This window comes from Nocardioides sp. B-3, from assembly GCF_024703895.1.
Classification (GTDB): Bacteria; Actinomycetota; Actinomycetes; order Propionibacteriales; family Nocardioidaceae; genus Nocardioides.
The window spans coordinates 4,377,639-4,431,442 of sequence record NZ_CP087968.1; the positions used below are offsets into that span (position 1 = coordinate 4,377,639).

Consider the following 53,804-nt stretch of genomic DNA (forward strand, 5'->3'; position numbering starts at 1 on the left):
ACGAGTCCCGACGGTAGGTTCGCCGCCGGCAGTTCCGAGGAGGTCTCGGCCACGAATCGGCCCGCGCTGGTGGAGTCGCCCGGGTCGTCCTTGAACCAGCGGCTGACCAGGGATGGTCAGGCCATCGTTGAGCCCGGCCGAGCGGAGCCTGTCGCGATCGCCCGCAAGGATGACGCCTGCCCACTCCTCGTCGATACCGAGCGCGACAGCCGCCTCCGCCGGCTTGTCGCGGACCCGCTCCCGGGAGCTCGCTGTCGCGAGCGAGCTTGAGAATGGCTTCTTCGATCACTTGCCGCTCCATGCTCAGACCTCCACCGGGGAGCCGTTAGAGACGACCGCCACGCCGTCGATCTCGACGGTGCAGCTGCGCATCGGCACGTCGAGGTGAGCGGGTGTCTCACGGTCGGCGAACCGGTTGGAGCCCGTGGACCACATGAAGTTGCCTGCGGTCGAACGAAGCTCCCGGCCGTAGAGGCTGCGCGGGTCGTAGACGTCGAACGCGGACCAGCGCGCCTGCGGGAGAAGGCCCCAGCCCATGTGGCTGAGCGCCCAGACCTCGGGGTCCTCCCAGCTCTCGAAGTAGTCGTTGAGCACATGTGCGTCCGCGCCACCCGCGATCTCGGTGATGAAACCCTTGCTGACGCTGATGGTGACCTCGTCGCGCACGTAGCGCTGCCACGGGATCAGGGCGTCCCCCGGCTGCAGGACGATCTGGCCCTCAGCGGAACGATCACGGGGGAAGCAGGCCGCGAAGCCGGACGGCCAGTGGTCCCAGCGGCCCGGCTCGTCGACGTAGCCCCACTGGTGGGTGATCGGCAGGTCCTCGCCGGAGATGTCGGCGGTGAGGTCCATGCCCGCGGCGTTCGTGACACGCAGGATCGAACCGCCGCGCAGCTTGCTGCCGGCGCGCTCGACGGAAGCGCGCAGCTCACCGCTGCCCATCAAGCGCTCGAGAACGTCGTTCGGCTCTGCGACAAAGAGCATGCGCTTGCCGTTGCCGGTGATGCGGGTGCGCACGTCGGAGTGGATGAGTCCGCCGACGGTGGCGTCGACGACGAAGTCGCACTCGCCCGCGGCCGCCAGCAGCGCGGCGACCTCGCGGCCGTCGGCCCGGGTACGGCGGCAGGTTGGGGTTGGAGAGGCTGGACGCGTGCAGCACGAGTGCGCTGGCGCCGAGCTGGCGGGCGGCGGCAACCGCAGCGGCAACGTAATCGTCCTTCTCGCCGAGCTCGGCGATGACGGCGACCTGCTCGCCGGCCGTCACTGCACAGAGCTTGAACTGCTCGACGAAGTTCTCGGTCAAGGTCCCGGGCATGTCTTTCTCCTGCTTTCGTGGGATTGGTTCAGTAGGTGGCGCGGACAGCGCCGCCATCGATGGTCAGGGTGGAACCTGTGACGAAGCCAGCGCGGGGCGAGGCAAGGAACGCCACGGCATCGGCGATCTCGTGGGCCTCGGCCCAGCGGCCGAGGGGGATGTCCTTCACGACCTGAGCGATCTCCTCCTCGACGGTCGTGTCGTTCTTGCTCGACTTGCTCACCACGATGTCCTGCATCCGGTCGGTTCCGGTCGCACCCGGCATGACATGGACGACGCGTACGCCATGGGGAGCGACCTCGGCGGCCAAGGTCTTGACCATGGCCGCAGCGGCGGAGCGGTAGGCCGCCGACAGCACACCACCGGGTGCTGGCTGCTTCACCCGTGGAGGAGGAGAGGAGCACGATGGTGCCGCCGCCCTGCTCGACCATCTGCCGTGCGCCGGCGGTGGCCAGCTGGACGACGGGTCGCAGCAGCAGGTCGTGCGCTCCGGACCAGTCGGCCCAAACCGTGTCGAGGACAGGCACGATCCCGGGTCCAGGCGTGTTGATCACCGGGACGTCGAGTCGACCGTGCTCCGCCACGACCCGGGCAACGAGGTCGCCGGTGGCATCGGCGTCGGCCGGGTCGTGCGTGATCGAGACGACCTTGCCGTCGCCGAGGCTCTCAGGTACTCCCCAGGTGCGCGCGGCTGCGACGACCGTCATGCCCTCCTCGGCAAGCCGTACGACGACGGCTCGGCCGATGCCGCGTGAGGCCGCGGTCACGAGGGCCATCTTGCCTTGCAGTTGGAGATCCACCAGAGGTCCTTTCCCCGGAAGTTGTGGCGCGGCCCGTTGGCCGCTGGGACTGCTCAGTCGGAGATGCTGATCGCGCCCTCGGGGCACGCCCCGGCGGCGCTGTTGGCTGCGGTCTCGTCCCCCGCTGGCACGGTGCCGTCGCCCACGATGGAGGCGTAGCCCCACTCGTCGAGCAGGAAGACACTGGGACACAGGTCCACGCAGGCGCCGTAGGCCCGGCACTTGGTGGCATCGACGGTTGCCTTCATGAGTTGTCTCCGTTCGTGGCGCGTGATTGAGGATCGGGCAGGAGCTCCTCGGCGACGCTGCGCGCGAGGGGTGGCCGCGCCGTCGAGGAAGGCGCAGGCTCCACGCCCCTTGAGCTGGACACCCCAGCGGGCGAGGTTGTCGCGGTGGTCAGGATTGCTGTCGCCCTCAGCGACCTTGGCGAGCGTGTCGCGGATGGCGCGCGTGCCGTTGCGGCACACCCCGCACTGCCGGGCGCTCTCGCCCTCGAACCAGGGAACCGAGCCGGGCAGCCAGCGTCAAAGGGTCCTCGTCATGGCCGAGGACGGTGATTGCGGCGCAGCCGAGCCCGCTGCCAGCCGCAGACACGGCGGCGTAGCAGCAGCTGAGGTCGGCTCGATTGCCCTTCAGGAGGCCGCCGAACCAGCCGCCCATCAGCAGTCCGCCGACGTCGGACGGCGTTCCGCCGACCCTCGCCACGAGCTGGCCGACAGTCGTGCCGAGCGGAGCCTCCACGACGCCACCGTCGAGTGCAGCGCCGGAGATGGTGAACAGAGTGGTGCCCGGCGAGACGTCGGTGCCGACAGCACAGAAAGCGTCAGCGCCATAGCGTCGGATCCGGGCCGCATGGGCGAGCGTCTCGACGTTGTTGACCGGGGTGGGAAGTCCGTCGACCCCGGATTCCGAGGGTCGTGGGGGCTTGGCGACGGGGAGGGCCGGGTGGCCGCTGATTCCGCGACACACCGCGGTCTCCTCGCCGGCGACGTAGCCGCCGGTCGAGGCGAACACCTCGACGCGGGTGCCGTCGGGCACCAACCCGGCCGCCTCGACCTCGGCGACAGCGGCACGGGTGGCATGCAGCGAGCGCGGGTGCGAGACATACAGGACGGCACGCTGGGCACCGATGACGCGTGCCGCGAGCAGGAGTCCGTCGATCACGAGATGTGGACGCCGAGTCAACAGCCACTGGTCCTTCGCCGACGCCGGCTCCCCTTCGTGACCATTGGCGACCACGACGCACGAACCGGTGGCGTCCGCGACCGATCGCCACTTGATATGGGCTGGGAAGCCCGCTCCTCCGCGTCCGCGCAAGCCTGCGGCCTCCAGCGCGTCGACCATCTCGCCGAGGGGCACGACGTCGTCTGCCCTGCCGAAGAAGCCGAGCTCCAGCTCGTCGGACAGGGACCGGGAGCCTTCCGAACCCGGGAGCGCCAGTCGCGCCGGCGTCTCGTCGAGGCGTCGCGAAGGTCGTTGGACGAGCTGCTCCTGCGGGGTCATTGTCGGTATGGACGAGATGCTCATGCCACGCCTCCCAGCAGGCGCAGTGCGACGTCCATCGAGACGACGTCGGCGTACTTGGCGTCCGTGTCGAGGAGTGCTGCCTCGTGCGGTCCAGCCTCGCGGTCACCCACTGCTCCGTCGACGACGTACGTCGCGAAGTCGAGAGCGCAGGCATCGACCGCGGTGGCCCGGACGCATCCGGAGGTGGTGGCACCCACGACCACCACGGTGCCGACACCCTGCGCGCGGAGCTGCTCGGTGAGGTCGGTGCCGGCGAAGCTCGAGGCGGTCTGCTTGATGACGACCGGCTCCCCCTCGCCCACAGCGAGGCGGGGATCGATCCGCTCCCAGCGCGAGCCCTCGCGAAGCTCACGCATGACCGGCATCTTCTCGAGCCAGACACGGTCGGATCCGTCCGGGAACGCGATGGCGGTGAAGTGGACGGGAACGCCCGCCGTGCGGGCGCGCTCAATGAGCGACGCAGTGTTCGTGACGACGTCGTCCGGGTCGAAGCCCGGGCCGCAGGCGGGGTCGGTGAACCCGTTCTGCAGGTCGACCACGATCAGTGCAACAGCACCTCGGGGGGTCAGCCGCCCGGCCAGACCACCTCGGGCGTAGCGCTCGTGGACCTCGGTGCTCCACGAGGCCGCGATCTCGTCAACGGTTGGTGACATGTGCGATCAACGACCCTCGTCCAAGACGACCTCGGGCCACTCTCGCCGTTCTCGGCGCGCATCATGGTGGCGTAGTAGCGATACATGTTGCGCTGGACGCCCTCCTCGAAGCGGGTCCAGTAGCTGACGCCGGGGCCGGGCCAGTCCTCAACCTTGTGCGAGATCCCGATTCCGGGCATGCCCATCTGGTAGTTGAGCTTGAAGTCGAGGATCTCGGCCGCGACGGACCGGCCTGTGCGACCGACGGTGATCCACGGCTCCGTGTCATCCATCTCGAAGGCACCACCGAGGGAGAAGGTGCCGAGCGCGGCACGGTAGCTGCGCTCCTTCTGCTCCGGAGTCATTCCCTTGTAGGCGAGGAACCAGTTCCACATCTCGATCTGCCCCGGGCCCTTGGGCTGCCGTGTACGGATCGTGACGATGCCCGTGGGTGGGTGGGTACTACCGTCCTCAGTCATTGGCAATGCCAGCATTGAGAAGTTGGGGAACACGTTGCCCACCATCACCCGCGCCCGGCGGGCGATGTCGAGCTGGTGCTCGCTGATCCGGCTGGTGTCGAAGGTGGCGGCGAGATCCTCGGGGAAGCCGAAGAACTTCGGGCCCGGCTCATCAGGGTCGCCAGCCATCGAGAAGGACAACGAGTGCCCGGGTGCCGCCTGAATGTGGTAGCCCATCATGTTTTCGCGGAACGGCACCGGGAAGGCGCCGATCTCCCACACGGAACGGTGCAGCGTGCCCGTGGTGGTAGTCGTCACCGGAGAAGTTGTCGGCGCCCGACTTCCAGTTGGCGTCGACCACGAAGCGCTGCGGGGCACCCAAGATCTCCATGCCCTCGCCATCGAGGCCGAAGAGCAGGTCCATGTACCACGCCATACCACCGAGGTACTCCTTCAGCGGTGGGGCTGTGGGGTCGAGAGTTGCAAAGATCAGACCATGGAAGGAGTCCACCCGGGCTGCCGCGGTGAGACCGTTGTCCTCCTTGGACATCCCGCCGAAGGCATCGCGCCACAACGGGGCACCGACCAACTTGCCGTCCGTGCCATAGGTCCAGCCATGGTAGGGACACCGGAAGTGCGACGTGTTGCCCGAGTCCGATCGGCAAACCTGGACGCCGCGGTGTCGGCAGGCGTCGAACAGGACGTGGACCGCACCGGCCTCGTCGCGAGACACGATGAAGTTGTCCTCACCGATCTTGCGGACGACGTAATCGCCCTTGGCCTCGATCTCCGACTCATGGGCCATGAACACCCAGCAACGACCGAAGATCTTGCGCAACTCGGTCTGGTAGACCTGCGGGTGTCCGAAGATGCCAGCCGGAACGGAGCCCCTCGGGCAAGCCGTCCTCGAGTTGGCTGATGAGCTTGTCGACGTGGGGCGGAAGCGACTCGCCGACCGGCAGATCGGTCCGGACGTCGGTCGGGGGTGGCGACGGTGTCAGTCATGTCGTGGCTCCGGGAAGCTCAGAAGAAGAGGGAGAGGTTGTGGGTTCCGATGACCGTGAGGTCGAGGTAGACGACGTGTTCGAGCAGCATCAGCCGGCCCTCTTCGCGACGTAGCAGGTCGCGCCGCTCGCCCGAGAGGATCTGCGGGTTGGTCTGGTCCTGCCGGGTCCGGTAGATCAGCACGTTGCTGCGTACGTCGAGGACGTTCACGTTGTCCGTGCTGCGGACCCGCACGTTGGTGACGAAGTGGCGCAGCCGCGACGGCGGGTCCTCCGCCCATGCGTAGTTCGTCTCGTTGCGAGCGACCTTGCTGCCGAGCGATCCGTAGTTCTCGTTGAGGTGGAAGGTGTTCTCGAGGAAGCCGAATCCGCGCGCCCTCTCTACCGTCTCCCGGATTGGAAGCCGGTAGGAGACGTCCTTGCTGACTAGGCTCTCCAGCCATGCTCGCTCGCGGAGGTCGTCGAGCAGCTCCGCCTCGTAGAGGAGGAAGTCGCTGGCTTCGACATACTCGGCACTGCTGATCGAAATCGGGGGCGAATCAGTGGCAGTCACGATGGCTCCTTCAATTGCATGCATTTCTGTATCCAGTTTCTCACTCGGACTCGGGGTTGGCAAGGGTTTCACCGCAATTCGCGACTTCAGGTCGGTCATCCTCCGTGCGATGCACCCGTCATGAGCTCGATGACCCGGTCGCCGTTGCCTTGTGGATCGCGGAGTTCTGAGACGCAGCGACCGCGGTCGAAGACGAGGATCCTGTCGGAGAGGCTCACCAGTTCATCGATGTCACTGGAGTAGAGCAAGACCCCCACTCCTGATGCCGCGACCTGCCGGAGCTCGGCGTGAATCTCGGCCCGAGCACCCACGTCCACGCCAATCGTCGGGTCGTCGAGCAGCAGGACCTTCAGCTGCTCCAAGGCCCATCGGGCAAAGAGCGCCTTCTGTTGGTTGCCGCCCGACAGCGTTGAGATGATCACTTCCGTGCTGCGCGTGAAACCGACACGGCGCAGGGCATCGGTAATACCCCTGCGCTCCCTTCGCACGCCCGGCATCCCCAGCCGCGAGTACTGTTCAAGGCTGGCGATGGTCACGTTCTCCCGAACACGATGGTTGGGCAGCACGGAAAGGGTTCGGTCGCCCGGGAGGTAGCCCACGCCGGCCCGCGCTGCACTCCGACGATTGCCGGATGGAAGTGAAGTGCTGCCCAGCAGCACCCGACCACGTGTGGCGTGCAGGCTGCCCGCGACGATCCTGAGGACTTCGTCGGCTCCAGACGTGAGCAGGCCGGCAAGTCCCACGATCTCCCCGGGCGCCAGCCGGAGGGACACATCGAGGAGATCATGGCCAGCGACGTGCTGGAGCTCCGGGACTGCATCCGTCGACGGGGGCGCACCCGCTCCTCTCGAACTGCGGTGTCCGGCAACACGGATGTGATGAGCTCGACCAGGCGCGCATGAGTGATCTCGTCCCGCCCGAGCTCCGCAACCACCGCCCCGTCACGCATGGCCGTGACGGCATCGGCAAGTTCGATGATCTCGTCCAAGCGGTGCGACACGTACAGGCAGGAGACACCCGCGCGGACAACGCCTTGACCATCTCCGGGAGCAGGCCCACCTCAGACGGCGACATGGCGGCGGTGGGCTCATCAAGAATGATCAGCCGACTACCGCTCATCACGGCGCGCGCAGCCATGAGCAGACGCTGCTGGACCAGCCCGAGCGACCCCGCCGGAGATTTGAGCGAGACCGCGCCCGGGCCGACCTTGGCCAAGGCGTTGCAGAGCAAGCTCGTCCTGCTCACCGGAGTCCACGAACATTCCACCCAGCAGCGGTTCGCGACCCAGGGACGACGTTCTCCGCGACCGTCAGATTCGGGAGGATGGCGAGTTCCTGAGGCATGAGCTCCACACCTGCGCGCCGTCCCGCTCCACGTCCAGTGAGATCGATCGCAGCTCCATCGATCCTGATACTGCCCCGGTCCGGACGCGCCCGGCCGGTGAGCATCTTCATGAAGGTGGACTTCCCGGCACCGTTGGCGCCGATGAGGCCGCGCACCTCCCCCGGTCGCATCGAGACCCACGCCTCGCGAACCGCCTGCACGCCGCCGTAGCGCTTGCCGAGTCCCTCGGCCACGAACCGGGGCGCCCGGTCCAGGTCCCTCATCGCCGGATCTGCTTTCGAGCCAACGCAGTCACGGCGGCCAGCAGCACAAGACCCTGCACGACCGCGGCCTGCCGGGCCGGCTTGTCCAGCATGGTGAGTCCGGTCGTGATCGTACCGAGGAACACCACCCCGACCGGGGTCCCCGGGACGTTGAACCGCCAGCCGTGACCCAGCGAGAGACTGAGGAACGTGGCGGCGTACGCAGCGAGCAGCAGTCCAGCGCCCGGCTCGGGGTAGTAGGACATGGCACGCGAAGTGAGCAGGATGCCCGCGACGCCGGCGGCGCCACCACAGAGGGTGAAGGCGATGATGCGATCGCGGGTCACGGGAAGCCCGACCAGCTTCGCGGCCGCGTGATTGTCCCCGATCGCCGATGCATGTCGCCCAAAGACACTGAAGCGAAGGGCGACGCCAATCGCGATCGAGATCGCCGGGGCGATGACGACCGCCATCGGCATCCCGGCGAGCGTCCCACCGGTGATGTTGACGTAGCTCGGGTTGATGCCCTCGAAGATGGTGGTGTTGGCCACCGCGGTCTCCACTCCCGCCACCACGGAGCCGGTCGCCGGGGGTCGCGATGAACGACGGGATGCCGACGATCGCGACCACTACGCCGTTGAGGAATCCGACCAGTAGACCGGAAACCAACACCGGCCAGGGACGGCAACGGGCGTCAGAAACTCCTTGGTACGCCATCAGCGACACTGAAACAGCTGCACTGCCGCCGGCCACCGAGGCGATGGACAGGTCGAACTCCCGCATCACGAGGACGACGACCGGGCCGGCGGCCATCACCATCAGGGGCGCCGCCCGGTCAAGGATCGACGCCACATTGCTCGCGGTCGCGAACGTCGCCGGTCGCAACGCGGAGAGAACAACTACAACCAGTGCGAAGACGAGCAGGAGACTGAACCGCTCGAGGAATCCGCGCAGGCGAGCATCCGCGCGCTCGGGCAGCGCTGCGGTGGTGGCGGCGTCTGAGGCGGCCCGGATGATAGATGCCATGGTCGGTCCTTAGTTCTTGTGGAGCGGCCGGGCCCGATGACACCGGGCCCGCCCGCGGGGCGGATCAGAGCCCGTAGTCGGACTTCCAGTTCGCGATCATGGGTGCGATCGCGTCGCCCGGGGGTAGACCTCCTCGCCCGATGCGGGCGCGTTCGAGGCGTCGACGATGGAGTACTGAAGTGGGTACTCGATCAGCATCGAGTCGGCGTCGAGCTCGTCGCCGTCCGCCCAGTAGGCCGCCAAGCCACCGATAGCCATGGCACCGGTCTTCGCCTCATCGCTCTCCGCGACGACCACGCTGCCGGCACGGACCAGTCGAGGACCGACGGGATCGCGTAGAAGGAGTAGACCGGGACGTCGCGGTCCGTCTGCTGCAAGGCCGGCGCGATTGCCTGACCACCGAAGTCGCAGCAGGAGAAGAACGCGGTGAGGTCAGGGTTCGCGTTGAGGATGTCGATGGCGGCCTTCGTCGTGCCACCGAAGAGGTCGGCCTGCGGCACGTCCTGCTTCGCCACGACCTCGTAGCCGGCAGAGAGAGCTGACTCGAACGTCTCGACACGCGCGTCCACGCCCGCATAGCCGGGCAGATTGATGATGCCGAACTCCGCGCCGTCCGAGAAGTCAGACTCGATTCGCTCGGTCAGCATGGTCGACATCTGCACTCGGTCCCCGACGTACTGCGCCTCGATGAGGGGCGTCTCGTCTGCGACGAAACCTGCGCTGACCACGGGGATCCCAGCATTCTGGGCGGCGGCGAGCTGCTTGGCGAGGATGGCCGGTACCGGGAAGATCAGCACGATCGCGTCGACGTTGGAATCAACGAGCGACTGCAAACGCTGCTGCATCTTCTGCGGGTCGCCCTCCCCGTCGACAACCCGGGTGTCCCACCCGAACTCGTCGGCGGCCTTCTCCACCGCGCCCAACGTGCGCTGCTGCACCTCGGCTGCCCCGACGGTCTGCATGACGCCGATGGTCCGGCCCTCGAGCGCGGCGGTGCCGCCCGCGTCGGGACCGGCAGGCGCGGTGGTGGATTCGGCGCCGGTACAGGCCGTGAGCGACAGGACGAGGACAGCGGCGCCTGCGAGAGCCGGGCCCCGCCTGAGGTTGGGAGTGAACACGTTCGCCACCTTCTGTAAGAGCGAGTTGCCGCATGTGCCCCGGATCACATCGGCTCGGAAAAATGAATGTAGAAGTGTATTCACTTTACGTCAAGAGCTGATCCACAGTTCGAGCAGCCGTCGGCATGCCGGGTCATCCCCACTGCGACGCCCCCGTGGTCGGCGGCGAGTCGGGGCCCAACCGGCATGTGGGACGACCTGCCTCTCGGACGGCGGGAGACCGCTGAGGCCTCAGACCTGTGGCGCCGTGTGGCGGGGCGATCCCGCGCACAGTGGCAAGACCATGACCATGTCGACGCCATGGGCACCGCGTTCACGTGGCTACGGACTACCTCGGCAGCCGCCGGGGCCAGCCGAGGGACCCGGCGGCACATCTCGAACTGGGAGCGGATGTGGAATCAGGTCGTCGACGACACCGCCTATGACTGGGTCACCTTCCACACCTTCCGCAGGTCGGTGGCAACCCTCATCGACCGCGAGGTGGGCCTCGAGGCCGCACAGGCTCAGCTCGGTCACGAGGACCGCGACATCACCCGGGACTACTACGTCCACAAGGCTCGGTCGCGATCCCGGGACTCAGCTCGCGAATTGAAGTCGCAGCCACGTCCGCTTGCTTCCGCAGGCGCTAGGCACCACAGGGCGTCCGGCAGGCCGCCGCGAGCGAGCCCACGACAACCTCCATCGCCACGACGTCTCCTTCCTCACTGCCTTCGAGGCCGGTGACTGACGACGATCCACCGAGGCTGTCAGCCGAGGCTTCAGGTTTCTGCAGAGTCGCGATGGGTACCTCCAACTCGGCGATGCCGCCCGAGTGCCTTGCGCCGTTGACACCCGTTGACGACTCCTGCCGATAGATGGCATCTGACCCGGGCAAACGCCAGAATGACGGTGGCGCCGGGCTCGCGCTTTCTTGCTGGGATCTGACATCGATAGCCGACTCTGCTGTCGTTTCGCGTGCCAAGCCGACACTTCGAATGGAACTCCTTCGAGTGCCGGGTTCAGTCCGCTTCGCCCAGCGCCGCATCCGCTTCAGCGAAGAGGTCTCATAGTGAGACCATCCACGCCGGGAGATCTCTGGAGAGCGTCAGCCGGGTGAGCTCGCGGTTGATCTCGTCGTACTGATGGATGATGAAGTTGCGGTTCGCGACGGCGAGTGCCCACTCCACGCCGTCCGGAGCCGGGACCCCGAGCCGGGACAACCGGTTGGCTGCTTCACCCAGCTTCATCATGAGTGAGTCCCCCGCCTCCCCGGAGCAGGTCGTCGGCGAGGTAGGCCACCTTGCCGCGTGCCACGATCTCGTCGACACGGCTTAGCCATGTCTGGATGTGGAGCAGTTCCTTGGCTGCCTTGAGCTCCATCAGAGCAGCACCGCCTCGCGGCGGATGTCGTCATCCAGCTTCGCCTTCAGGCCCCCGTAATCGACCGGGTCGATCTGCCGGCCGAGCACCTGCTCGATCAACTGCTTGAACTTGATGAATCCGAATGACGACGTGCCTGCGGGCGCCTCGACCGGGAGATCGATGTCGGAGTCGTGTCGCGCCTCACCGCGAGCCACCGAACCGAACACAGCGAGCCTGCCGTACCCCCGACTCCTCAGCGAGACGACGCAGGACCGGCGCGGCGGCCTCGACCGGGGCTTGGGGGTGAACCCGCGCCATGTCCTGCGACGCCTTCAACTGTTGACTGACCGCAGGCTGGCTGATGGCCAGTGCTGCTGCGATCTCGCGCTGGTTCATCCCGGTCGCCACCATCGCCCGAAGGGCGAGCGTGCGCCGGAGGCGCGCGACGTCCTCATCATGTCGCGCGCCGTGATACTCAACCGGGAGAGTCATAAGGTCACCTTATCAGCGCGTTGGTACCGCCTCCGTCCATGAATCCGCCGACGTACACGCCCCACGTCGCGTGCCCCGGCCGGAGCGGCCGGTCCATGACGGCCGGGGATCTGGCGAGTCTCGTCGTTTCCGGCCTGTTTTTGAACACCTGACTTGGCCGATCCAAGCCCGTGGACATCCGTTTGATCCAGAATCTTCGCAGGTCAGATGGCATTTGGAACCCGCAGACGCCAACTCGAAGCAGACAACCGCAGGCCACAAACCTTCAAATCTCGAAGGGCCTCTGGTCTGCGTTTCCGCAGGCCAGAGGCCCTTCGTGGGCTCCTCCGATTGGACTCGAACCAATAACCCTCCGATGCCGCCCCGAGTGCGTTGCCCGGTTGACACCAGCTGACGACCTGTGCCGATTTATGGATTTATGGCACTTGACCTGCGCAAACGCTGGAATCGAGTGTTGTCGTGCTATCGCTGGTTGACAGCTCTTGACAGAGTTTCCGGCCTGTTGGTGGACACCTTCGAGTCAGCGAGAAGCAGGTGGCCCTCGATTTCGTCCGTGCCCCACGTGCCACGACCGAGCAGCAACCACTGGCCCCGTCCGCAACTCAGGCGCAACCATCCATTGGCTGCTGGCGAGGCACGCGTCGAACCATGTCCCTTCGCATGTTCTCCCCCGCCAAAGTTCAAAAGGGAGAGTGCAAGTGCAAACCCGGCGCCGCGCCTCAGTCGGCCCGACGATCACTCGATGGAACAGGTGACCCGCTCAAGCGTCAGTCTCATCGACGTAAGTCTCACGCTCTCAGATTCTCGGCGATGCCCGCGATAGGCACCACCCCAGCACCACCCCTCGCGGAAGGTGACCTCGCACCCCGGCGATCTCGGTCTCGTGCTGAACGGCCCGACGGGCGTGGAGCGTAGGGCCACGCCACACCGCGAACTCGGACAGCTTGCAACCCGCGTCGACGTCAAGGCGTCTGTCGCGTTGATTCGTTCTCCCATTCCCTCTCGTTTACCGGGTTGCGGCTAGCGGTCATCAGAGGGATCTGACCATCCACCGGGCCTCGGTGAAACAGAGCGCTACGAGCGCCGCAGCACACACAGTGACCCGGCGTGCCGCCTGTTGCCCGCCTGCGCCTTCACGTAGCGCGAACGCCGAGAAAAGCACTACGGATGCGAGGCCAATGGCTAGCACGACTCCGGTTGCTGTCGAGTCGCCGCCGATCATTGGGTGGCGGGCCACCACTAAGGCTGCAGGCGACGATCGCCAGTCGAGTACGTGACCAAGACAACTGCGTGCGTTCGGGTTGGAGCCCATTCCCTAGCCCCATCTCCATGTCGCTCAGAGCAGGACTGCGAGGGGTCACCGGGACGGCGATCGCGACTAAGCCGACCAGGACTGGGACGGGTGCTCGGCGACGCGGCAACGGTTCGCCACGGCGGATGGCACGCTCGGTACGGGCCCAACTCCACCATCCATGCACGCACACGGCGATGGCAAAAAGGCTCAGCGCCACACACACCGCGACACGGAACGCTGGCTCGTCTCCGAGTTCGAGCGCATCGGCGGCTACGGCGAGTGCCGGGCAACCGAGAGCCGTGCGGATCCACGCTAGAAAGGTCCGTTCGTTCGCCGGGGTGAAGCGGACGTCAGGCTCCTCGGTGCCGTCGTAGACCCGGGATTCAAGCCGTCGCGTAGGGCTGGTCGGAGACATGTTGAGCGTCATCGTGGTGCCGCGGCGGTGACGGCGAAGCCGGCGATCAGCTCGGGGATCTCCCGGTAGAAGCGGTACTGCATCTCGTACAGGGCCAGTTGCGGACAAGGCGGCGTAGGCGGCGAGCCAGTCCGCACTTCGTGCGCAGAGTGACCGCCCTGCTCGGTAATGAACTCGGGCGTCCAAGCGTCGATCGCTGTGGTTTCACCCCTCTCGAGGAAGTCGAGAAATTGGTTGTCCCACTGAGCATTCAGCGGCTGCATGACCGCGGTGTCGCCGCCGGCGAAATTCTTGGCCGAGGCTGGCCAGCCATTCACCGCGTGCCTGCTCTCCGTCAGCCGGCCGTGATCCTCCGGCGATCATCCGCTCGCGGACGGTCGGCTGGGCGACGCCGATCTGGGGGGCGGGCGGGTCGTGGGAGAGACCGCCAGATCCTAGGAACAGAACTCGCTTGTCGAGAGCCGTGGCCCAGCGACCAATGGCCTCGCCGAGAAGTCTCACTCGGCTCATTGGACCGAACGGCGGTGCGACGGAATTGATGAAGAGCGGGATGACCGGACGCTCGGCGATGCCACCCCAAAGGACCTCAAGGGGCTGTACGGCGCCATGGTCTACCTCCATACGCATGGAAACCGACAGATCCAGACCGTCAGCGAGCACGGCCTGTGCCAGAGACTGCGCGTCGGCCAGCGGGACTGGTAGGTCTCCGGCGGTGGAGCCGAAGTCCCCGACCGAGGAGGCGGCCAGCCCGATGGCGAACGGGGGCATCAGCTTGTAGAAGAACCCGTTGTAGTGGTCAGGCGCGAAGAGGATGACCAACTCGGGGTCGAACTCGTCGACGAAGCGCTTGGCCTCGGCGAAGGACTGGTCGACCATCTGTTCGACGCCATCGGGTAGAGGGGAGAACTCCAGCAGGGGACTGTGCGACATGCAGCAGAGAGCGACAGGCACGTCAGCCCTCCATCGTCGCGTTTCCGGCGGCCGAGGCAGCGCGGATACCGGAAAGAACGCGTCCGCGAAGTGCGGAGTACTCCGCCGTTGCCTTCTGTACTGATCTGGTCACGATCGGGACCCAGCGGCACGTCGAGGCAGTCGGCGACCTCGGCTGGCTTGCCCGCGAGCACCACGATGCGGTCGGATAAGTAGACCGCCTCGTCAATGTCGTGCGTCACCAGCAGGACCGTCATGCCGAACTCGCGGCGGAGGCGCAGGACCAGGTCCTCGAGGTCGAACCGGGTCTGGGCGTCTACGGACGCAAACGGTTCGTCCATGACCAAAATCTCCGGCTGGTAGGCAAGCGCGCGCGATTGCCACCCGCTGCTGCATTCCGCCAGACAACTGCCACGGGTACTTGTCGACATCCGCCGCGAGGCCGACGGCGGCGAGTGCCGTCGCGGTCCGTTCCCGGACGTCCCGGCGGTTCACCTTGGCCGCAGAGAGAGGCAGGGCGACGTTCTTCTCGATGGTGTACCGGGGCAGCAGGCTGCGGCTGTAATCCTGCAGGACTAGTGCCAGCTGACGAGGAGGCTCGGTGACTCGCTGACCGTCAAGCCGCACTTCGCCCGCTGTCGGGCGCATCAGGCCACTGAGGACCCGCAGGAGGGTCGTCTTGCCTATGCCGGAGGGACCGACAAGCGAGACGAACTCCCCGCGGCCGATCTCGAAGGTGATGTCACCCGGGATGGGCCGGTCGCCGGCCGTCGTGTGGTATGTGAAGGCGACGTGATCGGCCGCCGGGACAATGTCCGGCTCGGCAGAAGCGCTGTCTTGGCCGCTGACGACGGCGTCCATGGTGTTGGTCATCGGGTTCACCTTTCCGCTGCGCGAAAGTTCGGATTCGTCCATTTCGGGGCCTATCCCGCGTGTAGGGCGCGTCGGGCAAAGTGCCAGCGCAGCACGACACGCTCAAGAGTTGAGAAGAGCAGGTTGATGAGATAGCCCAAAAGGCCGATTAGTAGCGCCCCGGCCCACATGTCGACCAGCGCGTAGCTTTGCTGCGCCTGCAAAACGAAGTAGCCCAAACCACTGGAGGCAACCAGCATTTCGCCCACGATCATGAGGACCAAGCCGATGGCCAAGGAAGTGCGGATCCCGGCGAAGATTTGGGGAGCGGCGGCCGGCAGCAGGACCTTGAAGATAGTTGCGGCTCGACCGAGGCGGTAGGAGCGCGCCATGTCACGCAGCGCCGGGTCGACTGCTCGGACCCCGTCCCGGGCTCCCAAAAGGATTGGCCATATTGCGCCCGCGACGATAAAAGCGACCTTCATGCCATCACCGATGCCAGCGATCGCAATGAACGCCGGGAGCAAGGCTAGCTTCGGAAGGGCCCAGCCAAAACTGAGCACCGGGGACACGATCTGCTGGAGAGTTCGCAGGGAGCCGAGAAGTACGCCAAGGGGGATGCCGATCAGGCAGGACAGCGCGATGGCCGGGCTGAAGTTTCGCAAACTCGGCCAGACGTCCGTGGGCACCTGCTCGAAAAGCCAGAGTTCTCGGAACCTCGCCCAGATCTCCGACAAGGGCGGAAAGTAAAACGAAGTGCTCCCGCTTGAGAGGATCCACCATGCTGCCAGCACGGCGACGGCGAACCACAGTTCACCGGCGACCGCGACGACCCACTGGACCACTCGCATGGGTTGCCAGCGTCTCACGAGATGACCGGGCGCTGCGACGGATGCCATGCCAGTGCCTTTCGCTCGATGAAGAAAAAGACGGAATTGACTGCGAGGCCCAGCACACCAGCGACGACGATCAGGGCGTACATGCCGGCCAGATCGTTGTTGGTCTGCGCGTCGAAGATCGCGCGGCCGAGTCCGGGGGCGGAGGTCACCATCTCCGAGCCGATGGTCAGCAGCAGTGCGAGGACCGCCGACACCCGTGCGCCCGTCACCGGGTATGGAGAGATCGTGGGCATCATTACGGAGCGAAAGAACCGGAAGCCCCTGATGCGGTAGGCGCGCGGTGTGCACCACAGTCCCGTCAACGTCGTGGACGCCGTACATCGACTGGATGAGAATCGGCCAGACACCCCCCAGAACGACAAGGATGATCTTCATCTCCTGCGAAGGACCGAAGAACAACAGCACGAATGGGATCAGGACCACCGGCGGGGTGGCTCGGAGGAACTCCATTACCGGGCGGACGGCGCGGTAGACCTTGTCGCTCCAGCCGAGCAGCGCCCCGATCGGGATCCCCACTGCGAGGCACAGAATGAGGCCGACCAGCCAGCTGATCAGAGAGTCGGAAAGCGCCGTCCAAAACGACGCGCGAGTGAACTGGTCGCCCAGCGTGCCGCGATCTCACTCAGCGGCGAGAAGCCGCTTGCCGGCAGGATTCCTGCCCTGCACAGCAGCTCCCACGCGACTAGTAGGGCAACGACCAGAGCTACGCGAGCGACCTTTATGCCGTGAGCGACAGCTCCGGACCTGCGCATCGTGCGCGTCCGTGGCAGTAGGGCGACTGGCATCAGGGCGCCCACAGGAGGTCGGCGACTGTGGGCGTGTTTCGGGTCCAACCGAACTTTTCAATGTCGGCAATCGTGCTTTCTAGGGATGCCTGATCGAGCTCGGTACCGAAAGTAGTCGGCGGAAGCGCCTGCTCCGCCTCCTTGGGCATCTGCTGCTGCTCCGCGACGATCGCGTTGACCTCCTCGGGATGAGCGGTCGCATACTCATTGGCCTTCTCAATGGCCCCGATGAACTTCTCCGCCGTCTCGGCGTCGTCGTTGAGGAACTCGGTACTGGCGAACCACGCCGCGAAAAGGCCGCCCGGCGACGTCTCAAGCTCGGGGTAAGAGATCACCTGATAGCCCTGACTGGCGGCTTGGGTGATGAATGGCTCGGTCACGATCATGCCGTCGATGTCACCCTTGTCCAAGGCGCTGAAGCCAGTTGGATAGTCCATCTGGACGAGCTTGACCGAGGCGGGGTCGCCTCCGTCGGCCTCCACGGCATTCAGCAGCAACTGCTCGGGCGCGGCCTTGAGACCCGGAACGGCCACGGTCTCGCCAGCCGGGTCGGCGGCACTCTTCGCACTGCTGCCCCCCGGGACGATAATGCCGACGGCCGCATCTTCTTCCGTCGTGCCATACAGGCTTGACGGAGCGACCATTTTCACTGGTAGGCCCTGAGAGTTGGCAACTACGATCGGGACGATCAGGCGCGACCGCGAACTGCGCGTCGCCCGAAGCAATGAGCGGCACCTCGGGCGCCAGCGTTCAGGCAAGACCTCCTCCTCAACCGTGATGCCAGCGTCCTCGAAGTAGCCCTGCTCCTTGGCGACGAAGTACGTCGCGGCGAACGAGGTCGGCTGCAGTGCGACCTTGACCGTCGTCGTGCCATCTTCGCCCTGCAGTGTCGCTGGAGCCGCCGCATGCAGCGAGCGATCCGACAAGGGCGATCCCGGTGACGCTAGCGGCCGCGCGAATGACGCGGACGCTGCGAGTGGTGTTCTTACGCATTGAAGCTCCTTGGGTCCGGCGCCGATTCTGTGACTGCGCTCACAGCATGCAGCATGCTACATGTAGAAGCACTAGACAAGAGGTCGGCTCAGTATTCTTCAGAATGACGCGGCGTCGTTGGCGACGCGAACGACCGTGCGGCCGATCAGCCCCCCGGCCAAGATCTTGGTGATCTCGTCAGCCACGTGTGGCAATCCGATCTCCTGTCCGCACAGTGCCTCGATATCCGTGGGTCGCAGGTCGGTCGCCATCCGCTCCCAGATGGCTACTCTTCGCTCCAGCGGGCACTGCACACTGTCAATCCCTAGGAGTGCGACTCCTCGCAGGATGTGGGGAAAGACCGACGCCGCGAAGGTTGGTCCAGCAGTGAGGCCGCTAGCCGCGACGGCTCCGCCGTATCTCGTCTCGGCCAGCACCTGCGCTAGGGGCGCACCCCCGACGCAGTCGACGGCTGCGGCCCATTGCTCTCGCGCGAGCGGCTTGGGTCGATCCGGTACGTCGACCCGGCCCATGACGCGTTGCGCTCCCAGAGAGAGCAACCAGTCGGCCCGGCTGGCCTTCCCGCTCGAAGCGACCACGTCGTAGCCCCGCTGGCCAAGCAGCGCGACCGCCACACTGCCCACACCACCGGTGGCTCCGGTGACGAGGACGGGCCCGTGCTCCGGGCGAAGGCCGCGCTCCTCGAGCTGAACCACGCTAAGCGCGGCGGTGAATCCGGCCGTGCCGAAGATCATGGACTCTCGCGGCGTCAGGCCCACAGGTAGCGGGAAGGCCCACTCGACGGGGATCCGTGCGTATGCCGCGTAGCCGCCGTGGTGCGCCACGCCAAGGTCGTAGCCGTGTGCGACGACGATGTCGCCCACAGCAAAGTCGCCGGCCGCGTCCACGACCTCGCCGACGAGGTCGATGCCGGGCACCAACGGTGAGGTTCGTGCCACGCGTCCCTCTGGGGTCGAGGCGAGCGCGTCCTTGTAGTTGAGCGAGGAATAGAGGACGCGGACGCCTAGCTCGTCCGGCTCCGGGGAAGTTGCGAGGGACCTCTTCAAGGGTCGGGGTGGGGTCGGCCGTCCGTCCGCTGACCGGGGCGTTGAATCGCTCAGGGATGTTGCTCATGGAGTCCTCCTCAGGACGTCGGGCGGTGATGGCGGGGCCGATGGCTCCTAGTTCACGGAGCATTCGGATGTCCGCCGCGCTCTTTCCAAGCAACGTGCTGAGCACGTTGTCGGTACCGGACCCCGGGCGCGAGCCGGGAGTGCCGACCCGGGGCTCGATGGTCGACCACGTCGGAATGGGCGCCGGGACCGTGATGTCGCGACCAAGTTCCTCGTCGTGAACGCTGACGAGGTTTCCGCAGGAACCTTCAAGTGCGGGTCGTCCAGCAGTTCGACGGCTGTGAAGACCCGACCGCAGGCCACGCCGTTCTGTTCCAAGAGCACCAGCAGATCGTCACGCTTGTAGGTTTGAGTCCACTCGGCGACACGGCTCTCGATCAGCTCGCGGTGCTTCAGGCGCACGGCGTTCGTCGGGTATGCGCGTAGATCGTCGTCGCCGATGAGGGTGACGAGTCGTTGCCACATACGGGGGTCGAGGCAGGGATGATCACGTGGTCCCCGTCGGCGGTGGGGAACAGGCCGTTGGGACAGATGTTTGCTTGCTGGTTGCCCATCCGCTGCTTGGCCACGCCGTTGGTGGCGGCACCGACCGCCGGGTCCTCCATCATGCGCAGCAGCGGTTCCGAACAGGGCCGGGTCGATCAGCTGGCCTTCGCCGGTCTCGTCGCGATGGCGCAGTGCCAACATCACTGCAAAGGCCGCGTACATCCCCACGACACCATCGGCGAGGGGGTATCCGGCAAAGACAGGTGGCCTGTCGGGATAGCCGGTGATGTGGGTCAGTCCCGCGTACGCCTCCGCGATACGGGCGAAGCCGGGACGGTCTGCATAGGGCCCCTCCCGGCCAAAGGCGGTCAGGTGCAGTACCACCGGGTCGGTCCGCCTGCTACGCAAGTCGTCGTAGTCCGGGCCCCAGCGGCGCAGTGTGGCGGGCCTGAAGTTGGTCACGACCACGTCGACTGCGCCAGCTAGTTCGAGAGCCAGCTCGGCACCGGCATCGTTCGACAGGTCGACCGTCACTGAGGACTTTCCGCGGTTGGTGACCTTGTGGTGGAGCGAGACGTCGTCGACGAACGGCGGGTAGGCGCGAACGGGATCACCCATCACAGGGTGCTCGACCTTGATCACTTCGGCCCCGTACTCCCCCAACAGCGATGCCGTGAGCGGCGCAGCAAGAACTGTCGAGAGGTCAAGGACTCGCACACCGTCCAGCGGCAATTTCGTCATGGCTCCAACTCACAAAACGTTAGTTTTCAGAACGTGAGTGAATGTAGCATGTAGATGTGACTCCAAACACCCCGCTTGGAAACCCGAAACCCATGCCAATGACCGACGCTCCGTCAGGGGCCGCAGCGCGAAGCGGTTGTCGACCGAACGTCAGATACTCGGGGCGGCGCGAGCGCTCGTCGAGCGCGACGGGGTGCTCAACGGCCTGAACCTGCAGCAGGTTGCCGAAGAAGCAGGTGTCAATCGAGCGCTCATCTATCAGTACTTCGGATCTCGCCAAGGCCTGCTACGTGCTGCCTTGGCGGGGTTGTCATGGGAAGCCTCGGCCGTTTTCCACAAGGACCGCGCCCTCCCCTTCGCAGAGCGTCGGCGGCGGGTCTTCTCCGAGGCGATCGTGCACCGTGCCTTCCTCAAGTTGGAGACGCTCGTGGCTCTCGATGGCGGGAGTATCGACCCCTTTCCGGCGCTCGACGCGACTCGGGAGGACTTGGCGCGTGACAAAGAGACCGGCGCATTGCCCCCAGATACCGACGCGTTGATAGCGCACGTCATGACCGCAGCGACCTATTTGGGCTACACCGCCTACCGAGAGGTCTTCGCAGCGCGCCTCGGCGTAGCACCCGAAGAACTCGACGTCCGCGCACAGGCGACTTTCGACCAGATGCTCGGGGGGATCATCGACCCCAAGAACTGACCGACTGGTTCGGGTTAGGTGTGCGCACCGAAGATCAGGAGCATGAGCCCGCTCGCGCCAGCGAGAAGAAGTGTCCCTCGCATGACAGCTGACGCGCTCACCCGCCCGGTCAACCAGACCGACGCGACCAATCCGCCGATCATGCCCGCGCCGGCCGCATACGCTGAACTGTTCAATGGGGGCGGTCCGATCAGAATGAACATGACGAGCCCGAAGAGAAAGAAGTAGGCATTCAGGGTCGCGCGGGTCGCCGCCAACGGCCAGCCGTTGTTCGCCGCGTGCATGATGAGTGGTGGCCCTCCGACACCGCCAGCGACTACAAGACCGCTCGACAGGGCTCCCGAAAGTGCCGCTCCCCGCTGCTGGCGCAGCATCCCCAGACGAACTCCGGACGCGATCATCGCGACGGCAAGAAGCCCAGTTCCCCCGGCTATTCTGGCTACGACGTCGTCCGGCAGGCCTCCGATGAGCCACACCCAGAACGGTGCGAGGAAGGCGGCGGGCAGGAGGATCTCGAGCAGGTCACGAATGCCGACGTCACGCCACCGGGCGAAAAGGAGTGTGGTGTTCACCGCCGGGCCGAGCGCCACCGTCAACTGCAGTCCGGCGGCGTGCCCGCAAGCCAGAATCAACACCGGTCCGGCGACCAGACTGAAGCCCCAGCCGGTGAGCACCTGACAAATGCTGGCGGCGGACAAGCCAACGATGAGGATCGGCAGAATGACCTCCAAGGCCATCAGTTCAGGTCGCGGCGAACACCGCCAGCGACGTTGCGGATTCCCCGGACACCTAGTCCGAGCTCGACCGGCAGCACGATTCCAGTGACGGCACGAGACTTTTGCGAGTCGACGAGATACATGAACGCCTCGACGTAGTCCTCGACATCCGGGACGAACCCCGGGGGCACGCGCTCAGCAAAGGCTGCCCCGTCCCACGCGTCGTCGAACCGCTGGTCTTCCTGACCGAGGCCGGGCGGGCCACTCAGCGCCGTGGCCATCCCGGCAGGCGCCACCGCGTTGACCCGCACCTGCGGGGCGAGTTCGTAGGCGAGTTGGCGCACGATGCCGACACCGGCGTGCTTGGACGCCACGTAGAGCGGCCCGCCGCCGCCGGGATACAAGGCAGCGTTCGACAGTGTCAGGACGATCGCGCCGCCGGATTCCGCAAGCACCGGCGCGGCCGCGTGCGCCGCAACCAGATATCCCTTCACGTTGACGGAGAACAACTGGTCGAACCCGGAATCGAGCTGCTCGGGTGTCATGTCCATGAGCGCGAGCGAGTAGTCCCATACGGCTGCGTTCGCGATGAGCGCGTCAACGGAATCGAACCGTTCGGTCATCTGGTCAATCAGCCGCTCGTAGGCGCCGTGGTCGGCTGCGTCCGCGCTCTCGAAGGCGAGGGCGCCGCGTCGGTGCAGGTCGGCCAGCTCATCGGGGAGTTCCCGTCGCCGGTCGAGGACGCCGACGCCCCAACCGTCTGCGGCGAAACGCCGCACGAGGGCGGCCCCGAGCCCGGACGCGCCGCCGGTGATCAGGACGCTTCTCACGGGGCGTCGACCAGTTGCTTGAGTGGGACGTCGGTGCGCTCAAGGTCATTGGCTGAGCCACGTAGTCGTCCGCCGATCAGTCGGCGAGCTTCGCGCACCACACGCGGCTGGTCCAGTGCGGTAAGGCCTACCAATCGCGAGTCCGCGATCGAGAATTCGACGATCTGGCCGTCACCGGGTTGCCGGAGTCGGGTGTAATCGGCCGCATCCGGTTCACCCGGGACCTCAAGTCTGTGAGAGAACTGGTCGGACCATGCCCACGGCGTGGGCAGCGGGACCGGTTCGAGACCGGCGATCGCCCGCGCTGCAGCCTCACCCTGAGCCTGCGCGGATGCGAAGTGCTCGTGACGGATCAAGCGGCCGCCCAAGCGACGACTGGCCACGTCGCCTGCCGCGTACAGTCCCGGCACCGAGGTGCGCATCGACTCATCCACTAGCACGCCCCGCTCGGTCGCCGCGCCCGCTCGCTCAGCCAGTTCGGTCGCCGGTTCGATGCCAATACCGACCACGAGCAGGTCGACCTCGAGAACGGTACCGTCAGAGAGTTGGACGACAAGACCATCGTCGGTCGGCGTGCAGTTGTTCACAGTCACTCCGGTGCGGAAACGGACGCCGTGCTCGGCGAAGGTGCGCAGCAGCGTCGTGCGCACCGCCCGGGAGGCGATGGAGGGAAACGGCGTTGTCTGCATCTCTAAGACTTCGACGTCCAAGCCTTGCGCGGACGCCGAGGCCGCGCACTCGGCGCCTATGAGGCCAGACCCCAGAACAAGCGCTCGGTGCGCCGTGCGCATGTGCGCTCGAAGGGCCCGGGCGTCTGCCCAAGTGCGGAGCACGTGGATGCGTGGATCCTCCGGCAGACCAGCAGGACGTCGGGCACGGCCGCCGGTCGCGAGCACCACCACGTCGGCGGCGATCTGCTCGCGATCCTCGATCGTCAGCGAGAAGCCGCCGCTGGCCAGTTCGACGGAGGTTACCGGAGCGCCGAGACGAAGAGTGATGTCCCGGCTGGCGTAGGTGTCGGTCGGAAGCAGCCACACGGCCTCGGGTTCTTCCGCAGCAGTGAGGACGGTCTTGGACAGCGGTGGCCGTTCGTACGGCGCAGTGTCCTCGGCGCCGACGAGCGTTATAGGCCCCTCGTGCCCGACCGCCCTCAGGGTATACGCCGCGGCCGCGCCAGCCGTGCTGGCGCCCACGATCACGACGGACGCATCCCTCATCCTTCGCTCACCCACGCCCTTGGCACGCTCACCTGCAGTTGATTGCCGGCGACGCGGGTGTCGAAGGTGCGCAGCGGCAAGGTTGCAGGCAAAGACGTGGCCTTACCACTGCGGACACAGAACGTCGCCATGTGTAGCGCACACTCAACTTGGTCACCGTCGAGGTAGCCCTCGTTGAGCGAGGATTTCATGTGTGTGCAGGTGTCCGCGGTCGAGAAGAACTCGCCTTCGACGTTGTAGACGGCCACCGGCGGGTCGCTCTCCAGAGCTCGCATCTCACCCGCTGGCAGGTCATCTGTTAGGCACGCGTCGATCCAGACCAGGTCATCGGCTCCGGTGCTCTCACCGCCCGAGTTGACGCCATTCGCGCGCTCTTCCATCGTTTGCTCAGTCATCTCGCCGGTCACGACCTTGCAGAAAGCCGGTGAGCACGCTCTCGAACTCCTGCGCCTGCTCGAACTGCACCCAGTGACCGCACTGGGGGAACACGTGCAACTGTGCGTTGGCCATGCGCTTGAGCATGAACAGGCCGCTCTCGTACGGGTTGGTCCGGTCGTCACGGCCCCATAGCAGCAGGGTGCGGTGCGGGATCCGGTCCAAGTCGCGCCACAGTTGCGGCTCGCTGGGTGTCCGGGGTGGAGAGGAACTTGGTGTAAAACGCCCGAGTCTCAGGGTCGACTGCCGCCTCGTAACGCGAGCGAACCAGCTCGGTGGTGCTCAGGGATTTGTCGTACAGAAAGGTGTCGACAAGCGCCTGCATCTTCTCGATCGAGGGTCCGGGCTCAGCGAAGAAGCCGTACAGGTGCTTCATCCCCTCAGTGGGCTCGGGGGCGAAGATGTTGAGGCTCCCACCGGCGGGACCCATCAGGATCAGGTCGAGCACTCGGCCGGGGTGATGAAGCGCCATCTGAATGGCAGTACGACCGCCGAAGGAGTTCCCCGGGATGTGTGCGGCCTCGATGTCGAGCTCGTCGAGCAGTCCAACCAGCAGGCGCATCGCGAACTCGGAGCGGCATTCGTCCACCGGCGGGATCTTGGTACTGCCGCCGTAGCCCGGCTGGTCGACCATCAGGACACGGAAGTTGTTCGACAGTGCGAGGTTTTGGTGAAAGTTGCTCCAGCCTGAAGCTCCGGGGCCGCCACCGTGAAGCAACACCAGTGGAGTGCCCGTGCCGGCCTCGTTGTAGTGGACTCGGTGGCCGTCGATGACGGCGGTACGCGAGGTGGCGTCAAAGGTCAGTTCTTCGATCGTTTGGGTCATGGTGGACTCCGTCCGTGTAGAAGGGGGCGAGTGAGATTAGAAGAAGATGCTTAGGCTGGGGGCGATCACGGTCGCGTGGTCCAGGGCGGATCTCGCGCCGACAAATTTTGAGCCCGTACGGCGCCGCGTCGGCACACTCAAGCCGGTCGCGACGCTCACCCACGAAGGCGTGGGAGTCATGCTCAGAGCGGCTCTGGTACGCGATGAACGCCGTACGGACCGACCACCCGTCCGGCTCCTTGCGGGCCAGCAGGTTTGTGATCAGGTGCCGGGTGCGCGAGGGAGGTTCCTCGGCCCACGCCTTGCCGGTCTCGATCTTGTCGACACGTTGTGTGAGCTCCATAAATGTTTCGTCGAATTGGGCGAGCTCATCGGGGCCGGTGAACTCCATGCTCCGCTGGCGGGGTGGGAGCACTCGACGAATGGGCATCCAGTAATGCAGGTCTTCGGAGAAGAGATTCAGCCAGTCGTGGAACCGCCGCTCGTCGAGCAGGTGCGCCTCGAAGTTGTAGAACTGCTGGAGCCGGAGATGGTCGGCCGGGTCGGGCAGAGGCCAGTCGGCATGAGCGCCAAACCCGCCGCCCTCGGTCTGCGCGTTCGAGTTCACGCCAGTCCCTCCGTCATCATCGCCGACCAACGACGATAGAAACTGCGTGCCGCGGTGTCTGAGAACAGTGGCCCCTCGTGGGCTCCAGAGTTCTCCGAACGTCGGGTTGGCGCGTCGAGAGCCATCCGGTAGCACAAGGTCGTGTCGCGCGACACGCTGCCCTGCATCGTCTTCTGGATCTCGACCCAGTTCTCCCCGTCGTCCTGCTCGAGCAAGCCGGACGGCCCGAAAGCCCGTAGCGAACTCTTGCGGAAGGCGTTCTTGACGTCCTCGGGCGCATCACTGTCGACGATGGTCCGGGCCCACACCTCGATCCTGCCCGGGCCACGTGGGTGCCAGACTCGAATGGTGTTTGTGCCGGCCAGCCAAGAGAAGTTGGGGAAGATCGTATTGTGACCGCTGACGTGTGCGGCACGGTCCCGCGCCGAGGCGCGCCACGACCTTCTCGTATGTACTGGCTAGCCACTCCTTGGCAAGCGGCTGAAGCCAGATCGCCGGGTTGGGCCGCTCGGCGTAGAAGTAGCCACCGCCGTGCCCTTGTTCGCTCCAGTACTGCACGCCGTCACGCTGGTCCATGCTGTGCTGGAGAGGGTCGAAGTCCTCGGGCATGTTGACCGTGATGGCGGAGATGTGACTGGTAGCGGCGTGATACATGTCGCTGGCGAACTGTTCGGCAGGCATCTTCCAGTTGCAGTCGATGACCCACTTGTGGATTCCGCCTACGGCCTCACTGCCCCCGGGTAGCCGGTCGATGACGCCGTCGAGGTAGTAGGCGGCCTCACCGAGGTACTCCACGAGGTCCAGAGCATGCTCGTCCCGGTCGCAAAGATCATTCCCTTATACGACCCCACACGCGCAACACGGATCGCGCCCCACTCCTCTAGCGCGAGATCCCGGACCGTATGCCTCTTGATGCGGGACCGCCTTTAGCTCGCCGTCAAGTCCGTAGCTCCACCCGTGGTAGGTGCACTGAAACGCCCGCGTGTTGCCGAGCTCAGCGCGACAGATCTTCATGCCGCGGTGCCTACACACATTCAGGAAGGCCGACAGCTCACCAGCCCGGTTCCGCGTGACTACGATCGAGTCCTCGGCCATGTAGGACGTGAAGAAGTCGCCAGCCTTGGGCAGTTGCGATTCGTGCCCTACGAAGAGCCACGACTTGCGAAAGATGGCGTCCAATTCGCGCCGGTAGACTTCTTCGTCGGTGTAGATCGCCGCCGAGACGTCACCGGACTCGGGCTCTGCCATGGACCGAAGTCGGTCGGCTGTGATCATCGTCGATCTCCTTGGGCTTGCTCAGGTAGGACTTGGATACAGGGTCGCCGCGAACGGCTACATGTAATATGCGCTACACCTTGGCTACATGTAAAGTGCTGTCAGGAAATAGTTGGCCCCAGCAGCAGAGAGTGAGCGACCGATGAGCAACCTGACTCCCCGGCCACCCAGGGCGAATCACCGACTCCGTTCTGGAGCGGCTGCGTAATGCAATCCTCAGCGGTGAACTCGCGCCCGGCACCAAGCTCTCAGTTCCGCTGCTTGCCCAAGAACTGAATGTCAGCCGGAGTCCCGTTCGCGAAGCTGTGCAACGCCTCACCGCCGAGCGGCTGGCGTACGAAGAGCCACGCCGCGGCTGCTTCGTCGTCCAACTCGACGCCGATGACCTCATTCCGATCTACGACGTCCGCGAGGTCTTGGAAGGTCTCGCGGCTCGCCGGGCGGCCGAGTCGAGCGACTCGGCCTTCCTGCAAACGCCTCGACGTCGTCATGACCCAACACCGCGCGGCAATTGAAGCCGGCGATCTAGAGCGCCACGTCGCCCTAGATGTGGAGTTCCACGTCCTGCTGCGCGAGGCGGCCGGCAATCAACTGCTGGCGGAGATGCTCGACAGCATCCGGAGTGTGGTCCAACTTGCCATCCGGACGGCGAGCCTGCGAATGGGACCCGGCCATCTGGCTCTCGCCGAGCACGAAGACATCGTCGCCGCCATCCAAGCTGGCGATCCTTCCGCGGCGGAGACGCACGCTCGCCACCATATCGCCGGGATGCGGCAGACCCTGCATGAGCAGATCGATCCGGATGCGGCGCACTCAACCGCGGTACTCGCGTGAATCCAACGACGAACCTGCTCGACCAACAGCTGGAACTGCGGTCGATGCGCGTGGAACTCCTGCGAGCGAGCATCAACGACGGTGTGGCAATGTCGTTCGCCCCGCTGCGGCAACGAACGATGATTCTGGTCTCGCTCGAAGGAACTGACGGGACTATCGGCCATGGTGAGAGCTGGGTCAACTTTCCCTCGTGGGCACCTGCCGAACGAATCGCCACGCTTATCGAGGGCGTCGCCCCGGTCCTGCGCGAGCACCCAGTCGGCACCGTCGCGGAGCACTACGAACGCCTCGTCACCCGGCTGGCACCTCTAGGTCGCCAATGGGGCGCACCCGGGCCCATCGCACAAGCCATCAGCGGTGTTGACATCGCCCTGTGGGACCTAGCCGCCCGAACCCTCGGTGTGGCGATCGCCCCCGTTGGCGAACGTGTGCGATCAGAGATAAAGGCGTACGCGAGCAGCCTCGGTCCCACCGATCACCGGGCTGTGCTGGAGCGGGCCAAGGCGGAGGGCTACCGAGCGGTCAAGGTGAAGGTCGGTTTCGACGAAGAACAGGACCGTCAGGCCCTTCGTCTCGTGCGCCAAAGCGCCGGTGAGGAAATGGACATCTACGTCGACGCAAACCAAGCATGGTCACTGGACGAGGCTGTCCGGATGGTCCCACACCTCCGTGAGGTCGGCGTCGCCCGGCTCGAGGAGCCAGTGCGTGGGGATCGGCTCGAGGACCCGGTCGAGCTCCACGAGAAGACCGGGTTCCCCCGGCCACCGGAGAGAACGTCTACGGCGTGGACAACTTCGCGCGCTACATCGCGTCTGGCGCCGTGCACGTCGTGCAACCTGACGTGTCAAAGTTGGGAGGCATCACGCCATCGCTCGCCGTGGCACGCATGGCCGAAAACAGCAGTTGCGTAGTCGCGCCTCACCTGTTCAACGGCGCTCTGGCGCTTGCGGCCACCTTGCAGTTGGCCGCCATGGCCCCGACAATCCAGCTACTGGAGAGTGACGTGCGCCATAACGACCTGCGCGAGTCGCTCTTGGTTGACGCGCCAGCCTTCAGCTACGGGGCGGTGTCGATCCCGACTGGACCCGGCCTCGGAGTAGAACTCGACCGTAGCCAGGTCGACCGTCATCGCGTCTCCGAGACGACGATTGACCTGACCGGGTAGCACTCGGTGCGTTTGGCAGATTGTCCGCCCCGAGGGAGTTCATTCGTAGTGATGGTGGCGGTGCTGCCCGGTCCCGAGGGATCGTGGTGGAAGTCCCCGGCCGGTTGACTCTCGTTTCCGCTGGCTTCGTGCCTTTGACCTGATCCGTCCTCGGCCGGAGCCAACATTGGCAGCGTGCGCTTTCCCGCCCGGAAAGTCCGTTACGGATCGGGTACGTCTCCCCGCCAATACCCAATACGGAGAGTGCAAGGCACCGGCCCACGACCGACAGCATCACGCGGAGCTGATCCGTAAGTCGCCCCAGTCCCGGGATCGCCACCGGACGGGTGCACCGAGGACGAGTCCACGATAAATCACGCTACCGGCGATCGGGTTCGCCGCAAGGGGGTCCTTGGGTCCTTGCGGTGGTCGCTGCGGACGCGGGGAACTGGTCATCACCAGCGCCTCAGCCGAGGACCGTGACGACGCCGGCTCCGCCCACACCGATGTTGTGTTGCAAACCGATCCGCGCTCCCTCGACCTGACGGCCGTCGGCAATCGCGCCTCGGAGCTGTTGGGTGAGCTCGGTGATCTGCGCCAGTCCCGTGGCACCGATCGGGTGCCCCTTGGAGAGCAGACCCCCCGATGGGTTGACGACGACGCGACCGCCGTAGGTGTTGTCGCCGTCCTCGATGAACTTCTCCGACGTGCCCGGAGCTGTGAGACCCAGCGCCTCGTAGGCGAGGATCTCGTTGACCGTGAAGCAATCGTGCAACTCGACCACGTCGACGTCGCCCGGGCCCAGACCCGCCTGTTCGTAGGCCGCGGCGGCGGCCTGCTCGGTGACGCCGTAACCGACGACCCCCGACAGGTCGTCCGGATCGAAGCTCACCGCCGTGTCCGTCGCCAGCCCCTGCCCCGGGATCCGGGTACCGGAGTCGATGTCGTGTGCCCGGGCGAAGTCGGACGTACAGACGATGACCGCAGCGGCGCCGTTGGTGGGCGGGCACGCCTGCAACCGCGTCAGCGACTTGAATAGCCTCGGCGAGGCCAGCACCTGCTCGACCGTCACTGGGTCACGGAAAACGGCGTTCGCGTTGGAGCGGGCGTGCTGTCGCGCCTTGACCGTCACCTTCAAGAAGGTTTCGGGTCGCGTTCCGTATCGCTCCATGTAGTCGGCTCCGGCAGCCCCGAAGAGCAGGAGCGCCATCGGCACCTCCTCAGTCCCTTCGTAGCGGCGGGCGACAACGTCGATGAAGTCCCGGACCGGGCTCGGGCGGTCAGTCCACATCATGTTGAGCGCGCCCTTCTGCATCTGCTCGAAGCCGAATGCAAGGGCGCAATCAGCGGTTCCGCTACGCACCGCTTGGCTCGCCAGCCACAGGGCGGTCGACCCGGACGAGCAGTTGTTGTTGACATTGACGATCGGCATCCCAGTCTTGCCCACGTGGTACAGGCCACGCTGCCCCGAGGTCGAGTCTCCGTAGACGTAGGCGGCATACGCCCGGTCGACGTCAGTCAGTTCCAGACCCGCATCGCTCAGGGCGCGTCTGACCGCGTCGGCCGCCATCACGTCGTAGGTGGCGGATGCTCCGGGCTTGGTGAAGGGGGTCATGCCGACCCCCGCGATGATGGGCGATTCCATGGTCTGGTTCCTTCGGTGGTCGTGGGGCGCGGGTCAAGATCAGCGTGTGAGGACGTGCACGCTCGCGGCGGCGACATCCATGCCGTTGACGACACCGCCGAGCATCTGCGCGAGACCTACTCGGGCATCCGGCACCTGTACGTCGCCGGCGCGACCGCGCAGCTGGTTGGTGATGTCGGCGATGGTGCGCACGCCCGATGCGGCCAGTGGATGGCCCGGGGAGAGCAACCCGCCACTGGGGTTGACGGGTATACGCCCACCGAGAGAGGTCGCACCGGAGCGCAGCAGGGCAACGCCCTCGCCGCGCTCGCACAGTCCGAGGTCCTCGTAGTGGACGATCTCCTCGCTGGCGAAGGCATCGTGCAGTTCGACGACGTCGACATCGGAAGGCGAGACACCGGCCTGCTCATACGCCAGTTGCGCGGCCCGTTGTCCAGCCGGCATCGAGGTGATGTCAGGGCGCAGGAAGTCCTGCTCCCCGGAGAGCCAGTGCCGAGCCCGCGATGCGGATCGGCAGGTCGGAATACTTCTCTGCTATCTCGGCGGAGACCAGTACGACGGCGGCTGCACCGTCGGTGTTCGGGCAGCACTGCAAGAGGGTGATCGGGTCGGAGATCATCCGCGAGCCGAGCACCTCCTCCACGGTGAACCGCTTGCGATACTGGGCCCGCGGGTTGAGCGCACCAAAGTCGTGCGCCTTGACCGACACCCGGGCGAAGTCCTCGGGTGTGGCCCCGTGGGTCTCCATCAAACGTCGGGCCTGCAGGGCGAAGAGGACCGGCATCGTCAGGCCCATCTGTCCGTCGAGGTCGTCCTTGTCCGGCGGGATGAGCTTGCCGGCGACCGGGCTGGTGCTCATGGACTCGACACCGATGGCGATGCCGATGTCGATGAACCCTGCGGCGATGTCCTTGTAGAGACTGCGGACCGCGGTGGCACCGCCGGAGCAGGCATTCTCCACGTTGACCATCTCGATGCGGGCGACCCCGATGTCCTTCATGATGGCCTGACTCGTGACCATGGCGTCGAAGACTCGCGAGGTGAAGACGCTCTGCAGGTCGAGGGGGCGGATGCCGGCGTCCGCGATTGCCTCGAGCGCTGCTTGGCGGCCCATCTGCGCGGCGCTGCGCTCAGGGGTCTTGCCGAAGTCGCTCTGGCCGGTGCCGATGACGAAGACGTCACGCATCCTTGGTCTCCTTGCTCGTGGCGGGGACGAATCGGTAGGCGAGGACGTCGTGCTCGCCGTCACGCCACAGCGGCGCGATCTCGAGCCGCATTGGCGTACCTGAGGCGAGAGGCTCGTGACCGTCTGCAGCGGTCTGGCTGAAGACTCGGACGCCGTGCGGCATCAGCACGTAGCCGACGCTGTAGCCGGGTTCAAGCGCCCGTTGCCCATGTGCACCACGGTGGCGCAGAGCAGTTCACCCTTCGAACCCAGTTCACAGATCTTGATCCTGTCCTCCCCGCACTCAAGGCAACGCTCGCTCACCGGGAAAGCGATGCGTCCGCACTCGGTGCACTCCCCCGCGAGCAGAGTCGGTCCGTCGTCGGTCTCGCGGAAGAGCCCCTCGCGGACGGGAATGGTGGCTGTCATCGTCGGTCTTCCTGTTCTCGGTTCATGGCCGGTGGTCGGCGGCCTTCTTTGTTCACGGTCAGCTCGGGCCGAGGATCATGCCGGCGTCGAGTCGGATCGTGCGGCCGTTGTGCATGGGGTTGCGGACGATCTCCTCAATGAGGAGGCCAAACTCCTCCGGTCGACCCATCCGCTTCGGGAAGAGGCACTGGGCAGCGAGCTGTTCCTTGAGCGCCGGAGGCACGTGGTCGTAGATCGGGGTGTCGAAGGCACCCGGGGCCACGGTCATCACGCGGATCCCATGGATGGCGAGCTCCCGGAAGAGCGGCATCGTCATGCTCACGAGCGCACCCTTGGAGGCACTGTAGGCAACCTGTCCGACCTGACCTTCGTAGGCAGCGCCCGAGGCGACGTTGATGATGACCCCCCGTTCGCCGTCCTCGTTCGGGTCGCTGGCGGCCATGCCCGCAACCACGCTGCGCATGACGTGGATCGGTCCGTAAAGGTTGACCTTGATCCCCTTATCGAAGACCTCCATCGAGATGGGACCTCGGCTGCTGAGGAGCTTGGCGGGCGCGGGCACTGCGGCGGCGTTGACAACGATCCGCACTGGGCCGTGGTTGGCCTCGACAGCGACTACTGCGGTCTCGACCCGGTCGAGCTGGCTGACGTCGACCTTGTGATGGTGGTAGCGCTCGCCGAGCTCGGACTCGAGCTGTGCTCCCTTCGTGTCGTCGAGGTCGAATGCGGCCACGGTGGCGCCGAGGTCGATGAGGCGCCGGGCGGCTGCTTCTCCGAGTCCGGAGGCGCCCCCCGGTGACGATGGCGGTGGTGTCGAACTGCATGCTGGCTCCTTCGTTGTGGCTGTGGACCCACCTACTGGATCGACTGGTCGGTCAGTCGCCCATGACCTCGGGGCCGATGGCCGCGCGGGCGATGATGAGTTTCTGGATCTGGGGCGTGCCGTCGCCGATCTGGAAGCCGGAGATGTCACGCAGGAGCGCTTGGAGCGGCATTTCCTCCGACCACCCGACGTGTCCATGGAGGACCACGCACTCCCGGACGGCCTTGAAGCCGACCTGCGGCGCCCACCACTTGAGCATTGCCGCCTCGACCGTGTGCGGTCGGCCGGCGGAACGCGCAGCGAGCGTGGCGTCTGCGAGCGCGCGCACGGCCGCGAGGTGGGTCAGGTGCTCGGCGATCGGGAAGGTCACGCCCCAGGTAGTGGCTGAGCGGCTTGCCGAAGCTCATCCGGCGGCGCACGTGCTCGATGGTCAGGTCGAGGGCACGGTGGGCGATGCCGAGGATCATGTAGGCGATGAGCGTGCGGGTTAGGTCGAACTCCTGCATGATCAGGGCGAAACCTTGACCGCCCTCTCCCATCCGGTGCGTGGAGGGCACGAAGACGCGGTCCATCATGATCGAGCCGCGACCGACCGCCCGGAACCCGGGATCCTCGAAACGCTGCCGCGCGATGCCCGGGGAATCCATGTCCATGACGAAGGCGCTGATCCGGCCGGAGTCACTCTCTCTCGCGACCACGATCGCGACGTCCGCGTCGGGTGCCTGAGTGATCGAGGTCTTCTCCCCCGACAGCTCCCAGCCTCCCTCGACGGGCACGGCCTTGGATGTGAGTCCCCGGGCGTCGGAACCGGCTCCGGGCTCGGTGAGTGCGATCGCGCATACGGCGCGTCCCTCGACAGTCGGCGCCAACCAGCGGTCGATGACCTCTGGTGAGCCCGTGGTGAGGAACAGGTCGGCAGCCACGTTGTTGGCGAAGACCCGGTAGGCGCACGCGGCGTCGGCGTACGCCACTTCCTCGCAGGCGATGCCCGGGGCGTCCAGTCCTGCGCCCCGGCCGCCGTACTCCTCGGGCAGGCAGACCCCGAGCAGGCCGTTGTCGCCGAGGACCTTCAAGGTGTCGTCGCGGGGTAGGTGCCGCCCTTCGCCCGCTCGAGGTAACCCTCGAGGAAGTTCTTGCGGGCCAGCGAGCGCACCGCGATCCGGAAGTCGGACAGCTCGGCGTTGTCAGTCATGGTTCTCTCCAGTAGTGGTGAAGTGCGGTTCACGCTTCTCGGCGAAGGCCCGCAGCCCCTCGTGCACGTCGCCGCTGTGCAGGTGCTCCGCTGTGGCCGGGGAGCTCGAGCCGCATGGCGCTCTGCAAGGGCTGGTCCAGGGCCGTCGTCGATGGCCTGCTTGAACAGTCGTAGGGCGCTCGGGCTGCGCCGGGCGATCGCCAGTGAGAGCTCCTCGGCGCGTGTCTGGAGCTCGTCCGGCGCGACGACCTCGACGACCAAGCCCATCGTCATCGCCTGCTCTGCGGAGAGCAGTTCGCCGGTGAAGGCGAGGTACTTGGCGCGCGTCGGGCCGATCACCCGGGGCAGGCGCGCCGCCCCACCCGCACCGGGGAGCAACCCGTAGTTCATGTGGCCGTCGCCGATCCCGGCCCGCGACGAGGCGATGACGAGATCACAGTGCAGTGCGAGCTCCAGGGCCACCAGCCATCGTGATGCCGTTCAGTACGGCGATGGTCGGCTTGGTCAGTGCGGCCACCCGGGCGAAGGTCGCTCGGGCCTGCCGCTCGAAGCCGAGCATCCGGGCAGCGTCCAGGACGCCCTCCGCACCGAGGACCGCCTTGAGGTCGGCGCCGGCGCAGAACGCGCGTCCGGTGGCAGTGATGACCACCACGCGCACGGTCGGGTCGTCCGCCACCGAGCGGACGTGGACGTCCAGCTCACCGAGCAGGTCCGGGTCGAGCGCATTCATCGCGTCCGGCCGGTTGAGGATCAGCCGGGTGACCGGGCCGTGGTCCTGTCGGATCACCATAGATTGGGCGGCGCTCATCGGTCCTGCTCCCCGCGCCCTAGCTCGCGCAGCTTCTTCTTGTCGATCTTGCCCACGAGGGTCGTGGGCAACGCGTCGATGACATGCACGACCTTGGGTGTCTGATGGGCGCCCTTTGCCCGGCGCACAATCTGCTGGATCTCGGTCGTATCGACTCGCGCACCCTCGTGAACCACGACGAAGGCCGTGACGGCTTCGCCCTGGTGTCATCGGGCAGCCCGACGACAGCGACCGCAGCCACATCGGGGTGGCTGGCGATCGCATCCTCGATCTCCTTGGGATAGACGTTGAAGCCGCCGGTGATGATCATGTCCTTCGTCCGGTCGACGATGTGCAGATAGCCCCGGGACATCACGCACGGCAACGTCGCCCGTGTGCAGCCAGCCGTCGCGAAGCGTCTCCCGGGTGAGGTCGGGCAACTTCCAGTAGCCGGTCATCACGGCTCGCGAACGCACGCACAGCTCCCCCGGGGTCCCGTCCGGCACCTCCTGTCCCTGCTCGTCGACGACCCGCACCGCGGTGCCCATGACCGGTCGACCGCACGAGCTGAGCAGTTCTGGACGACCGATGGGGTCGTGCTCTTCGCGGTGCAGGCTCGTGGTCACCCCCACGCACTCGGTCTGTCCGTAGATCTGCATGAGTCTGGGGCCGAAACGGTCGAGCGCCCGGGCCAGCCGATCCGGGGTGATCGGAGCCGCTCCGTAGAAGAAGGACTGGAGACTGCTCAGGTCGCCGTCCTCGGGCGTTGTGTGGTCGAGCAATGCGTTGATCATGGTCGGCACGCCGAAGGTGCAGTTGGCCCGCTCCCGCTCGATGGCAGCGACGAAGGACTTCGGCTCGAAGCCCTGCAGGAGAATCACGGTGCCGCCACGAGCCAAGGTCGCGAAGAGTGGAAGCACGCCGGCGTGGGTGATGGGCGGTGCCACGAGGTAGCGCGGCGTCTCCGGCATTTGCCAGCTCGTCAAGGCCGCCCGGGCCAGCTCGACCATGGAGCGGTGCGGGAGCATGACGCCCTTCGGTCGGCCGGTGGTGCCGCCCGTGTATTGCAGCCGGGCGAGGTCCTCCTCGTCCGCGGGGCCGGGGACGAGGGGCTTGGCCTCGAAGCGCTGCATGGCTTCGAAGAGGTCCTCGGTTCCATCGGTCTCGCCGAAGACGAGGAGGTGGCGCACGGAGCTCGATCGTTCGGCGACCTCGAGACCGACCTTGGCGAACATCGGGTGGACGATGAGGACCTCGATCTCGGCGTCGTCGCAGATCCACACGTGGTCATCGACGGAGCCGAGGGGGTGCAGGCCGCTGTAGTGGGCACCCAGTGCGTAGGCCGCGGCCCGGGTCAACCACACCTCGGGGATGTTGACGCTGAGCGCCCCCACCCCGGAGCCGTGCACGATGCCGCGCTCCTCGAGGACCTGCTGGATGCGGCTCATCGACTCGGCGGCCTCGGCGTAGGTCATCCTCACGTCACCGAGGACGAAGGCCTCGCGCTCGGGATACCTCGCCGGGGCCTCGATGATCAGCCGGTCGTATGTGGTGCCTCGGGCGGCCTCGGTGGCCGCCGGAAGGTCGTGGTTTGTGGAAGTCATCTCATACCTCTCAGGGAGTGCTCGGTGGTCGTCAGGAGGAGCTGAGCTCTTTGCGGATTACGTGCTTGAGGATCTTTCCCGAGGGGTTGCGCGGGATGTCCCGGATGAAGAGCTCGCGCGGCAGCTTGTAGTCGGCGACGTACGTCGCCGCGAACTCGCGGATGCCCTCGAGGGTGACCTCATGACCTTCGTGCGTGGTCACCACGGCGACGATCCGCTCGCCGTAGGTGTCGTCGGGACGGCCGATGATCGCCACGTCGGCGATGTCGGGGTGCGCCGCTAGCGCGTTCTCCACCTCCACGGAGTACACGTTGCGGCCGCCGGTGATGATCATGTCTTTGAGGCGGTCGACGATCGTCATGTAGCCCTGCTCGTCGATGACGGCGAGGTCGCCGCTGTGCAGCCACCCGTCGTGGATCGTCTGGGCGGTCGCCTTGGGTTGCTTCCAGTACTCCTTCATCAGCGTTTCGCCGCGGTAGATGAGCTCGCCGGTGGCACCGGCCTCGACGTCGTTGCCGTTGGGGTCGACGACGCGGACCTCGCAGTTGGGGATGGGCCAGCGACCGGTGGCGTCCGGACGTGCGCGGACCTCGTCCGGGGTGAGGTAGATGCCGGTGGGCCCACCTTCGGTCTGGCCGCAGAGCTGGTAGAAGTCGACGTGCGGCAAGGTCGTGACCAGCTGTTCGACGGCGCTCGGCGGCATGGGAGCGGCGCCGAAGAAGCCGATTCGCCGAGCCGAGAAGTCGCGGTCGGCGAGGTCGGGCAGGCGCAGCATCAGCTGGTACATGGTGGGCACGCCGAGGAACACGGTGATCCGGGTGCCGTTCGATGGCGTCGGCCACGGCGGTGGGTTCTGAATCCGGGCAGGATCACGTGGCTCGCGCCGACCGACATCCCGTTGAGGAGGAGCAGCACCAGTTGCGCGCAGTGGTAGAGCGGTGCGACGTGCAGGTGTCGGTCGGCGCCGGTCGTGCCGAGGCTCGCCACCGAGTGACCCACCCAGAGCAGGCGATGGTGGTCGAAGAGTGCGCCCTTGGCCAGTCCGGTCGTGCCGGAGGTGTAGAGGATCATGCAGTCGTCGTCTTCGGCGACGACGACGTTAGGGGCCGTGGTCGGCTGGCCGGCCGCTTTTTCGGGCAGGCTCGGCAGACCCGTGGACGCGTCCAGTCCAAGCATCTGCGGGGCAGGGGCGATCGGGTCGTGGTCGGCCAAGCCCTCGACGACCGGCATCATTCCGGCGCCGAGGAGCAGCACGGACGCGCCCGAGTCGGTGAGCAGGTGCCGCAGTTCGTGCGACGTGGCGCGTGGGTTGAGCGGCACGAAGACCGCTCCGAGGCGGAAGGTGGCGTACATGGCGATCACGAACACGTCCGAGTTGCCGGACATCAGGGCGACCCGGTCGCCCTTGGTCACGCCGAGGGCGGCCAGCGCGTGGGCGTACTGGTTCACCTCCTCGTCGAGCTGTCGGTAGGTGCGTTCGGTCTCCCCGAAGACGAGTGCGCTCTTCGTGGGGTAGGCGTGGCTGGAGCGGGCGAGTTGTCCTGCAAGAGTTGCCATGTCGGGTCGTCCTTTGTCTGCGATGGATGAGGAGTCAGGCGTTGAAGCCGCCGGCGCAGAGGAGAACCCGGCCGCTGATGTAGTCGCTCTCGGGGAGGCAGAGCAGGTAGACCGCGCCGGCCGCTTCCTCCGGGGTGCCGGCGCGACGAAGCGGGATGCTCGCCTCGGCCTGCGCGAGGAGCTCGGGATTGACGCCGAAGCTCAGCTCCCGGTCACCGACGGTGACCGTCTCGTCGCCACCGGCGACCGACTCGGTGAGGCGGGTGCGGATGAGGCCGAAGGCCACGGCGTTGACCGTGACGTCGTAGCGGCCCCACTCCTTGGCCATCGCCTTGGTCAAGCCGACGACGCCGGCCTTGGCGGCGCTGTAGTTGGCCCGGCCGGCATTGCCCGCGGTCCCGGCGAGGGACGAGATGTTGACAACCTTGCGAGTGACGCGCGGCCCGCCGGCCGCACGCTCGGCCTTGACCGCGGCACTGATCACCGGTTGCGCACTGCGCAGGATGCGGAAGGGAGCCTTGAGGTGGACGTCGAGGATGGCGTCCCACTGCTCGTCGGTCATCTTCTGCACGACGGTGTCCCACGTGTATCCGGCGTTGTTGACGATGAGGTGCAGGCCGCCGAACTCCTCGACGGCGGTTCCCACGAAATGATCCGCGAAGTCAGGGTGCAGTGACGTCGCCCGCGCAGGCGACGGCGGTGCCACCGACGGCCTCGATGTCGGCGACGGTCTGAAGCGCCACGTCTTCGTCGAGGTCGTTGACGACGATCTTGGCGCCGTCGGCGGCCGGGCGCAGGGGCGACGGCGCGGCCGATGCCGCGGCCGGAGCCGGAGACGAGGGGCGACGCGGTCGGCGAGTGTGCGGGTCATGTGAGGTCCTCCCGGGTCAGGCGGGGGTGGGTAGGGCGATCACGGCGGTGCCGGTGATGGTGTGGGTGCCGTCCTCGAGTGAGACGGAGAGCTCGACCGTGGCCCGTCGCTCGCCGTCGATCTCGTCGACGGCGGTGACGCGGCCCCGACATGTCGGTCGCGCGTGGACCGGGGTGATAGCGACGAACCTGCCTGCGAGGCCGCGGATCTGGCGCTGGTCGACCCAGCGGGTGATCAGTCGTCCCAGATGGGCCATCGAGAGCATGCCGTGGGCGAAGACGTCGTCGAGGCCGGCAGATCGCGCGACGTCGATGTCGAGGTGGATCGGGTTGAGGTCACCCGAGGCCGGCCCGAAGACAGCCAGGCCCGCGCGTGACTTCACCCGGGGCGAAGGGGGCAGCTCGGTGCCGACCGCGATGTCGCCGGTGAACTGGGATGGGGTCGTCATGATGCTCCTTGCGGTCGGCGGTGGACGACGAGCTCACGCATCTCCACGACGGGGCGCCCGTCGTCGGTGGTGACGCTCGTCGTGCGCTCGATGAACTGGAGCGCCCCGTCGCGCTTGTCATAGACGTCGGTGATGCGCGGGGTCAGCACGAGGGTCTCTCCGGCGTGGGCGATCGAGTGGTAGGTGAAGTCCTGTTCGCCGTGGAGGATGTGGCGCAGGTCGAGCCCGAGGTCCAGCATCCATCCGGCGGCCTCCTCGATGTCACCGCCGAGGTTGAGGCCGAAGTAGAAGGTGGGCGGCGCGGGCAGGTCGGGGTGTCCGGCCGCACGCGCTGCTTCGACGTCGGTGTAGACAGGATCGGACTCGCCGATGGCCAAGGCGAAGAGCCGCAGCCGGCCACGCTCGATGACGACCGTGCGACGCGGGTGCTCCGTGCCGATGACGGACCGGTCGATGCTGCTCATGCTCGGCTCCCATCGTGGTTGCGAAATCGGGCGGTCCTGCGGGCGAAGTCCTCGGACCCGACAAGTGCGACCTGACCCTCGGCCTCGCGCTCGAGAGCGGCATCGAGGTCGGCGAGCCGAGCCTCGTTGAGGGCGTGTTTGGACCGCGTCAACGCCATCCGGGGGCGCTCGGCCACGGCTCGCGCGATCTCGTCGACAGTTGCGGCGAAGGCGGCGTCGACAACGACCCGGGAGACCAGTCCCGCCTGCGCTGCCTCGCCGGCCGACAGCCGACGCCCGCTGTAGACCGGGTCACCGGCCATGGCCCGGCCGGCCGCCGCGACGACCGTGTGAGTCAGCCCGCCGTCCGGGATGAGGCCGAGTCCGGTGAAGGGCAACAGGACGGAGGCGGACTCTGCTGCGATCGCCGGGTCGGCGGCAAGGAGGAGCGACGCGCCGTAGCCGGCGGCGGGGCCGTTGACCGCGGCAATCACTGGCACGTCGACGGTGGCGATCATGCGGATAACGGCATTCGCAACATCCATGACAATCGCGGCATCGAGGTCGCCGCTAAGGTCAGCTCCGGCACAGAAGGCACGGCCCACGCCGGTGAGCACGATGACCCGGATGGAATCTTCACCGGCCACGCCGCGCAGGCTCGCCTCCAGCTCCCGCAGTGTTTCCACGGAGACGGCGTTGAGCCGGTCGGGACCGTCGAGGGTGATGCGGGCGATCGGCCCGTCGCGCTCGACGCGCACCCGGGTCCTCATAGCGAGCGCCCGATCAGCTCGCGCATGATCTCGTTGGTGCCGCCGTAGATCTTCTGCACCCGGGCGGCGGCGTACATGCGGGCGATGGGGTACTCCATCATGTAGCCGTAACCACCGAAGACCTGCAGGCACCGGTCGACCACCTCGCACTGCACCTCAGTCCCGAAGAGCTTGGCCATCGACGCCGCGGACGCATCCGTGGTGCCGTCGATGGCGCGAGGGATGCACGCGTCCATGAACGCGTGGGCTGCAAAGGCCCCGGGTCTTGCAGTCGGCGAGCTCGAAGCGCGTGTTCTGGAAGTCGAGGATCGGCTTGCCGAAGGCCTCACGCAGCTTGGCGTACCCGACCGCCTCCGTCACGGCGGCCTCGGCCATCGCTGCTCCCCCGACCCCGATGATCAGGCGCTCCCGGGGCAACTGCTGCATCAGCTGGTAGAAGCCCTGCCCCTCGGAGTCACCGAGGAGATTGGCCACCGGCACCCGCACGTCGGTGAAGGACAGCTCGCGCGTGTCCTGCCCGTGCTGGCCGATCTTGTCGAGCACCCGGCCGCGCTCGAAGCCCTCGAGGCCGTCCAGCTCGGCGACGAGCAGCGAGATCCCTTTTGCGCCCTGACTCGTGTCCGTCTTGGCGACGATGACGAGCAGGTTCATGTGCGTGGCGTTGGAGATGAAGGTCTTGGCACCATTGATGACGTAGTGATCGCCCTCCCGCACAGCGGTGGTACTCACCGCCCGGAGATCGGATCCGGCGCCCTGGCTCGGTCATGGCAATGCCGATGACGCTTTCGCCCGATGCCAGCGAAGGTAGCCAGCGCTGCTTCTGCTCGTGGGAGCCGAAGGCGTTGATGTAGTGCGCTGCGATGGAGTGGACGTTTGCCCCGAAGGCAGTGTCGTGGGCCAAGATCAGCTCCTGCTGGACAACGGCCTCGTGACCGAAATGTCCACCCCCGCCCCCGTACTCGTCGGGGATGTCGATGCACAGCAGCCCGGCCGCGCCCGCCTTACTCCAGAACTCGCGGTCCACGTGGTGCTGCTGAGCCCAGCGCTCCCGGTGGGGCGTGGCCTCGTTGCGGAAAAAGGTTCGGGCGTGCTTGCGAAGCGCCGCCAGATCCTCGTCCTCCCGGGCTGGGGTGTACTCGGGGAACAGCGTGCTCACGTGAGATCTCCTTGGTGGTCGACGACGGCTGTGCCGATGGCGTTCCTGTCTGGCCCACCAACGCAGTGACGCCGGGTCATCGACTCTTCTGGCGACCTTGGCCGCATGAGCAGATACGCGGACAGGGCCGGGATCATGACGACCTCGCCGCGCTGGTTTGCCAGCTCACCGGCGAAGCTGACGAGCCCTCGGCCACGCTCAGGCTCGAGTCGCTTGCCGCTAATTGTGGTCCGGCCGGAGAGGACATCCCCCGGACGGACCGGTCGCCGAAGGCGCACGTTCTCCATGCCCGTGCCGCCGACGACGTGCCAGTGTTGGGTACGGCAGTTAATCTCGAGGCGCTGGTATATCGCGATGGTGTGAATCCCGCTGGCGATCAGACCGCCGAGGGCACCCTCGCGCTCGGCCCGCTCAGGCTCAGTGTGGAAGAACTGCGGATCCCACTGCGAGGCGAAGTCGATGATCGCGGCGGTCGTGACTTCGTGCTCGCCGAGCTGCCGGGTCGTGCCGACCTGCAGGTCCTCGGCGTAGACGCCTGTGTCGGGCCCTGCGTGATGCATCGAAGTGCCTCTCGTCCTCTTTTTCCGTTGACCGTATGTTTGTATAGCATCTTGGGCTCGATGTACAGGCCCTAGTGAAGAGTGTCAGACTTGGGCCGACGAAGGGAGCGAGCGATGGCGGTGTCAGCGCGACAGCAGGACCTCACGGCGAAGGCTCGAATCCGCAACACGGCGCTCGAACTGTTCGCGGTGCTCGGCGAGGAGGGCACGTCCATGCGGCATATCGCCGCGGACGCCGGGGTCACGGTGGGCCTCATCGTGCACCACTTCGGCACGAAGGACCGCCTGCGCGAGGAGGTCGAGCGCAACGTGGTCGAACAATTCGCCGAGGCGATCGCGTCAGTGCCGACGGACATCGCTCCACGCGACATCGGCCGGCGTCGTGATCGAGCAGTCGCTGAGATGCTCGCCGCCCAGCCCCTTGTGGTCACCTACGTGCGCCGTGCAGCACTCGGGCTCAACGGTCCCCACAGCGACCTCATGAGGCAATTGACCCAACTGGCCATTGATGAGGTTGCGCGGGCTCGCGCCGCCGGCCCTGGCCTCGCCGGGCAGCTCCGACGCACACACAGTTATCCGCACCATGACCCGACAATTGGGTCAACTGCTCCTCCAGCCGATGGTCGACTCGATGTGGGATCAGCTCGGCGAGGACCCTGACTCCATGGAAAAGCCGGCCCTCGCGGTCCGGATAGAATGAGCCGCTACCGCGGTGCCATGACTGGGACCCAGCCCGGACCAGAGGAGTTGACTTCGGGTCCACTGGATCCACACGGCGAAGCGGCGTCCCGGGAGGGTCCCGCCCCGAGGAACTCGTGAGCGCCATTAGAACCGCCCACGCCTGACGCTCGATGGCGGGAATTCGCGACGGCTCACCCGCGCGGAGGTCGAGCACAGCAGCCCGACGAGCAGGATCCGAGCCCCGCCACCTTCACTCGCACGGACCCGCGACCGTGACGGTCGACACGAACCTCGGCGCACTGACGCACGCCAAGACCATGGGCAGCATTCCCACGCCGTGCGGACGATCAACCCTGAGCTGGTACAAGTTCTGGGACATCGCGTTCGCATCGGTCGTGGCTGAACGCTGCCCGCACTGCACGTCGATTTCGTACCTCACCGCCAGCGCCCTAGGCCGAGCTGTCAACGGCGGGGATACGGGGTCAGTTTTCAGGCGTCGTCGACACGAGCGACTGGCGTCCCGTCGCCCACGGCGCCCGTTGCCACCAGTCTAGACCATCTCTATACGATCGTATGAAACAGTAGCCGTGTGGACCACAATACTATACGTTCGTACGGTCCTGATGGTCAGCCCCGAAAGCGAAGTCAGATGAGCCTGCTGCAGAGTCGCGGACCTCGAGGTTCGTTACGGCGCCGTCCTCGGCGTGGAAAGCGTGAGCCTTGAGGTGCCGGAGGGCCGGGCAGTGGCACTCCTAGGCGCGAACGGGTCCGGGAAGACCACGACACTGCGTGCGATCGGTGGTCTTCTGCCCTACAGCAGGGGGCGCCGCACACGCGGTGTCATCGAGTTCGCTGGACGGAGCACCACCTCAATGGCGCCTGAAGCGCTCGTCAAGGCCGGCATTGCCCAAGCACTCGAGGGTCGCCGGGTCTTCGCCGATATGACCGTGTCGGAGAATCTCGCGATCGGTGCCTTCGCCGTTCGGCGCGAACGTCGATCAGCTCGACAGATCGACGAGGTTCTCGCGCTGTTCCCACGCCTGCGAGAGCGTCTGGCGCAGCAGGCCGGAACGCTCAGTGGCGGGGAGCAGCAGATGCTGGCGATCGGGCGTGCCCTGATGGCTCAACCTCGTCTGCTATTGCTGGACGAACCATCGCTGGGCTTGGCGCCTCGGGTAATCGAGGAGATCGCACAGGCGATCAACGAGATCGTGGCGTCAGGCACGTCTGTGCTTGTGGTCGACCAGAACACCGAGCTTGCCATGGCTGCCACGCAGACGGCCTACCTCGTCGAGAACGGACGAACGACCAAGCACGGACCGACTCGTCAGCTCCTCCATGACCCCTCGGTCCGAGCCGCCTACCTCGGCGCCGACGTCGAGCCCGAGGACGCACGCGAAGGCACGCGATCAGCGCACTCTGCCCCGGCAGAGGGTCAGGCGTGAACCGCACGACGGGCGACGCCGCCATCATTAGCGCCAAGGGGCTCGGGCTGGCCTTCGGCAACGTGCGCGCGCTCGAGGACGTGAACTTCACGGTCAAGCAGGGCGAAGTCTTCGCGGTGATCGGACCGAACGGCGCAGGCAAGAGCTCCTTGTTCAACGTCCTCACCTCCGTGTACCGACCCACGAGCGGTGCCGTGTCGGTCCTTGGCACAGACATGTCCCGGACACGCCCCGACAAGATCGCCTCACTGGGCATCGTCCGGAGCTTCCAGAACCTCGGTCTGTTCCCCGAGATGTCGGTGCTCGAGAACGTCCTGATCGGAGGGCACCACCGCACGACGTCAGGAATCTTCCGGAGCTCGGCGCGGAGCCCGCGATGCAGGCGCGAAGAGGGCGTGGAGCGCGGCCGCGCTCTCGCCACCCTCGAAGACCCGGCGATCTCCGACTCCGGCAGGCCGCCCCGTGGGCCAGCTCCCCGTATGGCGTGCAGAAGAGGGTCGAGCTCGCCCGGTGCCTGAACGCAGATCCGAAGGTGCTGCTCCCGGATGAGCCCGTGGCGGGCATGACGTCCGAGGACCGCGTCGAGATCACGACCCTGATCGAGGATCTCAAGGCGAAGCCGGACCTGACACTCCTCATCGTCGAGCACGACGTCGGCATGGTCATGCGAGTCGCCGACACCGTCATGGTCCTCGACTTCGGCGGCGTCGTCGCCTGTGGCGAGCCCGGGCAGATCCGAACCGACCCAGCAGTCATCAGCGCCTATCTCGGCTCACCCAAGGAAGACGTCGCATGATCGAGTTCATCCAGCTCCCGGTGCAGGGCATCTCGCTCGGTGCCTGCTATGCACTGCTCGCACTGGCCTTCGCGATCGTCTTCCGCGCCAGCCACGTGCTGAACTTCGCGCAAGGCGCAATGCTCCCTGTTCGCCGCCTATCTGGTCTCCTACTTCGCCGTCGACCGCGCGCTGCCCTTTGGACTCGCCGTCGTCGGCGCCATGGCAGTACTCATCGCCATGGGCGTGGCCTTCCACCGGGTCGTGCTGGTGCGCCTCGCAGGCGCGCCCGAGTTCATCTTCATCATGGTCACGCTCGGAGCCGGGATCGTCATCACAGCGACGGTCGAGCTGCTCTTCGGGCCGAACGGACGGCAGTTGGGCGATCCGTGGGGTTCGGACGCCCTCGCGATCGGCACGGTGACGCTGAATGAGGTCCGGCTGTGGGCGGTGGTCGTCACGGTCATCACGCTGACGGCCTACTTCGTCTTCGAACGGCGCACGACGTACGGTCTTGCCACCCGGGCTGCCGCCATGGACCAAGAGGCGGCGGCAGCAGTCGGCGTACCAGTCCGGCGCACGCAGTCCATCGCATGGGCCTTCGCCGCCTTCCTCTCCGTGCTTGGCGGCATCTTCCTCGCCGGCTATCCCAACTCCGTGCACGTGTCCCCCGGGCGATGCGGCATTACAGAGCCTTCCCCGCCGTCATCGTGGGCGGCTCGGGCAGCCCCGTCGGAGCCGTCGTGGGTGGACTGGGGATCGGCATCATCGAAGTGATGGTGGCTGGCTACGCGCCTCCATGGACCGGAGCCAATGCCAACGCCGTTGCGCCGTACGTCGCGATGATGGTCTTGCTGGTCATCCGACCGCAGGGACTCTTCGGCACTCCCGCAACGAGCAGGGTGTGATCGGCATGATCCCTGTCCCCGCAATTTTGGGTCTTCTCGCCGTCATCGGGGCGTGCGTGCTGCCGTTTCAGGCTGGTCCCGAGATCGTTACGATCGGCGTCTTCGTCCTCGTCGGGGCGGTCGGGGTGACCGGTCTCAATGTCGTCACCGGCTTTGCTGGACAGGTCTCGCTCGGCCAAGCCTTCTTCATGGCGGTCGGCGCATACTCCTTCGCCCTCCTCAGCCGCTGGTCCGACCAGAATCTGGTCTGGCTGGGAGCCGTTCCACTGGTTGCAGCGGCCTTCGGGGCAGTTGTCGGACCGATCGCGTTGCGCGTCGGCGGGCTCTACCCGGCTGTGATGACTCTGGGCCCGGTGTTCATGGGGCAGCACATCCTGTTCAACGTCGAGTCGATCTCGGGTGGAGCGCCGGGCATGGCCTTCCCGGAGCTGCTGATCGGCACTCACAGCCTGAGTGCCGACAGCCTGCAGATCGGCGGCATCGTCCTCGACCCCAACAGCACCTTCTACTACGTGGCGCTGGCTGCGCTGGGGTTGTGCACGTGGCTCACGGTCAACCTGCGGAGGAGCCGTACCGGACGAGCGATGTTCGCCGTCAAGGAGAACGCTCGGGTAGCAGCACTGTCCGGGATCCATGTGCCGCGCATCAAGATCGCGGCGTTCGCCTACTCAGCGGCACTCGGCGGCCTGAGCGGGGCGCTCTACACGGCCTACGTCGGGTACGCCCAGCCGGCGCACTGGAGCCTCGCTCTGTCGATCCAGTTCATCGCCGCCGCCATCATCGGCGGTCTGGGCTCGCGGATGGGGCCGATCCTCGGCTCGCTGGTCGTATTCGCGCTGCCGAGCCTCATCAAGTCCGTCTCCGGAGGACTCGGCTTCGGCGCGGACATCAACACGGGTGCGCTGGCCACGCTCGTCTACGGACTTCTCATCATCTGCTTCCTCGTACTCGAACCTCGCGGGCTCGCTGGGATCGTCAAGCGTCTTGAGACGTCCATGACGCCCAACGCGGCACAGATGGCGGAAGGGAATCAAGACCCCGTTGGGTCGTCGTATCACTACCGGGAGGACCGCTCATGAAAATGCCCCGCCGATCGTTGTTCGTAGGTGCCTGTATGGCCCTTGTCGCAACCTCAGCCTGCTCGACCCAAGGCGCGAAGGAAGCCCCGGCAAGTGGTCCGGGCATCGATGCAGAAGCCAAAGTCATCACCGTCGGCAACATCACTGCCCTGAGCGGCCCCGCCGCCGCTCTCGGGGCACCGCTGTCGAACGGTCTCGAGACCTTCTGGGCCGGCGTCAACGAACGCGGGGGCATCGATGGTTGGACGGTCAAGGTGCAGACCGAGGACAGCGGCTATGAACCCCAGCGACACGTCGAGATCTTCAACGGCCTCAAGTCGGACGTCGCCATGCTCACCTCCATGGGGTCACCGACCACCAAGGCCATCCAACCCCTGCTCGACCGCGAGCAGCTGGTGACGACCCCACAGTCCTTCGACTCCTTGTGGGGCACGGATCTCGTCCTCGCACCGAGCGGCACGCCGTACAGCTTCGACATCGCCAACGCGCTCGACCACGTCACCGACGCGGGCGCCAAAGAGGTCAGCGTCGGCATCATCTACCAGAACGACGAGGTCGGAGCCGACGCGATGCGCGGATTCGATGAAGCTGAGAAGACATACGGCTTCGAGGTAGCCGGCAAGGAGCCGTTCAAGGCGGGAGACGCCGATTTCACGGCCCAAATCCAGAACTTGAAGTCGGCCGACGCCGATGTCGTCATCGTGGTTGGACTGCCCAGCAGCACCGGCCCGATCGTCGGAACCTCAGCGAGCCCGGGTTACAAGCCACAGTGGGTCCTTTTCGGGCCAGCCTTCGTCGAACAGCTAATGACCGATGACGGCACCCGGGAAGGCACGCCCACCCCGGTCGCAGCGGCACTCGAGGGCGCGTTGTACACCGGTTTCACGGGCCCGTGGGGAGACGAGTCCGCGAGCGCCATGGCGCAGATGATCGAGGACCAGACGAAGTTCGCGCCGAAGCAGCCGCCGAGCGTCTACTTCACGCTGGGCTACGCCCAAGGCCTGATCCAGAAGGCCATCCCGGAGAAGGCGATCGCCTCCGGCGACACCTCACGCGAGGGCATCTACGCAGCCAAGATCGCGCTGGGTGAGGTCGACATGGGAGGCCTCCAGTCGAACGTCACCTACACCGGAGAACAGGCTCCCCCTCGAGATCAAGCGACATCCAAGTCATCGACTCGTCGCAACCCGGATTCGTGCGCTCCATCGAGCACGCCCTCCTCGGCGAAGCAGCCGAGTCACTCGAGCTGCCGAATAGCTGATCACTCCAAGATCATCAAGCGGGAGTCGGTTCCATTACCGACTCCCGCTTAGCCCCGGTGATTCATGACGGCAGTGACGACGTCGCCGCGGTCTGAGGTGAGCCGGTGGTCGTCTGCGGGTACGACGCTGAGCCGGCTGGCGCGGCCGGGCTGCGGGTCTCCGGGTCGTGATCTCGTGGCGGACGGGCGGGTCAGGCTGGTGGTGGAATCGCTGCGATGTTCGCGAAGATCGCGACGATCACGGTCGCCCACGGCCGGGACTTGGGAACCCGGAGCCGTCTTCGGCGGGCGCCGTGGGTGAGTCGGGCCGGGACGTGGAGGAAGCGGTAGCGCAACGCTTTGGGTTCACAGCCTGCGAGGATCTCGGCGTCGCCGACAAGGGCGAGCATGCGGGTCCACGCGACGAGGTCGGCGGCGATCATCACCGCGGTCAGCCGGGCCCGGTTGATCTTGAACTCCCTCGACGGGAACCGCCCCGGGCCGGTGTCCTTGGCGTGCCGGATCCGGTCCTCGACTCGAGCGTGAGCACGATGCCGGGCTTCGAGGAACGCCAGCTGCACGCCGGGCTGGACGGGGGTGTTGGTGGCGATCGTCTGGTAGCGCCAGCCGTCACGCTCTTCGAACAACGAGAGTTGGGCGCCGGGGTGGGGGCGTTCGCGGCGCACGATGATCCGCATCCCCGCGGGCCAACTGGACAGGTCGAGCAGCCCGGTCAGTTCCGCGACGTCGCCGCCCTCACGGACGCCGCCGTCGGCATCGGACGCGGCCGTCCAGACGTCCTTGGGGACGAGCTTGATGGCGTCGCGGATCTTCTCGGTGACCGCGAACCCCACGGAGTACTCAACCCGGCGGCCACGGATCTTGCCTTGTTCGGTCAGCCAGTCCGGGAGCTTGTGGGAGGAACCTGCACCGTCGGCGCGGATCAGCAGGTCTTTGCGATACGCGACCGGGATCTGGGCGATCGCGTCGGTGAGGACCGTGATGTGGTCGGCGGCGGTGTTCGAAACCGGCCTTCCCGGTCCGCAGTTGCGCGGCCGGGAACTCTTGGCTGTTGTCGCACCACACGCCGAGCGGGTGGAAGCCGAAGGTCTTCTTGAACGTGGGCGAAGCGTTCTCTTTCTCGGAGTGTGCGACCACGATGGTGGCGTCGATGTCGAGCACGACCGTCGCGCCGAGGTCGGTCCCGGCAACTCGGGACGCGGGCAACCCGCCGGGCAGCTGTGCCCAAACGTGGCGCCGGGCGCGGGCACGCGCGGTGGCGATCTTCTTCAACCGGCCCGGCGTGACCTCGTCCGGGGTCCGCCACACCGTCGGGGGCGACGCGACCGGGCCGAGAACTGGAGCCCGGTGGCGCAGCACGTCGATATCAGCGATCGCCTCACCACCATCGGCAAGCATCACCGCGACATCGACCGGGACCCGACCGCGGTCGTGGACCGGGGAGAACGAGCGCCGCACCATCGCCTTCGACAACTCGGTCGTGAGGCCGGTCCGATCGGCCAGAAGACGGAGCCCGACACTGCCCGCGTGAGCCACCACGCCGACACCATCGGCAGATACGGACAAGCCAGCAGACCACGAAGTACGCTTCACCTACGGAGTGCCTTCCACGTTGGAGATCTTGAGTCGTCGTAAACCCAAGTTTCCCCTGCTGGGTAGGCACTTCCGTGTTTCTACGCGCCGATCAGGCCGCTGCCTCGTGAACGATCCGGGTTAGCATCGTCCATCACGGTGCCCCCAATAGCGCCCCTCGAGCTCGGTGGCGATCCGTGCACGTAGCCGCTGAAACTGCGGGCAGCGAAGTCCGACGACGACGGAGGGCGCATGGCCGCGTACCGGCGCTGGGCTGTCGGCAACGCTCGAAAATGGGGCCGATCCGACGCTCGAAAACGAGGCCACCGGTTCGTCGGTTTCTAGTCTGCCGTGTCTTGGGTTCTGATGCTGGGCAGTGTGTCGATTCCGCGGTTGCGTAGGCCGGGTGACCCACTCGGTCGCGGTGGCGAACAGGACCCGGTGACCGTGGTGCGCGGCAGCGATGCCCGTGCCGGTGGCCGGGTGGGTCTTGCCAGTGCCCGGCGGCCCCAACAAGACGACGTTGCGGGCTTCGGTGAGGAACCCACCCGATGCCGGGGATGCGATCTGCTGACGCACCGCGGGCTGGGCGTCCCAGTCGAACTCCTCGATCGTCTTGCGTGCACCGAACCCGGCCGCGCGGATCCGCAACTGGGCGCCTGATGCGTTCCGGGCGGCGACCTCACGATCGAGGACGGCGGCGAGGTACTCCTCGTGCGTCCAGCCGGCATCACGGGCATGGTCAGCCAGTCGGCCTGCTGCTTCGGTGATCCGGGGCGCCTTCAACGCCGACGCTAGGTAGGTCAGCTGCTTGAGGGCCTCTGTCGCATCACTCTTCGCCTTGGTCGCCATCAGGCCACCTCCTCACTATCGGTCAGGTCGCCGTCGATGAGCCCGAAGGCGCGGTCGTAGTCGGCGAGGTCCCGCACCAACCCGGCGTCTGGATCAGACGCCCGTCGGGGTAGCTGGAACTGCTCGCGCAGGACCTTCGCGGCCGCGACGTGCGCGGGGTCGGTGGTGATGTGAAGTCGCGGCCGGGCATGAAGGAAGTCTCGAAGAACCCGTTGCGGCGCTCCACGATGCCCTTCGATTCGGGGTCGTACGGCTTCAGCCGCTGCAGTGTGGTGGCCGGGGTGCCGGCGAACGCACCCACCCCTTCGGCATGCCGCTTGCCGCGGCCGATGCCCGACTCGTTGTCCCAGATCAACCGGCGCGGGACCCGGCCGAGCTCCTGCAGCAGCTGCCACATCCCGAGCAGCAGATCAGCGGTGTGCCCGGTCGGGATCATCCGCCCGACCATGAACCGGGAGTGCGCCGCGGTGATCACCATGACCGGCAACAACGTCTTGCTGCCGTCCTCGAGCGGGATCTTCCTCGGCGGGAACCACAGATCACACTGCGCCGCATCACCCGGCAGCCAGATCAGCCGATCCGAGGGATCGACCGGCCAATGATCAGGCCGCAACTGCCGGACGTGGTCGCGGAACCACGTGATCGACCCGGTCCAGCCGACCCGCTCGGCGATCACCGTCGCCGGCATGTCCGGCGTCTTGACCAGCAACTGCCGCACCGCCGGTTCTGAACGGCGTGAACGATGTCGGCACCTCCGGCCGCTCGTACTTCGGCGGCCCGTCCGAGGCCACCGCTCGCGCGACCGTCGACCGCCCAACACCCAGATCCCGTGCAACCTGACGCTGCGGAACACCGTCCGCCACCAGCCGCCGGATCAAAGCCCAATCCTCCATAGAGATCACCCATCCAATCTGTCTGGGTGGCCTCGTTTTCGACCGTCGCTATGGCCTCGTTTTCAAGCGTCGCCGACATGAGCGCTCCCGGACGGCGCATTCGCGCGTGGCTGGTCAAGACCACGGTGCTGTCTGCCCTCTGGTCACGGTGGGTCGATCCGCGGTTAGGTTCGAGGGTTGAGCCGCAACCGGTTCCCTTCGGGGTCTGACAGTTCCTGAGTTTGCTCGACGTCCGCTGCCACTTGGACGACCCAGCAGGAAGACTTGGAAAGTTCGTAATAGACCCGCGCGAGCGGACGACCGAACACGCCCCTCATAGAATCGCCTGCTCCTCACGGGGTCCGTCGTCTGCAGGATCCAGCCGCTGATTCGTCCTACCCCGGGGGCGGTCGTGGTGCCGGGGTCGACCACGGACTCGAACAACCCAACAAGCGCGCCCTCGGGGGTCCCTGATCCACATGAAGCGGCCGTCGGGTACGACGGTGACGCAACTGAGCGCGCTAGCCCCTGCGTTGATTGCGCGAGCGCAGGTCGTTTCCAGATCCTCGACGCCGATGTAGATCCGCCAGCCACGGTCTGGCCTCGGCGTGACCGGGCCACCGAAGCCGGCGACCTTCAACCCGTCTGAGTAGGACCGCCGGTAGCCCGAATCTGCAGGGTTCAGGTCGTAGGTCCAGCCGAGCTGGGTGGCATAGAAGTCGAGGACCTCCGTCGTCGGCGAACCCCCAAGTTCCAGCCAGCACGGCGCGCACGTCCGGATCAGCCATGGATCCGCTCACAATCCGAATGATGCCCGGGCGGTTCGCCTGCACCGTGCGCCTCGATCCCGACCGTGGGGCGCGTATCCACCAGACCAGATACCTCGATGAGGATGGCGCCATGGAAGTCGCCGGTGAAGAACTCCGCGAGAGCGCGGCCACCTCAGATCCGCCGAGAATCTCGCACCCCATCAAGTCACTCACCAGAGACAACTCACCGGACGCCGAACCTCACCACATCCCTCGCACCTCATGCACTGTCGGACTCGGTTGCCCGGGAGGTGTCCGGAACGGGCCCACCCCCGTTGCCTATCCGCGACGTGATGGGTGTGCACAAGCTGACCGCGGGCGACGGGTATACATACCTGACCCGTCAGGTCGCCGTGCACGATGCGACGGACCGGGGCCACCGGGGGCTGGCCGATTACTACGCCGAGAAGGGCGAGTCGCCGGGCCGCTGGTGGGGCGCCGGGCTCGCCGCCCCGGACGTGGAGGTCGGTAGCGAGGTCACCGAGCGGCAGATGCGGAACCTGTTCGGCGAGGGCCGTCACCCCGAGGCAGAGCGACTGGAGAACGCCGCCCCGGACGCAGGCAAGAGCGTCAAGCAGGCGAAGAGGGCCACCCAGCTCGGTCGCGTGTTCGCGATCTACCGGGGCAACCAGCCCGAGTTCATCCGGGAGACCGCCAAGCGCTATATCGCCCACAACCTGCGGCACGGCCACCATTGGAGGACCCCCGTTCCGGCCGAGGTGCGGGCCACGATCCGCACCGACACGGGCAACGAGATGTTCGCCCGCGACCACGGTCGGGCCCCGCTCGATGACCGCGAGCGCGGCTCGTTCATGGCCAAGGCAACCCGTCAGCAGACCACTGCGGTGGCCGGCTACGACCTCACCTTCACCCCGGTCAAGTCCGTCTCAACGCTCTGGGCACTGGCCGATCGCGACGTCGCCAAGCAGATCGAGGACGCCCACCACTCGGCCGTCGAAGCCACACTGACGTGGCTGGAGAACGAAGCCCTGTTCACCCGCCGCGGACGCGGCGGCATCCAACAAGTCAAGGCCAAGGGCCTCATCGCGGGCATGTTCACCCACCGTGACGCCCGCTCCTCCGACCCGCACCTGCACACGCACGTCGCGATCAGCAACAAGGTCCAAGACACCGACGGGCGCTGGCTCGCGGTCGACGGACGG

Annotated in this window: 67 protein-coding genes and 9 pseudogenes (1 of these 76 only partly in view); 14 read left to right on the forward strand and 62 right to left on the reverse strand. The window is 66.4% G+C overall.

The genetic code is table 11. The features are described from left to right. Positions 1-303 precede the first annotated feature (303 nt). The 14 genes and pseudogenes from LP418_RS29010 to LP418_RS29075 form a co-directional block, all read right to left on the reverse strand. Entirely contained in the window at positions 304-984 is a 681-nt protein-coding gene (locus tag LP418_RS29010; protein ID WP_257954649.1) for a hypothetical protein, read from the reverse strand. Further along, positions 929-1,315: a hypothetical protein gene (locus LP418_RS29015; protein WP_257954650.1), complete on the reverse strand. Its 387-nt coding sequence runs from the start codon at positions 1,313-1,315 to the stop codon at positions 929-931. Before LP418_RS29015 ends, LP418_RS29010 begins: the two co-directional genes overlap by 56 nt. 28 nt (positions 1,316-1,343) lie before the next feature. Further along, the gene (locus LP418_RS29020) at positions 1,344-1,697 is read right to left on the reverse strand and encodes an SDR family oxidoreductase (protein WP_257954651.1); all 354 of its coding nucleotides are present in this window, start codon (positions 1,695-1,697) and stop codon (positions 1,344-1,346) included. Between the two features lie 34 nt (positions 1,698-1,731). Further along, positions 1,732-2,091: pseudogene (locus LP418_RS35035) on the reverse strand (SDR family NAD(P)-dependent oxidoreductase); the annotation flags it as partial. A gap of 77 nt (positions 2,092-2,168) precedes the next feature. Continuing rightward, positions 2,169-2,582, reverse strand: coding sequence for a ferredoxin (locus LP418_RS29030; RefSeq protein WP_257954653.1), 414 nt, complete (start codon positions 2,580-2,582; stop codon positions 2,169-2,171). Continuing rightward, on the reverse strand, positions 2,530-3,642 hold the full coding sequence (locus LP418_RS29035; protein WP_257954654.1) for a hypothetical protein: 1,113 nt from the start codon (positions 3,640-3,642) through the stop codon (positions 2,530-2,532). Before LP418_RS29035 ends, LP418_RS29030 begins: the two co-directional genes overlap by 53 nt. After that, positions 3,639-4,295 (reverse strand): isochorismatase family protein, encoded by a 657-nt coding sequence (locus LP418_RS29040; protein WP_257954655.1) that lies wholly within the window; start codon positions 4,293-4,295, stop codon positions 3,639-3,641. Before LP418_RS29040 ends, LP418_RS29035 begins: the two co-directional genes overlap by 4 nt. Then, entirely contained in the window at positions 4,208-4,990 is a 783-nt protein-coding gene (locus LP418_RS29045) for an SRPBCC family protein (RefSeq protein WP_257954656.1), read from the reverse strand. Before LP418_RS29045 ends, LP418_RS29040 begins: the two co-directional genes overlap by 88 nt. After that, positions 4,905-5,570, reverse strand: a complete 666-nt coding sequence (locus tag LP418_RS29050) for an aromatic ring-hydroxylating oxygenase subunit alpha (RefSeq protein WP_257954657.1) — start codon at positions 5,568-5,570, stop codon at positions 4,905-4,907. The genes LP418_RS29045 and LP418_RS29050 overlap by 86 nt, the downstream gene beginning before the upstream one ends. Positions 5,571-5,755: 185 nt before the next feature. After that, complete coding sequence (locus LP418_RS29055; RefSeq protein WP_257954658.1) at positions 5,756-6,388, reverse strand: aromatic-ring-hydroxylating dioxygenase subunit beta; 633 nt, start codon at positions 6,386-6,388, stop codon at positions 5,756-5,758. Continuing rightward, positions 6,385-7,062, reverse strand: a complete 678-nt coding sequence (locus LP418_RS29060) for an ATP-binding cassette domain-containing protein (protein ID WP_257954659.1) — start codon at positions 7,060-7,062, stop codon at positions 6,385-6,387. Before LP418_RS29060 ends, LP418_RS29055 begins: the two co-directional genes overlap by 4 nt. 468 nt (positions 7,063-7,530) lie before the next feature. Then, positions 7,531-7,896 (reverse strand): ATP-binding cassette domain-containing protein, encoded by a 366-nt coding sequence (locus LP418_RS29065; protein ID WP_257954660.1) that lies wholly within the window; start codon positions 7,894-7,896, stop codon positions 7,531-7,533. Beyond that, positions 7,893-8,426 carry an ABC transporter permease gene (locus LP418_RS29070; RefSeq protein WP_257954661.1) on the reverse strand — a complete coding sequence of 178 codons (534 nt, stop codon included), beginning with the start codon at positions 8,424-8,426 and terminating at the stop codon, positions 7,893-7,895. The genes LP418_RS29065 and LP418_RS29070 overlap by 4 nt, the downstream gene beginning before the upstream one ends. Before the next feature lie 666 nt (positions 8,427-9,092). Next, positions 9,093-10,067, reverse strand: a complete 975-nt coding sequence (locus LP418_RS29075; RefSeq protein WP_257954662.1) for a sugar ABC transporter substrate-binding protein — start codon at positions 10,065-10,067, stop codon at positions 9,093-9,095. Positions 10,068-10,319: 252 nt separating this feature from the next. On the opposite strand from LP418_RS29075, the gene LP418_RS29080 reads away from it, so the two are divergent. Continuing rightward, positions 10,320-10,742 (forward strand): tyrosine-type recombinase/integrase, encoded by a 423-nt coding sequence (locus tag LP418_RS29080; protein WP_257954663.1) that lies wholly within the window; start codon positions 10,320-10,322, stop codon positions 10,740-10,742. Between the two features lie 320 nt (positions 10,743-11,062). Here LP418_RS29080 and LP418_RS29085 read toward each other — a convergent pair whose 3' ends face one another. The 14 genes and pseudogenes from LP418_RS29085 to LP418_RS35045 form a co-directional block, all read right to left on the reverse strand. Further along, the gene (locus LP418_RS29085) at positions 11,063-11,248 is read right to left on the reverse strand and encodes a DUF86 domain-containing protein (RefSeq protein ID WP_257954664.1); all 186 of its coding nucleotides are present in this window, start codon (positions 11,246-11,248) and stop codon (positions 11,063-11,065) included. Continuing rightward, positions 11,232-11,378, reverse strand: coding sequence for a hypothetical protein (locus LP418_RS29090; protein WP_257954665.1), 147 nt, complete (start codon positions 11,376-11,378; stop codon positions 11,232-11,234). The genes LP418_RS29085 and LP418_RS29090 overlap by 17 nt, the downstream gene beginning before the upstream one ends. After that, entirely contained in the window at positions 11,378-11,587 is a 210-nt protein-coding gene (locus LP418_RS29095; protein WP_336275857.1) for a nucleotidyltransferase family protein, read from the reverse strand. Before LP418_RS29095 ends, LP418_RS29090 begins: the two co-directional genes overlap by 1 nt. Then, positions 11,562-11,852: a hypothetical protein gene (locus tag LP418_RS29100; protein WP_257954667.1), complete on the reverse strand. Its 291-nt coding sequence runs from the start codon at positions 11,850-11,852 to the stop codon at positions 11,562-11,564. Before LP418_RS29100 ends, LP418_RS29095 begins: the two co-directional genes overlap by 26 nt. A gap of 1,133 nt (positions 11,853-12,985) precedes the next feature. Further along, entirely contained in the window at positions 12,986-13,573 is a 588-nt protein-coding gene (locus LP418_RS29105; protein WP_336275858.1) for a YidH family protein, read from the reverse strand. Continuing rightward, positions 13,570-13,698, reverse strand: a complete 129-nt coding sequence (locus tag LP418_RS29110; RefSeq protein WP_257954668.1) for a hypothetical protein — start codon at positions 13,696-13,698, stop codon at positions 13,570-13,572. The genes LP418_RS29105 and LP418_RS29110 overlap by 4 nt, the downstream gene beginning before the upstream one ends. A 67-nt stretch (positions 13,699-13,765) precedes the next feature. Next, positions 13,766-14,491: a hypothetical protein gene (locus LP418_RS29115; RefSeq protein ID WP_257954669.1), complete on the reverse strand. Its 726-nt coding sequence runs from the start codon at positions 14,489-14,491 to the stop codon at positions 13,766-13,768. A 225-nt stretch (positions 14,492-14,716) separates the two neighbouring features. Next, on the reverse strand, positions 14,717-15,364 hold the full coding sequence (locus LP418_RS29120; protein WP_257954670.1) for an ABC transporter ATP-binding protein: 648 nt from the start codon (positions 15,362-15,364) through the stop codon (positions 14,717-14,719). A gap of 50 nt (positions 15,365-15,414) precedes the next feature. Further along, positions 15,415-16,188 carry an ABC transporter permease gene (locus LP418_RS29125; RefSeq protein WP_257954671.1) on the reverse strand — a complete coding sequence of 258 codons (774 nt, stop codon included), beginning with the start codon at positions 16,186-16,188 and terminating at the stop codon, positions 15,415-15,417. A 20-nt stretch (positions 16,189-16,208) separates the two neighbouring features. After that, entirely contained in the window at positions 16,209-16,589 is a 381-nt protein-coding gene (locus LP418_RS29130) for an ABC transporter permease (protein WP_257957235.1), read from the reverse strand. Beyond that, positions 16,564-16,758, reverse strand: a pseudogene (locus LP418_RS35040) (ABC transporter permease subunit); the annotation flags it as partial. The pseudogene LP418_RS35040 and the gene LP418_RS29130, both read right to left, overlap by 26 nt. A gap of 268 nt (positions 16,759-17,026) precedes the next feature. Beyond that, complete coding sequence (locus LP418_RS29135; RefSeq protein WP_257954672.1) at positions 17,027-17,953, reverse strand: ABC transporter substrate-binding protein; 927 nt, start codon at positions 17,951-17,953, stop codon at positions 17,027-17,029. A gap of 165 nt (positions 17,954-18,118) precedes the next feature. Further along, positions 18,119-19,066, reverse strand: coding sequence for an acrylyl-CoA reductase family protein (locus LP418_RS29140; RefSeq protein WP_257954673.1), 948 nt, complete (start codon positions 19,064-19,066; stop codon positions 18,119-18,121). A gap of 114 nt (positions 19,067-19,180) precedes the next feature. Next, positions 19,181-20,359, reverse strand: coding sequence for a CaiB/BaiF CoA transferase family protein (locus tag LP418_RS35045; protein WP_442940061.1), 1,179 nt, complete (start codon positions 20,357-20,359; stop codon positions 19,181-19,183). A 37-nt stretch (positions 20,360-20,396) separates the two neighbouring features. Here LP418_RS35045 and LP418_RS29150 point away from each other — a divergent pair, with 37 nt between their 5' ends. Further along, complete coding sequence (locus tag LP418_RS29150) at positions 20,397-21,053, forward strand: TetR/AcrR family transcriptional regulator (RefSeq protein WP_257954675.1); 657 nt, start codon at positions 20,397-20,399, stop codon at positions 21,051-21,053. A 14-nt stretch (positions 21,054-21,067) separates the two neighbouring features. On the opposite strand, the gene LP418_RS29155 is transcribed toward LP418_RS29150, so the two are convergent. From LP418_RS29155 to LP418_RS35050, 10 genes are read right to left on the reverse strand one after another with little or no spacing between them, the layout of a single operon-like run. Beyond that, positions 21,068-21,790, reverse strand: coding sequence for a hypothetical protein (locus LP418_RS29155; RefSeq protein WP_257954676.1), 723 nt, complete (start codon positions 21,788-21,790; stop codon positions 21,068-21,070). Further along, a complete protein-coding gene (locus LP418_RS29160; protein WP_257954677.1) occupies positions 21,790-22,599 on the reverse strand; it encodes an SDR family NAD(P)-dependent oxidoreductase in 810 nt (269 codons plus the stop codon). The genes LP418_RS29155 and LP418_RS29160 overlap by 1 nt, the downstream gene beginning before the upstream one ends. Further along, complete coding sequence (locus LP418_RS29165; RefSeq protein WP_257954678.1) at positions 22,596-23,798, reverse strand: NAD(P)/FAD-dependent oxidoreductase; 1,203 nt, start codon at positions 23,796-23,798, stop codon at positions 22,596-22,598. The genes LP418_RS29160 and LP418_RS29165 overlap by 4 nt, the downstream gene beginning before the upstream one ends. Positions 23,799-23,812: 14 nt before the next feature. Continuing rightward, a complete protein-coding gene (locus LP418_RS29170; protein WP_257954679.1) occupies positions 23,813-24,223 on the reverse strand; it encodes a non-heme iron oxygenase ferredoxin subunit in 411 nt (136 codons plus the stop codon). Continuing rightward, on the reverse strand, positions 24,204-24,416 hold the full coding sequence (locus tag LP418_RS31910; RefSeq protein WP_336275859.1) for an alpha/beta fold hydrolase: 213 nt from the start codon (positions 24,414-24,416) through the stop codon (positions 24,204-24,206). The genes LP418_RS29170 and LP418_RS31910 overlap by 20 nt, the downstream gene beginning before the upstream one ends. Beyond that, positions 24,373-25,077: an alpha/beta fold hydrolase gene (locus LP418_RS29175; RefSeq protein ID WP_336275860.1), complete on the reverse strand. Its 705-nt coding sequence runs from the start codon at positions 25,075-25,077 to the stop codon at positions 24,373-24,375. The genes LP418_RS31910 and LP418_RS29175 overlap by 44 nt, the downstream gene beginning before the upstream one ends. Next, complete coding sequence (locus LP418_RS29180) at positions 25,046-25,684, reverse strand: aromatic-ring-hydroxylating dioxygenase subunit beta (RefSeq protein ID WP_257954680.1); 639 nt, start codon at positions 25,682-25,684, stop codon at positions 25,046-25,048. Before LP418_RS29180 ends, LP418_RS29175 begins: the two co-directional genes overlap by 32 nt. Beyond that, positions 25,681-26,070 carry an SRPBCC family protein gene (locus LP418_RS29185; RefSeq protein WP_257957236.1) on the reverse strand — a complete coding sequence of 130 codons (390 nt, stop codon included), beginning with the start codon at positions 26,068-26,070 and terminating at the stop codon, positions 25,681-25,683. Before LP418_RS29185 ends, LP418_RS29180 begins: the two co-directional genes overlap by 4 nt. Beyond that, positions 25,964-26,479, reverse strand: a complete 516-nt coding sequence (locus LP418_RS29190) for an SRPBCC family protein (protein WP_257954681.1) — start codon at positions 26,477-26,479, stop codon at positions 25,964-25,966. The genes LP418_RS29185 and LP418_RS29190 overlap by 107 nt, the downstream gene beginning before the upstream one ends. A gap of 42 nt (positions 26,480-26,521) precedes the next feature. Then, a complete protein-coding gene (locus LP418_RS35050; RefSeq protein WP_442940063.1) occupies positions 26,522-26,959 on the reverse strand; it encodes an aromatic ring-hydroxylating oxygenase subunit alpha in 438 nt (145 codons plus the stop codon). A gap of 191 nt (positions 26,960-27,150) precedes the next feature. Between LP418_RS35050 and LP418_RS35055 the strand changes: the two are divergent. The 3 genes and pseudogenes from LP418_RS35055 to LP418_RS31915 form a co-directional block, all read left to right on the forward strand. Continuing rightward, positions 27,151-27,312, forward strand: a pseudogene (locus tag LP418_RS35055) (GntR family transcriptional regulator); the annotation flags it as partial. 28 nt (positions 27,313-27,340) lie between these two features. Next, positions 27,341-27,793 carry a GntR family transcriptional regulator gene (locus LP418_RS29195; RefSeq protein ID WP_257957237.1) on the forward strand — a complete coding sequence of 151 codons (453 nt, stop codon included), beginning with the start codon at positions 27,341-27,343 and terminating at the stop codon, positions 27,791-27,793. Between the two features lie 89 nt (positions 27,794-27,882). Further along, positions 27,883-28,958: pseudogene (locus LP418_RS31915) on the forward strand (mandelate racemase/muconate lactonizing enzyme family protein). 445 nt (positions 28,959-29,403) lie between these two features. Here LP418_RS31915 and LP418_RS29205 read toward each other — a convergent pair. The 20 genes and pseudogenes from LP418_RS29205 to LP418_RS29295 form a co-directional block, all read right to left on the reverse strand. Next, positions 29,404-30,582 (reverse strand): thiolase C-terminal domain-containing protein, encoded by a 1,179-nt coding sequence (locus LP418_RS29205; protein ID WP_257954682.1) that lies wholly within the window; start codon positions 30,580-30,582, stop codon positions 29,404-29,406. Between the two features lie 39 nt (positions 30,583-30,621). Further along, the gene (locus tag LP418_RS29210; protein WP_257954683.1) at positions 30,622-31,026 is read right to left on the reverse strand and encodes a thiolase family protein; all 405 of its coding nucleotides are present in this window, start codon (positions 31,024-31,026) and stop codon (positions 30,622-30,624) included. Between the two features lie 10 nt (positions 31,027-31,036). Further along, positions 31,037-31,768, reverse strand: a complete 732-nt coding sequence (locus LP418_RS29215) for a thiolase family protein (RefSeq protein WP_257954684.1) — start codon at positions 31,766-31,768, stop codon at positions 31,037-31,039. Positions 31,769-32,234: 466 nt separating this feature from the next. Beyond that, complete coding sequence (locus LP418_RS29220) at positions 32,235-33,149, reverse strand: SDR family NAD(P)-dependent oxidoreductase (RefSeq protein ID WP_257954685.1); 915 nt, start codon at positions 33,147-33,149, stop codon at positions 32,235-32,237. Further along, positions 33,052-33,369, reverse strand: a complete 318-nt coding sequence (locus LP418_RS29225) for an acyl-CoA dehydrogenase family protein (protein WP_336275861.1) — start codon at positions 33,367-33,369, stop codon at positions 33,052-33,054. Before LP418_RS29225 ends, LP418_RS29220 begins: the two co-directional genes overlap by 98 nt. A 25-nt stretch (positions 33,370-33,394) precedes the next feature. Continuing rightward, positions 33,395-34,072 (reverse strand): annotated as a pseudogene (locus LP418_RS29230) (acyl-CoA dehydrogenase family protein); the annotation flags it as partial. Continuing rightward, entirely contained in the window at positions 34,069-34,653 is a 585-nt protein-coding gene (locus LP418_RS29235; RefSeq protein ID WP_257954687.1) for an enoyl-CoA hydratase/isomerase family protein, read from the reverse strand. The pseudogene LP418_RS29230 and the gene LP418_RS29235, both read right to left, overlap by 4 nt. Then, positions 34,625-34,981 carry an enoyl-CoA hydratase/isomerase family protein gene (locus tag LP418_RS29240; RefSeq protein WP_257954688.1) on the reverse strand — a complete coding sequence of 119 codons (357 nt, stop codon included), beginning with the start codon at positions 34,979-34,981 and terminating at the stop codon, positions 34,625-34,627. The genes LP418_RS29235 and LP418_RS29240 overlap by 29 nt, the downstream gene beginning before the upstream one ends. Before the next feature lie 125 nt (positions 34,982-35,106). Beyond that, a pseudogene (locus LP418_RS35060) lies at positions 35,107-35,240 on the reverse strand (AMP-binding enzyme); the annotation flags it as partial. Next, positions 35,206-36,582: an AMP-binding protein gene (locus LP418_RS29245; protein ID WP_257954689.1), complete on the reverse strand. Its 1,377-nt coding sequence runs from the start codon at positions 36,580-36,582 to the stop codon at positions 35,206-35,208. The gene LP418_RS29245 and the pseudogene LP418_RS35060, both read right to left, overlap by 35 nt. 31 nt (positions 36,583-36,613) lie before the next feature. Next, positions 36,614-37,390 carry a class I adenylate-forming enzyme family protein gene (locus LP418_RS29250; RefSeq protein WP_257954690.1) on the reverse strand — a complete coding sequence of 259 codons (777 nt, stop codon included), beginning with the start codon at positions 37,388-37,390 and terminating at the stop codon, positions 36,614-36,616. Then, entirely contained in the window at positions 37,357-38,139 is a 783-nt protein-coding gene (locus LP418_RS29255) for an AMP-binding protein (protein ID WP_257954691.1), read from the reverse strand. Before LP418_RS29255 ends, LP418_RS29250 begins: the two co-directional genes overlap by 34 nt. A 34-nt stretch (positions 38,140-38,173) precedes the next feature. Further along, a complete protein-coding gene (locus LP418_RS29260) occupies positions 38,174-39,010 on the reverse strand; it encodes an SDR family NAD(P)-dependent oxidoreductase (RefSeq protein WP_257954692.1) in 837 nt (278 codons plus the stop codon). Between the two features lie 16 nt (positions 39,011-39,026). Next, positions 39,027-39,458 (reverse strand): MaoC/PaaZ C-terminal domain-containing protein, encoded by a 432-nt coding sequence (locus LP418_RS29265; RefSeq protein ID WP_257954693.1) that lies wholly within the window; start codon positions 39,456-39,458, stop codon positions 39,027-39,029. Further along, the gene (locus LP418_RS29270) at positions 39,455-39,922 is read right to left on the reverse strand and encodes a MaoC family dehydratase N-terminal domain-containing protein (protein WP_257954694.1); all 468 of its coding nucleotides are present in this window, start codon (positions 39,920-39,922) and stop codon (positions 39,455-39,457) included. Before LP418_RS29270 ends, LP418_RS29265 begins: the two co-directional genes overlap by 4 nt. Continuing rightward, on the reverse strand, positions 39,919-40,659 hold the full coding sequence (locus tag LP418_RS29275; RefSeq protein WP_257954695.1) for an enoyl-CoA hydratase/isomerase family protein: 741 nt from the start codon (positions 40,657-40,659) through the stop codon (positions 39,919-39,921). The genes LP418_RS29270 and LP418_RS29275 overlap by 4 nt, the downstream gene beginning before the upstream one ends. An 8-nt stretch (positions 40,660-40,667) precedes the next feature. Next, positions 40,668-40,850 (reverse strand): acyl-CoA dehydrogenase family protein, encoded by a 183-nt coding sequence (locus LP418_RS29280; RefSeq protein WP_257954696.1) that lies wholly within the window; start codon positions 40,848-40,850, stop codon positions 40,668-40,670. Beyond that, positions 40,828-41,400 carry an acyl-CoA dehydrogenase family protein gene (locus LP418_RS29285; protein WP_257954697.1) on the reverse strand — a complete coding sequence of 191 codons (573 nt, stop codon included), beginning with the start codon at positions 41,398-41,400 and terminating at the stop codon, positions 40,828-40,830. Before LP418_RS29285 ends, LP418_RS29280 begins: the two co-directional genes overlap by 23 nt. 115 nt (positions 41,401-41,515) lie before the next feature. Continuing rightward, positions 41,516-41,827, reverse strand: a pseudogene (locus LP418_RS29290) (acyl-CoA dehydrogenase family protein); the annotation flags it as partial. Next, positions 41,824-42,387, reverse strand: a complete 564-nt coding sequence (locus LP418_RS29295; RefSeq protein ID WP_257954698.1) for a MaoC/PaaZ C-terminal domain-containing protein — start codon at positions 42,385-42,387, stop codon at positions 41,824-41,826. The pseudogene LP418_RS29290 and the gene LP418_RS29295, both read right to left, overlap by 4 nt. A 114-nt stretch (positions 42,388-42,501) precedes the next feature. Between LP418_RS29295 and LP418_RS29300 the strand changes: the two genes are divergently transcribed. The 8 genes from LP418_RS29300 to LP418_RS29335 all read left to right on the forward strand — a co-directional run bounded on the left by LP418_RS29300 (position 42,502) and on the right by LP418_RS29335 (position 48,588). Then, on the forward strand, positions 42,502-43,047 hold the full coding sequence (locus tag LP418_RS29300) for a TetR/AcrR family transcriptional regulator (protein ID WP_257954699.1): 546 nt from the start codon (positions 42,502-42,504) through the stop codon (positions 43,045-43,047). 734 nt (positions 43,048-43,781) lie between these two features. Beyond that, complete coding sequence (locus LP418_RS29305) at positions 43,782-44,513, forward strand: ABC transporter ATP-binding protein (protein ID WP_257954700.1); 732 nt, start codon at positions 43,782-43,784, stop codon at positions 44,511-44,513. Further along, positions 44,510-45,031 carry an ATP-binding cassette domain-containing protein gene (locus LP418_RS29310; protein WP_257954701.1) on the forward strand — a complete coding sequence of 174 codons (522 nt, stop codon included), beginning with the start codon at positions 44,510-44,512 and terminating at the stop codon, positions 45,029-45,031. The genes LP418_RS29305 and LP418_RS29310 overlap by 4 nt, the downstream gene beginning before the upstream one ends. 44 nt (positions 45,032-45,075) lie before the next feature. Further along, positions 45,076-45,309 carry a hypothetical protein gene (locus LP418_RS29315; RefSeq protein WP_257957238.1) on the forward strand — a complete coding sequence of 78 codons (234 nt, stop codon included), beginning with the start codon at positions 45,076-45,078 and terminating at the stop codon, positions 45,307-45,309. A 141-nt stretch (positions 45,310-45,450) separates the two neighbouring features. Beyond that, positions 45,451-46,065, forward strand: a complete 615-nt coding sequence (locus LP418_RS29320) for a branched-chain amino acid ABC transporter permease (protein ID WP_257957239.1) — start codon at positions 45,451-45,453, stop codon at positions 46,063-46,065. Continuing rightward, positions 46,065-46,196: a hypothetical protein gene (locus LP418_RS29325; protein ID WP_257954702.1), complete on the forward strand. Its 132-nt coding sequence runs from the start codon at positions 46,065-46,067 to the stop codon at positions 46,194-46,196. The genes LP418_RS29320 and LP418_RS29325 overlap by 1 nt, the downstream gene beginning before the upstream one ends. Positions 46,197-46,201: 5 nt before the next feature. Continuing rightward, complete coding sequence (locus tag LP418_RS29330; RefSeq protein ID WP_257957240.1) at positions 46,202-47,275, forward strand: branched-chain amino acid ABC transporter permease; 1,074 nt, start codon at positions 46,202-46,204, stop codon at positions 47,273-47,275. Between the two features lie 35 nt (positions 47,276-47,310). Further along, the gene (locus LP418_RS29335) at positions 47,311-48,588 is read left to right on the forward strand and encodes an ABC transporter substrate-binding protein (protein WP_257954703.1); all 1,278 of its coding nucleotides are present in this window, start codon (positions 47,311-47,313) and stop codon (positions 48,586-48,588) included. A gap of 139 nt (positions 48,589-48,727) precedes the next feature. Here LP418_RS29335 and LP418_RS29340 read toward each other — a convergent pair. From LP418_RS29340 to LP418_RS29355, 4 genes and pseudogenes are all read right to left on the reverse strand, one after another. Further along, positions 48,728-50,129 (reverse strand): annotated as a pseudogene (locus tag LP418_RS29340) (IS1380 family transposase). Positions 50,130-50,249: 120 nt separating this feature from the next. After that, positions 50,250-50,960, reverse strand: a complete 711-nt coding sequence (locus tag LP418_RS29345; RefSeq protein ID WP_257954704.1) for an ATP-binding protein — start codon at positions 50,958-50,960, stop codon at positions 50,250-50,252. A 22-nt stretch (positions 50,961-50,982) separates the two neighbouring features. Beyond that, entirely contained in the window at positions 50,983-51,669 is a 687-nt protein-coding gene (locus LP418_RS29350; RefSeq protein WP_257957294.1) for a hypothetical protein, read from the reverse strand. Beyond that, positions 51,563-51,853, reverse strand: coding sequence for a helix-turn-helix domain-containing protein (locus LP418_RS29355; protein WP_257954705.1), 291 nt, complete (start codon positions 51,851-51,853; stop codon positions 51,563-51,565). Before LP418_RS29355 ends, LP418_RS29350 begins: the two co-directional genes overlap by 107 nt. Before the next feature lie 1,081 nt (positions 51,854-52,934). Between LP418_RS29355 and mobF the strand changes: the two are divergent. Then, a pseudogene (gene mobF / locus LP418_RS29360) lies at positions 52,935-53,804 on the forward strand (MobF family relaxase) (its annotated part continues 309 nt past the right edge of the window); the annotation flags it as partial.

Coding starts and splice junctions, on each gene's coding strand:
- LP418_RS29055 (WP_257954658.1), bottom strand. CDS start 6,388: ATGACCGACCTGAAGTCGCGAATTGCGGTGAAACCCTTGCCAACCCCG.
- LP418_RS29100 (WP_257954667.1), bottom strand. CDS start 11,852: ATGACTCTCCCGGTTGAGTATCACGGCGCGCGACATGATGAGGACGTC.
- LP418_RS35050 (WP_442940063.1), bottom strand. CDS start 26,959: ATGATCACAGCCGACCGACTTCGGTCCATGGCAGAGCCCGAGTCCGGT.
- LP418_RS29175 (WP_336275860.1), bottom strand. CDS start 25,077: ATGACCCAAACGATCGAAGAACTGACCTTTGACGCCACCTCGCGTACC.
- LP418_RS29015 (WP_257954650.1), bottom strand. CDS start 1,315: ATGCCCGGGACCTTGACCGAGAACTTCGTCGAGCAGTTCAAGCTCTGT.
- LP418_RS29010 (WP_257954649.1), bottom strand. CDS start 984: ATGCTCTTTGTCGCAGAGCCGAACGACGTTCTCGAGCGCTTGATGGGC.
- LP418_RS29255 (WP_257954691.1), bottom strand. CDS start 38,139: ATGGCAACTCTTGCAGGACAACTCGCCCGCTCCAGCCACGCCTACCCC.
- LP418_RS29270 (WP_257954694.1), bottom strand. CDS start 39,922: ATGAGCAGCATCGACCGGTCCGTCATCGGCACGGAGCACCCGCGTCGC.
- LP418_RS29330 (WP_257957240.1), top strand. CDS start 46,202: ATGATCCCTGTCCCCGCAATTTTGGGTCTTCTCGCCGTCATCGGGGCG.
- LP418_RS29280 (WP_257954696.1), bottom strand. CDS start 40,850: ATGGCCAAGCTCTTCGGGACTGAGGTGCAGTGCGAGGTGGTCGACCGG.
- LP418_RS29335 (WP_257954703.1), top strand. CDS start 47,311: ATGGCCCTTGTCGCAACCTCAGCCTGCTCGACCCAAGGCGCGAAGGAA.
- LP418_RS29325 (WP_257954702.1), top strand. CDS start 46,065: ATGGTGGCTGGCTACGCGCCTCCATGGACCGGAGCCAATGCCAACGCC.
- LP418_RS29295 (WP_257954698.1), bottom strand. CDS start 42,387: ATGCATCACGCAGGGCCCGACACAGGCGTCTACGCCGAGGACCTGCAG.
- LP418_RS29105 (WP_336275858.1), bottom strand. CDS start 13,573: ATGACGCTCAACATGTCTCCGACCAGCCCTACGCGACGGCTTGAATCC.
- LP418_RS29090 (WP_257954665.1), bottom strand. CDS start 11,378: ATGGAGCTCAAGGCAGCCAAGGAACTGCTCCACATCCAGACATGGCTA.
- LP418_RS29210 (WP_257954683.1), bottom strand. CDS start 31,026: ATGCCGGCTGGACAACGGGCCGCGCAACTGGCGTATGAGCAGGCCGGT.
- LP418_RS29240 (WP_257954688.1), bottom strand. CDS start 34,981: ATGGTGATCCGACAGGACCACGGCCCGGTCACCCGGCTGATCCTCAAC.
- LP418_RS29315 (WP_257957238.1), top strand. CDS start 45,076: ATGACGTCCGAGGACCGCGTCGAGATCACGACCCTGATCGAGGATCTC.
- LP418_RS29205 (WP_257954682.1), bottom strand. CDS start 30,582: ATGGAATCGCCCATCATCGCGGGGGTCGGCATGACCCCCTTCACCAAG.
- LP418_RS29155 (WP_257954676.1), bottom strand. CDS start 21,790: ATGGCCTTGGAGGTCATTCTGCCGATCCTCATCGTTGGCTTGTCCGCC.
- LP418_RS29085 (WP_257954664.1), bottom strand. CDS start 11,248: ATGATGAAGCTGGGTGAAGCAGCCAACCGGTTGTCCCGGCTCGGGGTC.
- LP418_RS29300 (WP_257954699.1), top strand. CDS start 42,502: ATGGCGGTGTCAGCGCGACAGCAGGACCTCACGGCGAAGGCTCGAATC.
- LP418_RS29115 (WP_257954669.1), bottom strand. CDS start 14,491: ATGTCGCACAGTCCCCTGCTGGAGTTCTCCCCTCTACCCGATGGCGTC.
- LP418_RS29040 (WP_257954655.1), bottom strand. CDS start 4,295: ATGTCACCAACCGTTGACGAGATCGCGGCCTCGTGGAGCACCGAGGTC.
- LP418_RS35045 (WP_442940061.1), bottom strand. CDS start 20,359: ATGACGAAATTGCCGCTGGACGGTGTGCGAGTCCTTGACCTCTCGACA.
- LP418_RS29345 (WP_257954704.1), bottom strand. CDS start 50,960: ATGGCGACCAAGGCGAAGAGTGATGCGACAGAGGCCCTCAAGCAGCTG.
- LP418_RS29355 (WP_257954705.1), bottom strand. CDS start 51,853: ATGGAGGATTGGGCTTTGATCCGGCGGCTGGTGGCGGACGGTGTTCCG.
- LP418_RS29215 (WP_257954684.1), bottom strand. CDS start 31,768: ATGCGTGACGTCTTCGTCATCGGCACCGGCCAGAGCGACTTCGGCAAG.
- LP418_RS29265 (WP_257954693.1), bottom strand. CDS start 39,458: ATGACGACCCCATCCCAGTTCACCGGCGACATCGCGGTCGGCACCGAG.
- LP418_RS29080 (WP_257954663.1), top strand. CDS start 10,320: ATGGGCACCGCGTTCACGTGGCTACGGACTACCTCGGCAGCCGCCGGG.
- LP418_RS29035 (WP_257954654.1), bottom strand. CDS start 3,642: ATGAGCATCTCGTCCATACCGACAATGACCCCGCAGGAGCAGCTCGTC.
- LP418_RS29065 (WP_257954660.1), bottom strand. CDS start 7,896: ATGAGGGACCTGGACCGGGCGCCCCGGTTCGTGGCCGAGGGACTCGGC.
- LP418_RS29195 (WP_257957237.1), top strand. CDS start 27,341: ATGACCTCATTCCGATCTACGACGTCCGCGAGGTCTTGGAAGGTCTCG.
- LP418_RS29245 (WP_257954689.1), bottom strand. CDS start 36,582: ATGACTTCCACAAACCACGACCTTCCGGCGGCCACCGAGGCCGCCCGA.
- LP418_RS29260 (WP_257954692.1), bottom strand. CDS start 39,010: ATGACCCGCACACTCGCCGACCGCGTCGCCCCTCGTCTCCGGCTCCGG.
- LP418_RS29120 (WP_257954670.1), bottom strand. CDS start 15,364: ATGACCAACACCATGGACGCCGTCGTCAGCGGCCAAGACAGCGCTTCT.